Raw genomic sequence first — 43,969 nt, 5'->3', positions numbered from 1 at the left:
ACAACAGAACACACCTGATTAGAAAATATCCATTTTCTAATCGGCACGCTTTATCCCCGCAGTAAACTGCGTGGTTTTAGCGTGCCTATTACTTGATAATTCTGAACGAACTTTGTTTCCTCAGTCAGGATATTTTTTTCCGTATAAACATAAGTCTTCTCTCATTCACATCATTTAGAATCACGAAAATCAACTTGCAAAATATGATTATTTTGGCAAAATGAACCAAAATTTAGGATCCTTATATATACGTATATGAAAATTAACAATTCAAAAAACATCAGCGCCTTTGAAGCTATTTCAAAAGCACAGTATCTAGCCTGTGCACCTATTCTGTTTCAGACCGTATACACCTTAAGAAAACACAATATTCTAAGTCTTCTGGATAAGGCCATGGATGGTCTTAGCATGGATGATCTGTGCAGTAAAGCCGATCTGAACCGCTACGCTCTTGAGGTTCTTTTAGAGATGGCTGTATCAGGTGAGATTGTAAGAATTGATTCGGACAACAGATACAGACTCACCAAGGTCGGTTATTTTCTTGAAAATGACAACATGACCAGAATCAATTTTGATTTTACAAAGCATGTCTGTTACAGAGCATTTGATAAGCTTGATGAAGCCTTAACTTTGCATAAGCCTTGCGGTCTATCTGAATTCAATGAAAACTGGGAAACTATCTACCCTCACCTCTCAGAATTACCTGAGGAGGCAAAAAAAGCCTGGTTTGGCTGGGATCATCTCTACTCTCAGACCGCCTTTATTCCTGCAATAGATAAAATCGCAGAATTATTCAAGCCTAAGGTTATCTATGATGTAGGCGGCAATACCGGTAAATTTGCCATTGAGTGCTGCCGACGTTTAAAGGATACAAAGGTTACTATTCTTGATCTGCCATCCCAGATAAAAATGGCACAGGAGAATATCGATAATAACGGCATGACTGACAGGGTCGATTTTATGGCAGTGGATATGCTGTCAAAGCCAGAGCTTAGGGGGGATGCTGACATCTGGTGGATGAGCCAGTTTTTAGACTGCTTTGCACCGGAGCATATTCATAACATCCTGACCTCCATACATAAGGTTATAAAGGATGGAGCTCATGTCTGCATTTTAGAGCCAATTGCCGACCGTCAGAAGTTTGATGCCGCAAAGTTATCCATCAATGCAGGCTCTCTGTATTTTTCAGCCATTGCCAACGGCTATTCACGATTCTTCAACACAGCGATGCTGACAGAACTTATTGAAAAAGCCGGCTTTGTAGTTGAATCTGTCGAGGATAATCTTGGTATCAGCAATTCAATGTTTATCTGCACAAAGAGAGACTAGGATGAACTTTAATTTAAGTATTGCTGATTATCGAATCAAGGCCTTTGATATTGTTAACAACGAGCAGTTTAAAGAGGTTATAAACGGCACCCGTCCTTTAGATAGAGAAAGCAAGCCTCCAAAGGCTGAGAAGATTCCGATGATGACAGCAAGACGTCTGAGCATCGGCTGTCGTATGGCGGTAGATGTCGGTTCTCTGCTCCTGGAACAGCATCCTGATATTGAGGCTGTAATCTACTCAAGCCGTTCAGGGGAGATTGAACACAACTTTAAAATTCTTGATGCCGTAACCTCAGGCAATGACTGTTCCCCAACCGATTTTTCAATGTCCGTACACAACTGCGGTGTGGGCAACTTTACTATCCTGAACAAGGCAAAAATACCTTCAACCTCCATAAGCTCCGGCAAGGATACCTTCATGCAGGCTTTAACCGAAGCCTATGCCTTGCTTAAGACCAGCTATAAAAAGGTGCTTCTGGTGGACTATGAGGTAACTATTCCTGAGTTCTATACCGGATATCTAAGGGAATACACTCCGAATTTCCCTTATGCCATCGGACTGGTTCTAACCTTAGGGGATATGCTGAAAATTACCTGTCAACCTGAACCGGCCATCCACAATACTGCAGACAAAGATGCAGAGCCTTACAGCAGGACAGATAATAAGTCTTCGGATGATTCTTTTGAATATCCTCAGGTTATAGACTTTCTGAAAAACTACGTCAGAAAGGTACCATCCTTTACACTTGAAGGACAGAACTGCAGCTGGATGGTTGAACTACAGGACAGAGTATAGATGTCTCGTCTGATTCAGAGTTTTTTAAAAAAGCTTTTTCAGTACACCGGAGGTGTGCTGAGAGTGTGCTTTGCTGCACTGTTTTTTTCAGTGTTCGGACTTGGAGCTCTGTTCCTCTCACAGATAGTCTTCAGACTTCTTTCACTCTTTATAAAGGATGAGAACAGACTTACCGATCTCTCACGACGAATCACCGCCTCAAGCTTTAAACTGTATCTGTTCTCAGGACAGGTATGTCGAATCTTTAAAATCTCAATTGAAGGAACACAGAAAATATCAAATGATAGAGGCATGATCTTCATTGCCAATCATCCTTCTCTTTTAGATATCGTAATCTTCATCTCAGTGGTACCTCACGCCACCTGCCTTATGAAGGATGCAATCGTGCATAATCCTTTTATGAAGGGAATCGCCGGCTGTAACAGATATATAGCCAACTCTGAAGGCACCGATAAGATTATGCACAAATGCAAAAAAGCGCTTTTAAGTGGGGATAATCTCATCATTTTCCCCGAAGGAACTAGAACCACAGATGAAAATAAATTAAAATTTACACATGGCTTTTCAAGTATTGCCTTAACCTGCAACTTTAATATCAGACCGGCAGTTATAAATTTCCATGGCGACTGTCTGAGAAAGAACGCTCCCTGGTATTCCATCTTTACAGGCAGGCTTGAGTACAGAATTACTTTTTTAGAGAGTTTTGATACAGAAAAATTCAGAGCACAGTATAAAGACAGAGAAGACTCCGCTGTATCACGTCTACTCGCTAAACATTTACAGAATCTTATTAAAACAAGGATGTAGGATATTTTATGAAAGAGCTATATGACGAAATCAAGCAGCTTATTATCGATTCACTGAATCTTGAGGATATCGGGATTGAGGATATTGAGACAGAGGCTCCTCTTTTCGTTGATGGACTGGGTTTAGACTCAATTGATGCCTTAGAGCTGGGTATGGCCATTAAACAGAAATACGGCGTTACCCTCTCTGCTGACAATGAGGAGATGAAGAAATGCTTCTACTCAGTAGAGACTCTGGCACAGTATATCAGTGAGCACAGAGAGTAAAGTGAGCACACAGAGCAGGATAGTCTGAGACATTCAGCTTTGCTCTTAAAAGGTATGAGATGGATGACTTAAGGTCACCGACAAAAGCTCTCAGAGATTACAGAATTACTAGAAAAATAACAAAGAGAACGAAAAATGACACAACAGGAAATATTTACCCAGATTCAGCAGATGCTAGCCTCTCTTTTTGAGATTGAGCCAGAGGAAATCAAACCTGAAAGCAAGCTTTTTGAGGAGCTTGAACTGGATAGTATTGATGCGATTGATCTTGTAGTCAAACTGCAGAAAACCATCGGCAAGAAAATCATGCCGGAGGATTTCAAGAACGTTCGCACCGTTCAGGATGTTGTGGATGTAGTCTACAAGCTTGTAAACAATAACTAGAGATATGCCAAAGAGACTGCTTTCGGTTCTCTGTATATGCGGATTGGCAGCTTACCCTTTTTTTATCTATCTGGGTGTAAGCTTCAATCTTTTAAATCTTCTGCTGCCAGTCCTGGCAGTTATATTTTTACTGAGGCTGTTCTCTCTTAAAAACACTCAGGGAATAAATACCCTTTTAGCCTCAGTCAGTACCCTGTGTGCGGCGATTATCTGCATTGCGGCCTTTATGGCGGACTCTCAAAGGATTGCCATGTTCTATCCGGTCTGTGTCAATGCGGTACTGTTCTTTATCTTTGGCGGCTCTTTATTCTCCACCAAACCTGTAATCACCAGAATTGCGCTGCTGTACGATAAAGATCTCCCGGATTATGCCATACAGTACACCAGAACCGTAACCAAGGTCTGGGTGCTCTTCTTTATGGCCAATGGCGGTATGGCTTATATCACCGCCCAGTTCTGTACAGTTCAGACCTGGACTTTATACAATGGTCTTATTGCCTACATACTAATTGGAACTCTAGCAGGATGCGAGTATCTTGCAAGAATAATTGTCAGACGTATTCATGAAAAAAAATGAGTTAAGCCTGCATCAGGCTTTATTTGAGGATTTTGGTTTCTATAAGGACAGAATTGTCGCCTATTCAAAGACACAGGCGTACACGCATCAGGATTTTACTGACTCTATCAAAGCCCTTGCTCTTTATCTTCTAAAGGAGAAGGAGATAAAAAGCATCGCGGTATGCGTTGAGAACGCCTACACCTTCAGCATTGTCTTTATCGCCGCCATGTATGCAGGCAAGACTCCGGTTCTTTTAGGCAACATTACCGCTCATACCTTCGATGAGATTGAGACTAAGGCGGATATGGTCATCTCTGATCTCAACCTCACAGAAACTGCCGTACAACCTGCCGTTCCATCAGCCAATATCACTGAGCTTTTAGAAACAGCAGATAATGAGTACCGCGTCTTAGCTCAAAAGGATAGAGATGCTTTTAACTCTCAGTATTTTTCCTCACTTGATGAAAGTTCACCGATTGTCTTCTATACCTCCGGCACCACTGGAAAAAGCAAGCGAGTAAACAAATCTCTTAAAAGCATGCAGATAGATATCGCCTGCTCCTTTGAGCTTTCAGACAGTCTTGAGAGTATTGAGGGATTAAGACTCATATCCACAGTACCGCCTTATCACATGTATGGGCTTACCTACAGAATCTTCATGCCGATCCTCCGTCATCTGCCCATGACTACCTATATGGTAAGATACCCTGAGGAACTTTCAAACTACAGTATGCCGCTGGTTTTAGTATCCTCTCCTGCCTTTATCAAAAGACTGGATACAAAAATCAAAGCTCCCGATATTAGGCTGTGTATCAGTGCCGGCTCTCCACTGCCGGATGAGGCAGCCCTCTCCTTTTATAACTGGTGTCAGTGTGCCGTAACAGAAATCTATGGTTCAACCGAGAGCAACAGTATGGCCCATAGGGATAACCGTGGCGATAAACCTCTGTTTATCCCCTTTTCTGCAGTTAAGTTTGTTAAGATTGAAGACGGATATAAACTTGATTCTCTGATGTCGGATGGTTACAGCAGAATTGACGATAATCTCGAATTTGAAGGTCCACACTTTAGAATTACCGGCCGCAAGGATAAAATTGTAAAAATAGAAGAGAATCGTGTAAGTCTGACTCAGATAGAGAATCTTCTGAAAAAGAATCCGATTATCGAGGATGCGGTGGCTCTGGTGATAACCAAGAATCAGAGAACCTGCATCGGTGCCGTATGTATTCTTAAAGAACAGACTGCTAAAAAGGATACAGCACAGTACACAGATAACAGCGTGGAGAATATAACCGCTGACAGAAAAGCTGTAGTGATGATCTTAAGAGAGTATCTTAGAGGTTATCTTCCAGCGGTGGCAATCCCACGCTATTTTAGATTTGTAAAACGTATTCCCGTAAATCATATGGGAAAAAGAATTACTCCACTTTTAGAGGAGCTCTTTAATGATTAAGCCAAATTTCTACACAACCAGCAGAATTAGTGAGACTAAAGCCATCGTTACCATCGTGGTAAATCCGGATTTGGAGTACTTTGAAGGACATTTTGAAGCTCAGAAGGTACTGCCTGGTGTAGTTCAGATCGGCTGGGCTCAGGAATTTGCAGAGGAAATCTTCGGGATTAAGTTTGAAGGTGGCTCTCCTGCTGTAAAATTCACCTCTCCTATTCTGCCAAATGACAGATTAAAGCTAACTCTTGAATATCTGCCGGAGAAAAAGCGTCTGGCCTTTGAATATATCATTACCTCAAAGGAAAATGAGAAAGCCTCCTCAGGTAAGCTGGTTACAGAATGATAAAACGGCTGAATAATTAAACTTTTGAATAATAAACATTAACAGAATAGATAAAACCACTGATAAAAACACAGACATAAACAGTTATGCCGAAGATCTGTATTGTTATCCCCTGCTATAAACACACCGATAAAATTGAAGGGGTAATCAGTAGACTTTTGCCTTTTGGTTTTCCGCTTATTGTTGTTGACGATGGCAACAGCAAAGAAGAAGCTTTAGAGCTTTATAAAATCTGCGAAAACCTCAGGGATGTCTTTCTGCTGCATCATGACCGCAACAAGGGCAAGGGAGCTTCTGTGCTTACAGGGCTTCTATTTGCAAAGGAAAACCGTTTCACCCACGCCATTCAGATTGATGCCGACGGTCAGCATAACATTGATGATATCAATAAGATTGTAGAGCTTATAAACGAGGATCCAGAGGCGGTTATCTCAGGCTGTCCACTCTATGATGAGAACGCTCCAAAATCCAGGGTTATCGGCAGAAAAATCACCAATTTCTTTGTAAAGCTTGAAACTCTAAGTAATGACATTATCGATGCCATGATAGGCTTTAGAGCCTATCCGGTGGAGAAGACCTGTCTGTGCGCAAAAAGCTGTAATCTTAAATTCGGTATGACCTTTGACATTGAGATTCTGGTAAGACTCAAATGGGCAGGAACTCCATTTAAGTTTTTTGAAACCAAGGTAGCCTATCCCAAAGACGGACATTCCAATTTCAGACTCTCCGATCAGTTTAAGATCAGCTATATACATACTGTGCTCTGCACCCTCATGATCTTAAGACTTCCGATTACACTTGTAAAAAAACTTTTCACCTCTCATGACTGAAGATAAACAAAACAGCTCTAAAACTTCAGAGAATAATCAGCACTGGTCTGAAGGCCGCGAGAAAATCGGAGGCTATTACGGTATCAGACTGATGCTGTTCTTCTATGATTATGGCGGCAGCACCATCTTTAAACTCTGCCTGTATCCGGTGATGTTCTTTTATTATCTGTTTTCAAAAAAACAGCGGGATATTTCTAAGGATTTTCTCTTACAGGTAGAAAGGATAAGAGCAAAGAAAGGTCTGCCACAGGTACATTACTCAAGCTTTACCCATTTTATGTCCTTTGGCAGTATGCTCATCGATAAAATCAATGCCTGGCGAGGGAACATTCATCTCTATCGTGAAGCGGTATTTATGGAGGACTCTGAAGAGGTTTTCTATGCCTATGAAAAAGAGAGCAGAGGCAAAATTCTTCTGTGTTCCCATTTAGGCAATGTGGATGCTCTAAGAGCTTTAGGCACAAAGAAAGATACCAGAGCACCTGAAGTCTACTCGGTATTCTTTACTAAAAACGCTCAGAATTTTAACAATATCCTCAGGGCAGTAAGTAATGATGCCCAGCTTAATATAATTGCAACCGATTCCATTGGACCTGATACAGCCTTAAAACTTTCCGAGATTATTGAAAATAAAGGCATGATTGCCATTGTAGGCGACAGAACTCCGGTAAAAGAGAATTCGCAGAAAAAAAGTGCTTCTGCAAAACTTAAAGAGCCGGAGCGAGTCTGCGAGGTGGATTTTTTAGGCAGAAAAGCTTATCTTCCGCAGGGAGCTTTTATTCTGGCCTCCCTTTTAAAATGTCCGGTGCAGTGTCTTTTTGCCCTTAAAAACGAGAAGACCGGAAAGATTGAAATCTTCTGCCGCGATCTGTTCGAAGAGGTGAAGCTTCCACGTAAAAACAAGGAGGATGCCTTAAAGGAATATGTACAGAAATATGCGGAGCTTTTAGAATACTTCGCTTTAAGATATCCTTATCAGTGGTTTAATTTCTTTGAGTTCTTCAGAAAATAAAAATAGAATAAAATCAAATATAGAGAGCGTAAATGTACAGAAAACCCGAGTTCATCATTAGCCATGAAAGCCTCATACCAATCTCCTTTCATGACACCGATGCCATGAGAATTGTCTGGCATGGCAACTATATAAAGTATTTTGAACTGGCCCGTGAGGATATGTTCAATGCATTTGATTTCGGTTATGACATGATGAAAAAACATATTTTCGCCATGCCGATTGTTGAGTGCGAGTGCAAATACCGTAACCCTCTAAAGGTAACCGACAAATGTGCCAGAGTTATCAGCATGATGACCCAGTGTGAGGGAAAGATAGAGATTCATTATGAGGTCTATGCGTTAAACTCAGATATTCTCTGTGCCTATGGCCATACTGCCCAGGTCATGATTAACGCCAGAACCAATGAACTCTTGTATATCACCCCTCAGCCGCTTTTAGATGCCATTGAGGCTTTCAGAGTAACAAAAGAAAAATAAATGTAATAATATCTTTAACCGCAACACCAACGCGGATATAAAATAATTAAAGAATAAATCAGATAAACAAAATATAAAGCGGTGACCACAGATGATACTAAATACAGGCTATGACGCATTTAAAAAACTTGCTCTATTTGATCGTTCTTCTTACGTGGACAAATCTGATTTTATAGAAAAAACTTTTGACTTTTTTAATAAAGAAAAAAGATTCATGGCCTTTACCAAACCTCGCCGCTTTGGAAAGTCTGTAACAGCATCAATGCTAAGCGCCTATTATTCAAAAGGCTGTGACAGCAGAGAATGGTTTTCTAATCTGAAAATATCAAAGCATCCTCAGTTTGAAGAACATCTGAATAAATACAATGTTCTCTATATTGACATGAACTCCATTAAGGGAAAGTTTGATTCATATTCAAAGAATGAAAGACTGCACGTTGAATATGTTGATGATCTGGTGGATTTTCTTCAGTATCAGACAGTGTTGGAACTCTTAAAAAGCAACGAATTCGCATCGCATTTTGAAATCAATCCTCTTGAGGATAATCTTTCTTTAATTGACTGTTTAACCTCTATTTATGATAACACAGACACCTCTTTTGTTCTGATCATGGATGAATGGGATCTAATCTATAGAGATTATAAGGATGAACATGCGCTTCAGGAGAAATTTATTGATTTACTCAGAGCTCTGTTTAAAAGCTCAGAGGGAGCAAAATGCTTTTCCTTTGTTTATCTCACAGGTATCCTGCCGATAAAAAAATACAATTCTCAGTCAGCTCTGAATAATTTTGCTGAATATAATATGCTTTCTCCTGAACCTTTGGAAAACTTCTTTGGTTTTACTCTGAAAGATGTAAAAGATCTTGTTTCCAAAAGACAAGGCTCTGTTTCTTTAGATTCTCTCAGAAGCTGGTATGACGGATATAAGCTTAATGCTGTAGAAATATTTAATCCTAATTCTGTATGCAGTGCTCTTAGAGACGGAACTTGTAAGTCTTACTGGTCTGATACAGCCTCTTTTGAGCAGGTGCAGCTTTTAATTAACATGAATTTTGATGGCTTGCGTGATGATATAGTTTCATTGTTGTCAGGAAACATTATCAGTGTTGACTCCTCAACATTCCAGAACGATTTAACCAGTCTAAAAAATAAGAATGATGTTTTATGCCTGCTCATCTGTCTTGGCTACTTTGGATGTATTTCTACTCCTAACAGCTCACTGAAAGCTGTATATATACCGAATGAAGAAATTCGCGATTCCATGCAGAGAAATATCATGCAGAACAGCTGGTACAAATCCATGGCTATTGTAGAGCGTTCCTATAACTTATATGAGGCTACGGTAGCTTTGGATGAGAAAAGAGTAGCCTCTATTTTCAACGAAATTCACAATGCAACAGATATTTCCGTACTGGCCTATAACAATGAGGAATCTTTAACCTACTGTATTTTGTGTGGTTACTCTCTTTCGACCGCAGATAGATATACCGCCAGACGACAGCTGCAGGCAGGTAAAGGCGTTGCTGATATTATCTATGAGCCTAATCTACCAAATCTTCCGATCCTGATTGTAGAGCTGAAATACGGCAGAGATGCTCACGAGGCAATTGAACAGATCAAAGACAGAAATTATGCTGCGCAGTATATGGATAAACCTAATCCTATTATTCTTGTTGGTATAAACTATGTCAGTGATCCGGAAAATGACAGCTACAAAGAGCATGAGTGCATTATTGAGAAAATCGCAAAATAGACAGAGTAAAACAATTTAAGCAGTTGAAATAACCAAAAAATGTTTAGCTTATTAAAAAGAACCGTCCTGTTTTTCCTTACAGCATTTACTGTAAGTTCCAGTGCAGAGACCCTAACACTGAATGAAATCGGCAGGAGTCTCTGTGATAAAGGCTCCCATTCTCTTGTGTTTACTCAGGATAAATATCTTAAGGATGCCAACCTTAATCTTCTCTCCTCAGGCACCATTTTAAATGTTAAGGACAGGGGCGTGCTAATAAAACAGGCAGAACCATACCCTATGGTACTTGCAATAAAAAAGGATTCCATAACCGAGTACAGTGCAGGTGAGGTTCATACCATAAAAGCAGATGATAATCCTGCCGTGCATTCTCTTTTAAATCTAATGTTAAAACTCATGAATCCGGATGACTCGCTTGTTAACGATTTTGACTGTAATCTTTCCGGTACCAGCGAGCACTATAAAGCCAGCCTAAGTCCTAAGAATGAGATTCTTAAAAAGTTCTTTGAGACCATTACCCTTGATGGATCTGAATATATAGACTCCCTTGAAATCCGGGGGTCGAATGGTGATCTCACCGTTATGAAATTTTCAGACTATGATTTCTCATCAAAGGCTGTTACAAATGAGGATTTAAAGTATTTTGAGTAGAAAATTCTCTGCCCTTTTACTCTGCATCTTTCTGGTTATAGCCACCTGTATAAGTTTTTACAGGCTTAAGGATATGACCATTGAGACTTCAGTGCTCTCACTTCTGCCTCAGAGCACGGATAATAAGGAACAAAGAGAAATTGAAGCTGAGTTTATACAAAGACTCAACTCCCAGGTAATCTTCGCCCTAGGAGAAGCAGGAGTTGAAGGAGCAGGAGGAGCTGATACAGCATCAGCCCCACAATCCTACAAGGCATCAGACAAAACCTCCGACCAGGCATCTATTAAAAAACAGCCTATAGATTCAGAGAAATCAAATCAGCCCGATAATGCCAGACTCCATGAGGCAGCTGACCGCTTCATTGAGGAGCTGAATCAGATACCTTCTCTAAAAAACATAACCGCAAAGATATCCGATGAGGATAAGCTTCAAAGCGCAGCCTTCGTCTATAAATACAAAACAGCTTTTTTATCTGCGGACCTCAAAAAAGAGATTGAGGCAGACAACTACTCTCTAAAGCTTCTCTCAAAGCTCTACTCAGGCTTTTCCGGAGTATCCTCCGCTGAAATCCAAAACGATCTGCTGCTTGTCGGCAGAGCTCTGGCTGCTGACTTTTCAAAGGACAACTCCCTTAAAATTGAAAACGGACACCTTGTTGCCTATGATGATAAGGGACATGAGTGGATACTGGTATTTGCAGTTCTGAATGCAGATTCGCTAAGCACTAAGGTGGCATCACAGTTCACCATTCAAACAGATAATTTAATTGACAGAATTGAGAATGAATACCCTGATATTTCCATCATCAAAAAAGGAGCTGTATTCTATTCAGACTATGCAGCTTCCACCTCCCAAAGAGAAATAACAATTCTGGGTTCAGTCACAACCGTTGGCATCTTCTGTCTTATCTTCTTTGTATTCCGATCATTTGTTCCAGTGTTTCTAACCATAGGCTCTATCTTATGCGGAATTATCTCTGCCCTGTTTTTTACAACACTAATCTATGATGAAATCAATCTCATTATCATTGGCATGTGTCTTAGTGTCATCGGAATTGTCTGTGATTACACCATCTATTTTACAACCCTTAGGATCGGAGCTCTTGAAAGCGCAGCTGAAACCATAAGAAAACTTACAAAGCCACTCTCCTTTGCAGTCATCACCGATCTGTGCGCCTATCTTATTATTCTGCTCTCGCCTGTAAAAGCAGTCTCGCAGATGGCTTTCTTCTGTATGTGTACCATCTCCTTTGCATGTCTTTTTGTCATCATAGTAGAACCTTTCTTCTTAGAACGTCTAAAAAGAACCAAGCTGCCATTTGAAAGCTTTTTTAAAGACTATCTTACTTTTATAAGACAGCCAAAGCTGCGTATCAGTATTATTTCAGTTTTATTTTTTATCTCCCTCTCTGCCTTATTTAATCTTAAGACCAATGATGATCCTATGAGTTTTCAGAGTATGCCAAAGGCTTTAAAGACTCAGGAGATGAGCATTAACCGACTAAAGAACTGCTTGCTATCGCACAGCATGACGGAAAAATAAAGAGATTTTTATCTGTAAAAATAAACTCTGAAAAATCCCAGCTTGAGACCTGCCGTTTTTTAAATGACAGAAAGGATAAAATTAAGAACGATCTGAAGACCAGAGGTCTTGAGATTAAAGCTGAGGATTACCGCTGTGAGAGTTTAAGCGCAAAGGATTACTTTGCCTCCAGAGCAGGAGAGCTTTACAGAAATCTTTACTACAGAGGAGATGATTACAGCTCCCTTATGGTGGTACTTGAGGAGGTATCAGATGAAAAGGCTATACAGGATTTAGCCGCTTTAGTTGATGGCTGTACCTATGTTGATCATAGAGGAAAGCTTACAGCTATCTTTAAAATGTACCGGGAAATCTTCTTTAGAGTGATTTTAGGCTTCATGCTCTGTATCCTCGTGGTATCCACAATCAGAGCAGGCTTTATAAAGGCTCTTGCCGGAACCTTTTTCTCAGCCCTTTCCATCGGCACTGCCCTGTTTGTTCTTCTGCTATCAGGTTTTGAGGTGAACCTGTTCTCAGAGCTTGGACTTATAGTGCTTTTAGGCATCGGCATCAACTACAATATCTTCATGAGCAGTTCAAAGCTTGAGGTTACCTCAGTAATTGCCATCTTCACAGCTCTTGCCACCACGCTTATGACTATCGGCATTCTGATTTTCTCAAGTGTAGATGCGATAAAATGCTTTGCAATCTGTCTTGTAACAGGTATCATCTGTGCATTCATTCTTTCAGCCTATATGCCAAAAAACAAGATTACCAATGATGAAGTTTAAAAGAATTCTTAATTACAAGAGATATATTGCGCTCATCTTAGTGATGTTTTTTTTAAGCGCCTGCAGCCACACTTCAAAGGTTACAGATCAGAATACAGCAGGACTAGAACAATCACCTGAATACATCAATATTGAAAAGAACGCAAAAATTCCTCTGCCATTCATCAGCTTTGATAGAGATGAAGAATACCGACAGATTCTGACCGCAGACTATAACGGCAAAAAGAATTCTCTTTTATGCATTGTGAAACTGAATACAACAGGACTCAATTTCACCGGCCTGACCTTAAGCTCGCTCCCGCTTTTCAACCTTAAATATGAAAAAGGAAAACTTGTGGGCAGCTACTATGTACCTAAAAGCATGCTGCCGCCGGTAAATCAGGTTCTCTTTGACATCATGCTGGCCTTTGACCGGAAAAACCGCTTATCTAAGGAAATTACTAAGGAATATATAATCCACAGAGATGATAATGCAGTGACATTAAGTAAACTCGATGGAAAAGAGCTTTATAATATAGAATATGCTCAGTATGATACCGGCTGTCTTCCGGTAAAAATTGTTAATCACGAGTTTAACTACAGCATCAATTTACAATATATACACTAAAAATAATCAATGATTTACATTAACTGCTACGCTTCTGTAAGTGCCCTTGGTGCAACAAAAGAGAAAATCATCAGCACCCTCACATCAGATCACGGTAATTACCTGACTGCACGCTCTGACATGATTAACGGTGGGAAGACCGCCTACTTCGGCTGTGTTAACGACTGTCCCTTACCAGATATTTCTGATTACAGAGAGCATAATACCCGCAACAACCGTTTTTTAGCCTATCTGTGCGTTGAGCTTAAGGATAAGCTTGCCTATTTCAAAGATAAATACCCTAAAGAGAGGATCGGTGTGGTTATGGGTACCTCAACCTCAGGACTTAGTGAGTCCGAGGAAGAGATAAAAAATTACAAACAGACTCATACCCGTTCTGAGGACTATTATTACTCTTTTCAGGAATTCGGTGATCCGGCTATGTTCCTGTCCGAATACTTAAAGGTAAAAGGTCCGAGCTATACAATTTCAACCGCCTGTTCCTCATCCTCAAGAGTGCTTATAAGTGCTCACAGACTTATTGAAAGCGGTCTTTGTGATGTGGTTATTGCAGGTGGAGCTGATACCCTAAGCACAGTACCAATCAACGGATTTAACTCCATGGGACTTATCTCCCCAACACCATGTACGCCTTTCTGTAAGGGACGAGACGGTATCAGTATCGGTGAGGCTGGAGGACTTATGATCCTCTCAAAGGAGAAATCTGAACTGTCTCTTTTAGGACTTGGCGAATCATCAGATGCCTATCATGTATCCTCACCTGATCCCTCAGGTGAAGGTGCCATAAGCGCCATGAATATGGCTCTATCAGGTGCAGGTCTGTCACCTTCTGATATCGGTTATATCAATCTGCATGGAACCGCTACAAAACTGAACGATGCCATGGAGGCAAAGGCTGTAGCCTCGATATTCTCCAATAAGGTACCATGCAGTTCAACCAAATACATGACAGGACACACCTTAGGTGCTGCAGGAATACTAGAAAGCTGTATTCTGTGTTATATTCTTGAAAACGATCTTACTCTGCCACTGCAGAGTACAGAATACCGCGAACTGGACTCAGAACTTGATGACTGCGGCCTGATACTAAACAGTACAAGAGCGTCTAAACCATTTATGATGTCGAATTCTTTTGCGTTTGGCGGAAATAACGCTTCAGTAATTATCGGATTAACAAAATGACAAAATATCTTCTGCCAGAGAACTATCTGCCACACCGACCACCGATGGTTCTGATTGATAAGGTGCTTGAGGTTACGAATGAAACTGCACTTTGTGAATCATATGTCAGAGAGGATGGTGTTCTCAGAAATTTCCTAAACGAGAACAGTGAACTTCCATCATACTTTACAATAGAGCTTATCGCTCAGACTGTAGGAGTCTGGTCAGGATATCTTGCAAAACTTCACAATATCGACATTCCGCCAATGGGAATGGTTCTTGGAGCAAGAGATCTGAAGTATCCTAAAGATCACTTTGATAAAGGTTCTGTCCTGAAAATTAAGGTAAAAAAAATTATGGACGACGGCGCTATAGCCTCCTTTGATGGAGAAATCATCAGCGAGGATAAAACTGTTGCCAGCGGCAGAGTTAATTTAATCAGAGTTACAGATGACGATCTGAAAAGATTATTTAAAAGAGATTAGAACATGGAAAACATGAGAAGAGTTCTGGTTACAGGAGCAGGTCGCGGAATAGGTAAGGCCATAGCACAGCAGCTGGGTAAAGATGGCTTTGAAGTGATACTGCACTATCGAAACAGTGCCGATGGAGTAAACGAGGCTATAAATAATATAAAACAGAATCAGGGAAAGGCCTACGCTTTAAGCTTTGATGTCTGTGACCGTGAAAACTCCAGAAGAATACTTGAAGAAGATATAGAGAAAAACGGACCTTACTACGGAGTCGTCTGCAATGCAGGTATTACCGCTGATGCAGCCTTTCCGATGATGAGTTCTGAGGACTGGGACAGTGTCATTGATACCAACCTTACAGGATTCTTCAACGTGGTTCATCCATGTATCATGCCAATGATTGCAGCTCACAAGGGCGGCAGAGTCATCGCCATCTCCTCAGTTTCAGGAATAATCGGCAATCGCGGACAGGTAAACTACAGTGCCTCAAAGGCTGGTCTCATTGGAGCAGTAAAGGCTCTGGCGGTTGAGGTGGGCAAGCGAGGCATCACCGTAAATGCCATTGCTCCAGGACTTATTGAGACTGATATGGCATTGCTGGATGAGACTGTAAAAAAAGAAATTCTAAAGCTTATTCCTCTAAAGCGTATGGGACAGGTTCAGGAAGTTGCCTCCCTGGCCTCATATCTGATGTCAGATAATGCCGCCTACATTACAAGACAGGTTATAAGCATTGATGGAGGTATGCAGTAGTGGAACATCGTGTTGCTATTGTCGGACAGGGAATGGTTACCGCCTTTGGAGAAAGCTGGGATGACAATAAGAAAAGAATTCTTGAGTGTAAAAATGCCGTTGTCACCATGCAAGATTGGGACAAATACGATGGCCTTATCACTCATCTGGCAGCGCCATGCCCAGATTTTAAACTTCCGGAACATTACACCCGCAAGAAAATCCGCTCCATGAGCCGTGTCTCAATGATGGCTACTCGTGCCTCTGAGTATGCGCTTATAGACAGCGGACTATTAGACGATCCACTATTAAAAAGCGGAGACATGGGTGTCGCCTATGGTTCCTCCTTTGGAAGCACACTGGCCGTTAAGGATTTTGCATCAATGCTCACCGACAATACCACAGGTGATCTGAACGCCAACTCCTACGTAAAAATGATGCCTCAGACTACAGCTGTAAATATCTCTCTCTTCTTTGGCATTACCGGCAGAATTATTCCAACCTCAACAGCCTGCACCTCTGGCTCAATGGCCATAGGTTATGCCTACGAGGCAATTAAAAACGGATATCAGACCGCTATGGTCGCAGGTGGAGCCGAAGAACTTTCAGTCTGTGATGCTGCGGTATTCGATACCATGTTCGCAACCTCCTCAAAAAACGATACTCCAAAGCTTACCCCAGCTCCTTTTGATAAGGATAGAGACGGTCTGGTTATCGGTGAAGGTGCCGGTACCGTGGTACTTGAAGAGTATGAGCATGCTAAAGCCCGCGGTGCAAAGATTTACGGTGAGATTATAGGTTTTGCCACCAATTCCGATGCCACACATATTACCTCCCCTAATCAGGAGACAATAGAAATCTGTGTTCGCAAGGCTGTTGATAATGCAGGTTTAAAACCAGAGGATATCGGCTATATATCCGCTCATGGAACAGGTACCGATAAAGGAGATATCGCAGAATCAAATGCAACCTTCAACATCTTTGGAGATAAGACTCCAATCTCAACCCTGAAGAGTTACTTTGGTCATACCTTAGGAGCCTGTGGTGCAGTTGAGACCATGTTCGCTCTGAACATGATGAATGAAGGCTGGTTCAACCCAAATCTGAACTTAAAAGAAGTTGATCCTCGCTGCGGTAATCTTAACTATATCGTTAATGAACCTCTAAAGCATCAGTGTGAACTGCTGGTGGCAAATAACTTTGCCTTTGGTGGAATCAATACTTCACTTGTTTTAAAGAGAGTTTAAAACAAAATTTATCTACACGACCCTTACAGATAATGCGGGCTAGCATCCTCACGTTTAAAACCGTGTTTTTTCACGCCCGCATAATTTATAAACAAGGCGTCAAATAGACACAAAAAAGCTGAAGCTAAGATAGATCCAGCTTTTCAGAATACAAATCTGATTCTTAGAAAGACTTGCTAATTCTATTCATGTACGCGTGACAGCATCTTGTAAGGAACATCAACAACGCCATCCTGAGAAACCTTCAGTTTCAGCTTTGAAGTTAAAGCCTGACGAGAAACATCCTTGTCAGTTGCAATTACAAGAGCAGCTTCTGCAAGACGGGTGTAGTCATTCAGAATAGTACCTTCCATCTTATCTTCAGAGATTGCATCAACTGCCTCTGGGATAGCATCAATTCCGAATACAGGAATGTAATTTACAAATTTGTTGCCTACCTGGTAATCAATCAGACTGATATTATTCTTACCAACGTTAAAGCCATTGTCATTCAGAACCTCAATAACACCTAAGGCCATTGCATCGTTATTGCAGATTACAAGTTCAACCTCGTGAATTGGATGTCTATCTAAAGCTGCACTGAACTGCTGTACAGCCTTCTTCTTATCAAAATCGGCATAGAACTCATCAATAAGATTGATCTTAACCTTACGGGCATCAAGTTCACTAATTACATTTGAAGAACGAAGAATAGTATCTTTATGTTCTTTCTGTCCCTTAATCAGGATTGTATTGATTACGCCATCCTTATTCTTATCAAAGGTAGGATGCTCCTTTAAAACTCGTGAAATAAGATCTGCCTGCATTTTTCCTGAGGCAGCAGCATCAGAACCAACATACCATGCCTTATCGTAACTCTTGATTACAAAGTCATCTGGCTGACGGTTTACAAAAACTACTCTGGCGTTGTGCTTTTTAGCTGCGGCAACAACATCAGAAGCATCATTTACATTTACAAGATTAACAATCTTAGGATCAGAATTATCATGACTTAAAATTGCCTCTTTCTGTTTAGCGGCATCATTTTTTGCATCATTGATATTCAGAATAACATTATTGTGTTTTGCAGACTCTTTAAGAGCAATATCAACATTACTGATAAAGGCATCATCAAGATCGTAGAAATAAGTATTCACAAAGTTGTCTGCATTTGCAGCACCAACGGTTAATGATGAAGCTAAAATCAATGAGTTAAGAGCTTTTAGTCCAAAAGATTTCATAATTTTTCCTTATAGAACAAAACAACCACTTGTAAGGATAGTACCGAATTTAAAAATTTCCACATAATCCGAGAAATATGATCATCTCATTATCTTTTTTGGTTAAAGTTCAACTCCTCATATACATTTTTTCCTATTCCACTTATCTTGACTAGTGCAGAGGTTTAAAAACATTTGACGATTTTGCGGTAAAACACCTAAAAACATTTGACGATTTTGCGGTAAAACGCTTAAAAACATTTGACGATTTTGAAATTATAATTCAAAATTAGAATGTAACAACCAATATTAAAAAGGTTAAACCTGATGTTTAAGCGTAAGATATACAACAAAATACTTAAGTGGAAAAAAGAATCAAACGGACGTACAGCTCTTTTGATAGAAGGTCCAAGACGAGTAGGAAAATCTACTGTAGTTAGGGAATTTGCAAAAAATGAGTACGAAAGCTTTATTTTAGTAGATTTTTTCAGAGCTTCTAATGAAACAAAAGCGCTTTTTGATGATTTATCAGATTTAGACTACATTTTTCTGCAGTTACAGTTAACATATAAAGTAAGCTTAAAAAAGAGAAAATCTGCGATAATTTTTGATGAAGTTCAGCTTTGTCCTAAGGCAAGACAGGCCATCAAGGCTTTAGTTGAAGATGGCAGATATGACTACATCGAAACAGGTTCTCTAATTTCAATTCATAAGAATGTTAAAGATATTCTAATTCCAAGTGAAGAGAGAAAAATCCAAATTTTTCCTATGGATTTTGAAGAATTCAGATGGACTCTTGGAGATGAAGTAACAGTTCCGATGTTAAAAAAACTTTATGAGGAAGGAAAACCTTTAGGTCCTGCAGCTCATAGAAAAGTTATGAGGGACTATAGGCTATATATGCTCATTGGAGGAATGCCTCAGGCAGTTGAAAGCTATATTCAGACAAATGATTTCAGAGAAGTTGATGCTGTAAAAAGAGATATTCTTTCTCTTTATCATGATGACTTTTTTAAAATTGATCCATCAGGAAAACTCTCTACTCTTTTTGAGGCAATTCCTGCTCAACTTAACAGTAATGCTTCTAGGTATCAGGTTTCTGGAGTTTTATCAGGGAATCGAGCAGGAGACATTCTTGAGGACATTGCAGAACTAAAAGATTCTGGAACAGTACTGGTTTCCTACCATGCAAATGATCCTAATGTTGGATTATCTCAAAACAAAGATCTTTCAAGATTCAAACTCTTCACCACAGATACAGGACTGTTTGTTACATTGTCATTTAAAGACAAAGATTTTACCGAAAATGATATATATGCAAAATTGCTAAATGACAAACTGCAGACTAACCTTGTATATCTATATGAGAACATAATCGCTCAGACACTTGCAACAAATGGACACGTTCTTTTCTATCATACATTCAGAAATGAAGCAGCAAAAAGAAATTACGAAATTGATTTTTTAACAACCTTCAACAAGAAAATTTGTCCAATTGAAGTCAAAAGCTCTGGCTATAAAAATCATTCATCTATCGATAAATTTTCAGAAAAATTCTCCTCAAGAATATCCAGGAAGATTCTTGCATATACAAAAGATGTTCAGAAAGATGGCAATGTGGAATTACTTCCCGTGTATATGATTCAGTTTCTCTGAAATAGTGTTATATTTAGCTAAAACAATTTTCAACACTGGTAAGCAAAATGATCAAAATTGAATTTATCTGTCACGGTAATATATGTCGTTCTCCTATAGCAGAATTTGTTATGAAAAAACTTGTAGATGACATAGGGCTTTCAGATGAATTCAGAATCTGCTCTGCAGCCACCTCTCAGGAGGAAATCGGTAATGGAGTTTATCCGCCGGTAAAAAAACTTTTAAACTCCTATCACATCGACTGCTCAGAGAAAACCGCCAGACAGATTACACGAGATGATCTTGAAACAAACGATTACATCATCGCTATGGAAGATTTCAACCTGAGAAATCTTTACTACCTGTTTCCAGACATGGACAAGAGCAAGGTTTACAAACTGCTGGATTTTACAGACACTCCCGGCAACATAGACGATCCATGGTACACAGGAGAGTTCAAAGAGTCTTTTAATCAGATCCTCAAAGGCTGCAAAGCTCTAATCTTAAGTCTTGCTGAGGATAAGCTCATTAAACTCAGCAAAGAGAAAAAAGCTTTGCTGTCAAATATATTGGAAAACCAATAGTTCTACAGAGAAAACAAACACGAAAAACTGATTCTTTTCAAAAAAAGAAAGTTTTGAGTGCAAAAAACAAAAAAATTGCCATATCAATGTATTGATATCGTGGTTGGGTTATAATATCCGCAGTTTGTTTTCCGGAGAGAGAAATGTCTACATCAGTTACAATTGATTATCAAGATAAAACCACCAGTGCCCTGCTGTTAGGATCAGGAGAGCTTGGAAAAGAAGTTGCAATTGAGTTAATTCGTTACGGAATTGAAGTCACAGCCTGTGATAGATACGACAATGCACCTGCAATGCAGGTAGCACAGAAGAAAGCTATCATCAATATGAAAAATCCTGACGAGTTATATGATCTGATTACAAAACTCAAACCAGATTACATCATCCCTGAGATTGAGGCTATTTCCACAGAAACTCTACTTAAGCTTGAAGCTGAAGGTTTTAATGTTGTACCAAGCGCCAATGCAGCCAACATTACCATGAACAGAGAAGCCATCAGAAAATTGGCAGCTGAGGAATTAGGACTTCCTACCTCACCATATTTCTTTGCCTCATCCGTAAGTGAAATTAAAGAGCAGATCGGTCGTATCGGCTTTCCTTGCATCATGAAGCCAATTATGAGTTCCTCAGGCAAGGGTCAGAGCGTCCTCAAATCAGAGGGAGACATTGAAAAAGCCTTTGATGAAGCCTGCAAAAACGGTCGTGGAGGGATGGAAAGAGTTATTGTTGAAGGCTTTGTTCAGTTTGACAGCGAGATTACCCTGTTAACTGTAAGTGCCTCAGACGGAATTCATTTCTGCGAAGCCATCGGACATCATCAGGTTCATGGCGATTACCAGGAATCATGGCAGCCGGCACATCTTTCCGAGGATATTCTGATTGAAGCCAAGCGCATTGCCTCAACAGTTGTTTCTGCGCTGGGCGGTTATGGAATCTTTGGTGTTGAGCTTTTCATCTGCGGAAATCAGGTAATCTTCTCAGAACTGTCACCAAGACCTCACGATACCGGTATGGTAACCATGGTTTCTCAGGACATGTCAGAGTTTGCTCTGCATGTAAGAGCACTTTTAGGACTTCCTATCGGTAAGATCACCTTCTTCGGACCATCAGCTTCAGCAGCAGTATGTCTGAAGGGTAAAGGCAGCAAAATCACCTACAAGAATCTTGATGAGGTATTAAAGGTATCCCCGGGCTCACAGCTAAGAATCTTCGGCAAACCTGATATTGACGGTGAACGCCGTATGGCCGTATGTCTATGCCGAGGCTTTACCACAGAGGAAGCAGTTGAGAATGTCAAGAAGATGCGTTCTCAGATGAACTATGAAATTCAGGATTTCGAGGGACAGTAAAAAATGATGTCTTTAGAAAAATTCGCCTCAATGGATCCTTTTATTCTTCTGTCTGCAGTAAATATGCAGCTAAGAGACGAGTATTCATCTTTAGAGGAACTTTGCAAGGTCCATGACATCAGTCAGGAAGAACTTGTAAACAAACTTAAAGCTGCAGGCTTTGAATACGTAAAAGAAATCAATCAGTTCAAGTAATGCAGACCGTTATTAAAAGGAAGTACGCCTTTGTACTTCCTCTTCCACTCAACAATCCAGACTCTAAAGCAGCTTTATATGGAATAGCCTATGTTCTTGCCGACGAGAATTTAAATCTCACTGGTGAGCGAGAGATTATTACCAGCAGAGGCCTTGATAATCTATTACCAAGTCCGAATTATCTGTTTTCCCAGGGAATCGATCCTTTTACAATTAAAAAGGGCTTATCCGAAGATCAGTTTCTGGATATTCTTTCAGAGAAGATTTTCAACCAGGAGACCACTGTAATCACCTGGTCTGTACGCAATCTTAAGGTTTTAGAGCAGATCTGCCTAAGAAATTTCAGAAAACCGGATATTCTCAAAGAAGCCTACTGCGTATGTGATGTAAACAGAGTTCTAAAACTTCACGAGATACTGGATGGAGGAATTCCTTTCTATTCAGATGGACTCTCCGCATGTGCTGCAAAATATGGCTATCAGGATAAAATTTCAAAGTCAGAACATACAAAGAGACTGGATTTACTGATTTACCTTTTCAGATATTTAAGTCAGGTTAATGGACCATTGCTTCGATTTGTCATAAGAAGCTATCATGACAGAATAGAGTCGCTTTCAAATATCATAGCTCAAGACAAATATCTTCTCGAATACGATTCACTCTCACGCTCAATAGAGATTATCAGACCGCTGTCCCTTCGAGAGGATACTCTTGAGGCTCTTTATTATGATGGCAATGATGTGCTGCCTAAAAGCTATGAGCTGACTGATTTTGGAATATTATCCCCGGCAACTGTGCTCACTCCTCAAAGAGAAAGTATAGTCAATCTGTCACTCAGGGATGCTGTTACAGCATTAAAAAAAGCTTCTGTTCCTCGGAATAAGGAGAAAGGAGCCTATCAGACATTTCTTGACACGCTTAGTGAGGCAGATTCAGTTCACTATCATAACAGTCTTAATCTTAATAATCGTGCCTTTATTAGAGCTGATAACAACTGCTCAGAGAGTTACAGACTTTATGTTGCCCTTTTTGCTGGTAACAATTACCGGGAGAACCTGTCTGACAGTGAGCTGCAGAAGTACTACAAATACTGTTCCGTACAGATTCAGTCTCAGCTAAAACAGTATCTAAGAGAACTGGAAAATCTCATGGCAACAGCAGATGATAACAAGACTGAAGATGTTTCCTTAATCAGGAAAATCCAGTCCTATCCAATGGAGCTGTAGCAAGCAGATCTTCTGTCTTTAATAAGACTCTTTACATCAGGCCCAAACAATAAAGCCATTATCTTTTTCAGACAATGGCTTAATTCATCAAAAAAGTAAAATACAGAAACTAGACTCTGATACTTTCAACCTTGTGAACCAGATCTTCTAGCAGCTCAATACTCTTGTTGACTTCAACATTTGCATTTCTAACTTCATTAGAGAAGCTCTGAGAAATATCGGTAATGCCCTGCATATTGGCAGAAATCTCAGAGGTAGCAGTAGTCTGCTCTTCAGCTGCTGTAGCAATCTGAGTAATCTGAGAAGTTACCCCGCCTACCTGATCCATGATTGACTGCAATAGACTGTTAACGGTGGTAGTCTTCTCAGCAAGTTCATTCATACGATTCAGACTGGCTGTCATAGATTCATTTGCTGTATTGGCATCAGACTGAATCTGAGTAACCATCTTGGTAATTTCCTGAGTAGACTTGGAGGTACGGGAGGCCAGTGCACGAACTTCATCAGCAACAACAGCGAAGCCCTTACCGGCTTCACCTGCACGGGCAGCTTCAATTGCGGCATTAAGAGCCAGCAGATTGGTCTGAGAGGCAATATCGTCAATAGTGTTAACGATAGTACCAACATTATCAGCCTGCTCTACCAGAGCGTGGATATAGTCAGCATCACGACGTGAATTCTCCACCTGCATCTGAATGCCATTGATTGTATCTTCAACAGCAGCTACACCTTCAGCAGTAGTATTGTTAGCCTGCTTGGCATTGGACGCAGCGGTCTCACAGTTATTCGCAATATCACCGGTAGTTGAAACCATCTCATTTGAAGCTGCAGCCACAGTCAGAGAGCGATTCTCCGCTTCCTGAGCCTTGGTATTGATGTTATCGGTAATTCTGCTGATGTGCTGAACATTATCCTCAACATCTCTGGTGGTAGACTTGATTGAACCTACCAGGACTCTCCACTCTTCTCGCATCTTCTCAAGAGAAGATAAAAGATGACCAAACTCATCTCGTCTGGAGTGTTTAATCTCATGAGTAAGATTACCCTGAGCCATTTCCTCAGCTGCATTTACAGCCTTTGTTAGAATTGCCACAATACTGTTAGCAAACATCAGGGCAATTACAGCAGCAGCAATCACTGCAATAACAGACAGAACGATAGTAAAAATCAGCGGTCCTTCAGAATCATTCGCTGCCACTACATCCTTTGCCTGTTTAATCTGTCTTTCACCAATCTTATAGCTTAAAGACTGAACCACATCATAACAGGAGGATAAAACATCCTTATAAATTGACTCTGCCTTTTCCTGTTCTCCATTTCCTACAGCTGCCAGGAATAAAGGAATATTCTGAACATACCTTGCGGAATTAGCTTTAATATCATTGGTTTCTTTAGGATTATTGGTTCCGGCAAGCTGACCTGTAGCATCAAGCAGCTCACTGCCAAGATCAGTAAATTCCTTAGCCTTATCAGCTGTATAGGAGCCTGTATCTGCAGAAAACTCATAGGCGATATTATCAAGAGCAACAACAGCTTTAAAAACTCTATCGATTCGCTCATGACGGGTACCAAGGATAAAATTTACATCCTTAATTACCTTATTGTTATTAAGCTGAACAATAATACCGGTCACAGCAATTCCCAGAGTAAAGAGAATCACTGTAAAGAAGGCAATAATCAGTTTGGCTTTGACATTTAATTTACTAAACATAGTATGATCCTAAAAGCAGCAATTAAAACAGAAGCACACATTGTACTCTTTTAAGTTTAAATTAGTGTTTTGAAATTTCATTATTTTTTTTTAAATTATTTCAAAAACTCTATGAATAACCAAAAAAACGAAACCTGATTAACGTTATTGATGCCGAAAACAACTGAATACAGTTATAGAACAGCCAGCAAAATTATCAAATCTTTATCACAAAAAAATCCGTCACTCGTATCAGGAATCTTCAAACGAAGTGACGGATTTACAGAATTATTTTTGATTAGGAGCTACTTGGCTGCAGTCTTCTTAGAAGAAGCCTTCTTAGCAGCTGACTTCTTTGCAGTAGCCTTCTTGGCAGTAGCCTTCTCTGAGGACTTTTCAGAGCTCTTTGCTACAGTCTTCCTTGAGGTGGTCTTAGCAGCCTCCTGCTCTTCCCATACCCCCTTCTCCTCGTTGTAGAAAGCTACATACTTGGTCTGTTTTTCATCCTTGACAGAAACAATGTACTGTTTCTTAGTCTTACGACTGAAACGAACCTCGGTCTCATTACCGTCAGGATCATGGGCAGGAGCATCAGCAAGATAGTAGAACTTTGGAGAAATCTTATCTCTGTATTTCTTAAGTTCAACAATCTTTGGAGGACGGGTCTCTCGTACCTTAGGGAAATTGTGAGCGGCCAGGAAGATACCGGCGGCACCGTCTCTTAATACATAATGAGAACCAGCAGCCTTGCATGGAAGATCAGGTAAATCAACGGCATCCTCACGAGGTGGTGCAACCTGACCATTCTTTAAGATCTTTCTGGTATTTCCGCATTCCTTGTTGGTACATGCCATGTACTTACCAAAACGACCTTCCTTTAGGATCATGGTATGTCCACACTTCTCACAAGGGATCTCCGGACCTTTCTCTATCTCAGAGTCAAACTTGCCAGTCTCAAACAGATAACCGCCACAGTTAGGAGTTGAACACAGATGCAGCTTATGTGACTCGTCAATGATGTAGGTATCCATTACACTGTGACACTTAGGACAGCGAGGTCTTGAGCGCAGGATCTGAGCCTCTTCTTCCTCAGAGATATTTGAGGTGCTTAAGGCTGCCTGATCGATGGCTCTTAAGTTAAGAGTCTTGTGGCAGCGGTCTGTTGATTTAACATCCTTATCATAGTAGCCAAGACAGCTTAAGAACATACCGGTCTTTCCTGACTGTACAGCCATATGATACTTCTTGCATTCAGGACAGAGCATTTCCTTGATCTCAAGAGGAGAATTCTCTGGCATACCGCCTTCTGCAAAGGACTGATTTGCCTTTGAAAGTTCCCCTTCAAAATTCTTATAGAATTTGTCCAGACTCTGAATCCAGTCAAGATTACCCTCGGCAATCTCATCTAAGGAATCTTCCATGGAGGCGGTGAAATTCTTGTCCATCAGATCTTTAAAAGAGTATCTCAGACGGTCTGTTACAATCTCGCCCATTCTCTCGGCATAGAAACGACCGTGAGAAATGGTTACATAACCACGCTCCTGAATTGTGGAAATAATAGAGGCATAAGTTGATGGTCTGCCGATACCGTCCTTTTCAAGCTCCTTAACCAGTGAAGCTTCAGAGAAGCGTGATGGAGGCTGGGTGAAGTGCTGAGAAGGCAGAATTTCACAAACCTTAAGCTTTTCTCCTTCTACAAGCTCAGGCAGAATAACTTCCTCGTTCTTGTTGAAGTTATAGACTCGCTTGAATCCATCAAAGGTAATCTGTTTGCCTGAGGCCTTAAATCCATAGTCACCGGCACTCACACTGACGCTGGTGGTATTGTATTCCTGAGCGGTCATCTGAGAGGCAAGATATCTGGCTTTAATCAGTTCAAAAAGTCTCTGACCATCCTTATCAACAGAGGATGGAAGCGGATCCAGAGGATGAGATGGTCTGATAGCCTCATGAGCTTCCTGAGCTGACTCTTTAGACTTGTAGTAGTTAGGCTTTGGTGGAATATACTTATCACCGAAATTGCGGGACACAATATCTCTTGCGGCAGCAATAGCCTCATCTGACAGATTAACGCTGTCAGTACGCATATAGGTGATAAGACCCTGCTCATAAAGTCTCTGAGCCACAATCATAGTGCGTTTTACAGAGAAGCCCAATCGCTGATTGGCAACCTGCTGCAGAGTTGAAGTGGTAAATGGTGGCAGAGGTTTTTGTGAACCTTTCTTGGTTTCAATCTTATCAACAATAAAGTCTGACTTTGATAAGGCTGCAACTACTGCATCAGCCTCATCCTTGTTATGGATATCGAACTTATGACCACCCTTTGAATGCAGAGCTAGCTTTAATTCCTGATTGGCAGAGTTCTTTACTACAGAATCGATATTCCAGTATTCTTCAGGGATGAAGGCCTTGATTTCTCTTTCCTTATCCACAATAAGTTCTACGGCTACGGACTGAACACGACCGGCACTAAGACCTCTTGCAACCTTCTTCCACAGTAAAGGAGATACCATAAAGCCAACGACACGATCCAAAAATCTTCTGGTCTGCTGCGCATTAACCAGGTTCATATTTACTCGGCCAGGATTCTCAAAGGCTTTATGAATAGCTGCCTTGGTAATTTCAGGATACTTTACTCGCAGATACTTGTCGTCATCTCCGCCTAAAACTTCCTTTAAGTGCCATGCAATAGCCTCTCCCTCTCTATCCAAATCGGTTGCGAGGTAGACTTTATCAGCGTCCTTGGCAAGTTTTTTTAGTTCAGCTACAACCTTCTGCTTGTCAGGCATAATTGCATAATTTGCCTTCCAGCCATTCTTTGGATCAACGCCCATACTGCGGGCTAAAATCTCATCCTTAGTCAGCTTATGAGCCTTGTCAGTCTTTGTTTTGCTTTTGTCGCTCTTCTCGGTACTTGCAGCAGTGGCAAGGTCTCTAATATGACCGACACTGGCCTTTACAACATAATCATCACCTAAATAACGGTTAATAATTGTTGCCTTGGATGGTGACTCTACAATAACTAAAGACTTACCCATGTTTATTCTCGTAATTCTATTATCTGTAAGGGGTTGCATTATTAACGGACTGAGCTACTTCTTCCTTTACAGCTCTGGTCCAGGTTTTAGCACTAAAGAACTTTCCTAATAGATCTTTAAGTGACTTTTTCTCTTTTCGTTCTATGCTAATCTTTATAGCACAATCCTGTGTAAATTCTAGGCTATTTTGCAAGTATGCATCAAAAGTGTTTAATTCATCAACCAAGCCACGCTCTAAAGCATCCTTACCAAGCCAGAATTCACCGGTTGCGATCTCCTCGATATTAAGCTTAGGTCTGTACTTAGAAACAATCTCCTTAAAACGGAAATGAATTGCTTCCATTTCAGCCTTGAACTTAGCTCTGCCCTCTTCGGTATTCTCACCGAACATAGTAAGGGTTCGCTTGTACTTGCCGGCAGTAACCTGCTCATAATCAACATCGTGTTTCTTTAATACCTTGTTGAAATTAGGAATATTGGCCACGACTCCGATAGAACCGACATATGCAAAAGGTGCTGCTACAATCTTGTCGGCAACACAGCTCATCAGATAGCCACCTGAGGCTGCAACATTGTCAACACAGACTGTAAGGTGAATGCCTCTTTCCCTGATTCTTTCAAGAATTGAAGAACAGAAACCATAACCATTCACAACTCCGCCAGGAGAATCCAGATTTACAATTACCTCATCCTCAGCAGTTGCAATATCCAGAATAGCATTGACCTTCAGGCGCAGATCGTGAGACGCACTTGCATGTGTATCACCTTCAAAGTCTAGTACAAAAATCCTCTTAGGACAAAATCTGCCTTCATCCTTTGCTTTCTTAATCTTTTCTGCACGCTCTTTTTTATGAGCTTCTTCAGACTTATTCCTGTTCTTTGATTTCAGCTTAAGCTCTTTTTTCAGAGTTTTTTCATCTTTGTTAGCATCGAATCTTAATACGGCATCCTCAATACTGTCTTTACGTTCTTCTGCCTCTACCATAAGATCGGTGAACTTGAGTTTTTCCTTTTTCTCATCCATCTCGCCTTTGGCAGCCTTTACAGCCATCAGGACACAGACAAGCGCTATAACGATACAGACTGCGCCAAAGATAAATTTTCCTGCAAAAAGACCGAATTCAAACAAAAATTCCATAACAAAACCTTAAACGAAGTTACTTATCCTTAGAAACAAGTCTGATACCGTCATCGGTAATTTCAATCAGACGCTGTTTATACAGGGATCCGATTGCCTTTTTAAATTTTCCTTTAGACATGTGAAGATAGTCTTCAATATCCTGAGGGTCTGACTTGTCATTAAAGGCAATAAAACCATTTGAGTTATTCAGGATATGTAAAAGTGTCTTGGCTGCATGCTCAATACCGGAAAGACCTGGTTCCTGCAGAGAAACATCAAGTCTGCCGTCATCTCTTATCTTAGTGATGTAGGCATCAGTTCTTTTACCGATTCTGATTGGACTTTTTAGCTCATTCTTATAAATAAGACCATAAACAGAATCATTGATAACAGTTCTGAAGCCTAAAGGTGTATGAGATACAGCTACCGCTGTCACACGCTGACCAACCTTAAACTCACCTGGTTTACTGTTGTCGCGGATATATTTATTGAAACGCTGGGTACCAAAAAGTCTGCCCTGCTCATCAATAGTTACATAAATCAGCACGGACTGACCGACTTCAAAGGCAGAACGCTGCTCTGAAACAGGGACAACCAGTTCCTTAGGAATACCTAAGTCCATGTAAACAGTACCGCAGTCAATTGAGGTAACAGTAAGTCTGCCGCACATTCCGCACTCAAGATAAGGATGTCTTGCTGTTGCTAAAACTCTGCCGGAATCCTTATACAAAAAGACTCTTAAAAGATTCCCGATTTCAAGCTCATCCGGAAGCTGCTTGTTTGGGACAAACAGATCACCATAGGTACCGGCATCAACGAATGCGCCCTGATCGGTTATATCCACAACCCTAAGGTCAATCATATGACCTAAAACTGGAGTATCTTCCATTAAATTTTTTCCTAGTAAAGCTTTTGCAACAACAAGTCAAAAACAAATAATAATATAAGAAAAAAGCCACTCTTTTTTCAAGAATGGCTCTTGTATTTTTTACTAAATTTCCAAAAAATTAGATACGCTGGAAATCAATGTGTAAAATACGCTCTGAAACTGGGTGACGCTGGATGTCAACAGGCTTAACCTTGATTGACTCGCCATTTAGGCTGATTACAACTTCGTTGTAGAACTCATCCTTTAAAGCAGCGGTGATAACTTTCTTCTCATCTAAGCAGATTGAAAGTGCATCTTTGCCCTGGCCAATGATAATTGCTGGGGTCTTGAACTCACGACGTAGGCGGCGGCTCGCACCTCTTCCTAGGTCAGTACGTGAAGTAGCATCTAAAGTAATTGCCATTTTCATGTTTCCTATAAAAAAATTAAACAACGCTGTGTAATGCGACCATAAACACAGCGTGCGATATTATAAACTAAAAAGAAATTTTTTCAAATGTAAAATTAAAAATAATGTATTTACCGCCTACATTGCGTTAAGTTGCATCCACATGCATCCATTTAATAACAGCTTTGTCATCCGAACTTATAACTACAGCAATTCTGGTTAATTCTTTCAGAGGTAGAAGCGCTCCGTAACGCTTATCCTTAATCTGTTCAACTGCTTCTTCTAGCAGTTTATTTTCAGCGGCTTTGTTTTTTGCAAGCTTAATCTCAAAAACGTAACGTTTATCAGATAGTTCTACTACCAAATCAGCTCTGCCTTTTGCACTGATTACTTCTCTTTGAGCATTTATACCAGATAAGGTCAAAGTAAAATAAATGATATCTCTGCAGTAGTGTTCTGATTTGAAAGCCTCATGATCATCATAGCCAAAGGTATTGAGAGCAGCAGAGAAGGTCTTTATCAGTTTTTCATAATCTGATTTTTTTAAATTAGAAATAAGAGCAGAAGAGATATTCTGAATTGTTTTAGTTTCTACCGCATCTTTTCTAACAACTACATAATAAAGTTTAGTTAAGGCAGATTTAACCTCAAGATTAGGTGGTACCAGGAAAAGACTCTGTCCTCCAAGCTCATTTTCTTCAACTCTTAACGACAGATATCCTGACTGATATAGAATACTTAACGGAGTAACTGTAAAGTAATCATAGAAATTTGACAATTCATCAGATCCGATTTCTGTTTTCTGAATACTTTCCAATGGAACCTGCTGAATATTCTCAATATAGTTTGCAATCAGAGTTGGATAAGCACCACCAGTTTCATACCAGAAGTTTTTAAAGCCATTCTCTGGAGAGGATAAGAAATTAAGAACTGACCATGGATTATAAAGAGTATTTTCATTGCCGACATGGAATCTATAGCCGTCATAATGAGACTTTATCTGTGCGTAACACTCTTCTTTTGAGAGATTTAGAATGCTGGCTGCATTCTCAACATAAGCATCAAAATACTGATGCATATCAGCTTCAAACTTGGCTTCAAGCCCTAAATCTCTTAGATTATTAAGCTGAGAAAATACTGAGGTTTTAGCAAAACGGCCCACACCTGTAATAAAGATGAATCTCATATCTCCGGTTACAGCTTTAATTGCCCCAAAGAAGCCTTGTAGGTACTGTAGGTATGATTCAAATAAGACTTTGTTTCCAAGGGAATGAGTTAAAGGATAATCGTATTCATCAATTAAAAGGACATATTCAGATGGAGCCGCATCGACCAGAGTCTTTAAATTAAGGCCGGCGCTACGTTCTTTATAATCATCCGGAAAAATTACTCCGTCGCGTTTTGCAGTGTCAGCAAGAACATAAACAATCTGATTATTCAGTTCATTTTTATCCTCAAAAGAAAGTGAGGAAAAATCAATATGTATTACTTTATAGGTTCGGCCATTCTCTCTTTCATTCCAAAGCTTTTCCAGCTTAAGTTCCTTAAAAAACTCTGTACCATGAGAAAAAAGAGATTCAAGCGTAGAAACAAGCAGTGACTTTCCAAAGCGACGTGGTCTTGAAAGAAAATTGGCACCATCAAGATATGCAAATTCATAAATCAAATCTGTATGGTCTATATAAATCTGATTCTTTTTTCTAATATCTTCAAAACTATTCTTTGCTTTTGGTAATTTTGTGGAATCAACCATTTATATCTTCTCAAAATTTCCACTTTAATCGTTTATTACAACAAAATTTGCATTGCTTTCTATTTCAACGCTGAAAATGTAAGTAAGAGCTCCAAAACAATAGAGCCTCGTTGATATACCGAGGCTCACAAATGTGAATTAAGCAATAGACAGAATACTATGTCACGATTCTGAACGAGTAAACAATCAATTACGCAAACACAATGCCCAGAATATCCTTTTTGATATTCTTAATCTGAACAATCTCGCCGATAACGTCATCCAGTTTAGAACGGTCAATCTTTTCAGCCAGAATCAGAGCGTCAGCCTCTGAAATAGACTTCATATTCTGTGGCTTAACAATATTAAAGGCACTGATACCGTTTGCAGCCAGAGCATCCTTAATTACAGAGGTAACATTAACGATCTCAGACTCATTCAGTGTAGATACCACGGTAACGCTCTTTTTATCCTTGCACAGTACCTCTACAGATTCATTCAGCTTCTGTATTTCATCTGCACTGGCTTTACTGTATGAAGAATCGTGAACACAGGCCAGGGTCTTGAGATCATCAAACATCAGATTCTCAGGATCGTGAAGTCTGCCATCAAAAAGATAGACGCAGGTAAAGGCACCTAAAGCCAGGAACAGACCTACAGCCAGCCCACCAAAGGCAAAAATTGCGTATTTCTTGAGCTTAAGCTTATTCAGGCTAACACTAGTAACAGGTTCCTCGACTAACGCAACAGAGTTCAGTTCTTGCTTCTTGTTTTCAATCTCGATAAGAAGATCATTTACATGCTGACTCTCCTGCTCACGTAAAGCTTCAACATATGAAGACTTTACCTTTCCAAAGGAAATCTCGTTAGAATTGATATCGTACTCATTCTTTAAAAATGAGGTAAGCTCACTGTCGTACTGAGACAGAACCTTCTGAAGCTTATAGACATCCTCTTTACTGGTTGCCTTCAGAGAAATGATAAAAGAGATATCATCAATCTTGTTTAAGGTTACAAGTTCCTCAATCAGCTTATCTGAGGTTTCATCGGACAAACCAAGAGCTGAGGCAAATTCATTTTTGAACTTGTCGGTATATAAAAGAGTTCTTGCAAAACTGGTTAAAGAAGAGTCCTTAGCCTCAAGCTGAACAATCTCTGCCTCGGTATTTGCCGCTGATTTAGGTCTTCTAACAGGCTGAACCTGAGGAACTCCTGGAACATACTTGTTTTTGATAACCGGCTGCAGCTTGATGGAGTTTTTACCCCCCTTCTCGGAGGCCAGATAATAATGAACCGCCTCATAGCAGACCTGGTCAGAATTTAAAAGTACAGAATTTTCCATATAATTCTGCTGATCTTTTAACTCATTCTCCAGAACCTTAAGCTCAGAGCTGATATTTGCCTTTTCATAGGAGGCAAGTGTTTTCTGGACCTCATTGTTCTTCTGACGACTCTCCATCTCAGACAGGAACTGATTATAGCTTGCCTTCTTCTTTTCAACAGTGATGGTTCCGTTTGGCTGCTTTACATTTTTCTCGTAGGAAACCAGATTTGGCTCATCAGCAAAGGAGCGGCCCGATAACTCGACATCGTAGTATTTGTATGCAAGGCCAGCCAGACCGAACACAATTCCGATTAAAAGCAGTTTCTTACTTTTGGATAAAAGGTATTTAAAAAGTCTGACCAGATCGATTTCTACGTCTTCTTTGTACTGATTCATTATTATGTCCGTTATGTTTCTTAAATTAAAATAATAGGTGTAATTCTATCATACCAATAGAACATATTGTTGAACTAATCCTCTGGAGTAATCTTCGGATACATCGACATAGGGCGTAAGTCAATCTTGTCAGGATCGTAATTACGTCTTTCGTTGCAGTTCATATCCGAGATAGTCTCAATATCAGAATTGGTTATATCAAAATGATAAAGCTGACAGTTCTGTTCAATCTTGCTCTGAATTACAGCCTTAGGAATCGCTACAATACCTCTCTGGATACACCAGCGCAGCAGGATCTGAGAGGCTGAGGCATGATAATAGTTTCTCATGCCGATAAGCCTTGGATCATCCAAGATCAGACGGCCTTCACTTCCTAAAGGAGAATAGGCTTCCACGCAGATTTTTCTTTTGCGGCACCAGCCTAACAGTTCTTCTTCGGTATTGAGGGGATGGATTTCTGTCTGATTAACCTGAGGAATAACAGTAGCACCGTGTTCTTTCAGGCTCTCAATATGGTGAGGTTTAAAATTGGCAACGCCGATAGCTCTGCACAGACCTTCCTTCTGAAGATTTTCAAGCTCCAGGTATGCCTGCTCATAGCCTTTTTTAGGCCAGTGAATAAGATAAAGGTCAACATAATCAAGTCCGAGTCGCTCTAAGGAAGCCTTTAAAGCCGCACGTGGATTATCAAAATCGGTGATCCAGAGTTTGGTGGTAACAAAAATCTCATCACGACGGATACCTGAGTCTCTGATTGCCCTGCCCACAGCCTTTTCATTACAGTAGATTCTGGCGGTGTCAATAAGTCGGTAACCAGCCTCTAAGGCCCACTTTACAGCATTGTAGGCATCCTCGCCTTTTACCTTATAGGCTCTGAGACCTAATAGAGGCATCTTTACATCATTATTAAGATTAACCGTAGACTTGATTGTAAGTTCCATTAAAAACTCCTTAAGCCTCTTTCATTCTTTTAAATGCCTGCTCTAAAACCTCAGGACCGGCACCTAGCTCGTGCATATGACAGGAGAGATAATTTCTGAATCTTCTGGCGCCCTTGCAGCCATTGAACATATTAATAATGTGATTACCCAGATGATGCAGACGATTTCCTTCTGATACATATTTCTCAGAGAATTCTACAACCTTTTTAAAGCATTCATCACGAGATAATATCTGTGAACCATCATTATAGATTCTGCTGTCTACTGAAGCGAGAATATACGGATCATCCATACAGGCTCTGCCAAGCATCACCCCTTCAACCTTTGAGAGCATATCATTACACTCCTCAATGGTTTTGATTCCTCCATTTATGGTAATGGCAAGATCAGGGAAAAACTCTTTTAGAGCAAATACTCTTTCATAATCCAGAGGCGGAATGGTTCGGTTCTCCTTAGGAGACAGACCGTTAAGCCAGGCTTTTCTTGCATGAAGGATAATATGTCTGCAGCCTGTTTTATATACTGAATCCACAATCTTCTTTGTATATTCAAAATCATCCAGATCATCAACTCCGATTCTGGTTTTTACAGTTACAGGAACCTCTGAGGCATCCTGCATAGCCATAAGACAGTCGGTAATCACCTGTGGAGTCTTCATCAGAATAGCACCGAATGAACCTGACTGCACCTTGTCTGAAGGACAGCCGGCATTAAGATTGATGGCACTGTAGTTAAACTTTGAGGCAATTCTGCAGGCATCTGAGAGAACATTCGGATCAGAACCGCCTAACTGCAGAGTGCAGGGATTAATGGTATCCGCATCATGTTCTATAAGATATTCCTTGCCGTGAACAACAGCATTGGCGGCAATCATTTCGGTATAGAGCATTGCCTTTTTTGAAAATAGTCTGGCTATTCTGCGAAAGGTTGGAGTGGTTACATCAATCATCGGAGCTACAGAAAATCTGTCTGCAGCGGTAAATTTTGCAAATTCAGTCATACATAATCAAAAAACAAAAAACGTGGCATTATGATAGCATAGGCCACGTTCTTACAAAAATACTCTTCACTGAATCTGACTATTCGTCAGTAATCACAGCTGCAACTGACTTATCCAGATACTTTCGATCCAGAGCAGGAAGACCTGCGGTAATGGTTGCCACCAGATGCATCAGAGCCTTTGAATTATCCTCATCAGGTTTTGCCAGGAATTTACCGATAGCCTCACCGATCTGCTCCATCTGCTTAGGTTTCATACCGCGGGTAGTAGCTGGCAGGGTTGAGAATCTAACAGCATCAAACTTGATCTTAGGATCGGAGGTTAATACATTGGCAATTCTTACATGGATACCGATATCAGCTAAAAGTTCCTGAGCACCCTTAGAGCCGATGGCACAGAATCTGGTATCAACAATCACAAGATGAGAATTGGTTCCGTTACAGATAATCTTCATTCCCCCCTGCTCTAAGCCCTTGGCTAATGCCTTGGCATTGGAGACAACATCCTTGCAGTAGTTAATGAAGACATCTGTCTTCATCTCATGCAGTCTTGCAGCTAAGGCAGAAAGCTGAGGAGTGATAAGGCCGTGGTGACCGGCTAAAGTCTCTGAGCGGACAATAGCGGTTGCAAGTTCCTTCTTGCAGAGAATTGCTGCTGCCTGAGGGCCCTGCATAGCACCATGTGTTGACAGAGTAACCACATCAGAATACTTAACAGGAGATGGAAGAACCCCTGCTGCAGTAAGACCTGCAGTCTGTGACAGGTCACACCACAGATAGGCACCAACTTCCTTGGCAATCTTGGCAAACTTGGCAAAATCAATTGACAGAGGATAGTTTACAGGAGAAACAATAATCAGCTTTGGCTTGTTTTTCTTGGCAATAGCCTCAATCTCCTTCATATCGAAGGTCTGAGTCTCAGGATCAATACCAAAGTTTACAAACTGGAAAGCCAGATTCTCACTGTTACAGTGTTCTTTCTTACGTAAATCCAGAGACATAACCACATCACCACGGGTAGTCAGAGCCTTGAATACAACTCTTGATGCAGCCTCAATGGTTACGGTTTTTACTGTCGCGAACTCGGCTCCGAAAACATCACATAGTCTTTCGCAGGTCAGGGTTTCTAGAGTATTGCCCTTGCCGAGTACGATTGAATTAGAGGAATTGACAAGTACACTTCCCATAATTGCAGCACATACAGGTGAGGTGCTGTTTTCATCAGGAATGAATGATAAAGTTACATGCTGTCTTTCAATCTCTTTAACAAAATATGAATACAGACTGTCATCGAAGCTTTTAACAATTTTTAGTGACTTCATAAAACTTCCCTCTAATTATTTATATTTATCTTTTGGTAGGCAACGCCACATCTATATGCATGCATTTAAAAATTCTGAAAAAATCAGAAATAAAAAAACGGCTTAGTCTGTTTCACCTTCATAGCTAATTAAAAACTAAGAAACACAATGTATGTTGCGTCAGAAAATATTTTACGACATGTATTAGTATTTTTTGTGAGAAAGTCCAACATACTGATATTAAAAAATAAAATTTATTCTGCTTTTGTTATCTATGTCAAAAGAATTTAAACAAAAAATTCAAAAAGTTAAAACTTTTTTAAGGTTTACTCGTCAAAAATAATACGAAAGGTATGTAACCGATTAACACCTTTAAAATAAAGGGATCAGCAGATTTTTATAAGATATTAGAAAAAAAGCAGAAAAAAAATATAAAAGAGAAAAAATCCCGGATTCAATCAAAATAAAGGTGCGCGAGATCATACAAGTCCTTAGTAAATAGGGATAACTCTACATTTGTATGCTATTATATATAACTGATTATGATAAACGTTAAAATAACAAATAGAACCGCAGCAGAAGATTACATAGCAGTAGAAAAAGAGACAGGTGCCACCACACTTCCTGGTAAGCATATTTTCGCTATTTTCTCTGTTGGGATTATATCTGTTCTTTTAGCACTACCTTTCGGCTCCATCATTCCTGAAAGTGCCTCCCCTTTTACAGCTCTCTCCACCGGCAGAGAGGAACAGAACCGAGTTTACGAGCAGGAATATCTGAAGAATAACGAAGTCATCGCCGAAGCCAACGTTGAAATCTCCTCAACAGCAGGGTCTGAGGAAAACTATGACGATGATATCAATACCGAGGCTCTGATCGCTCAGGCCAGCCAGGCTGAAATCAAAAAAGAAAGAGAAGCAGCTCAGGCTGCTGCCACCGCAGAACCAGAACAGAGGGTCAAGTTCGTAGCAACTGACATTGAAAAGAATTCCAGCGAAAAAATTCTTGCAGACAAGAAAACCCAGACAGAAAAATATATCAGCAGTATTCTGGCGCCTAACAGAATTCCAGGAACCATTGCCCAGAGTGAAACAGAAAAGGTTTTCAACGGCAAATGGTATGAGCAGACCATCCGCAAGGGGGATTCTCTTTCTAAGATCTTCTCCTATCTGAATCTGAACAATGACGATCTTAAAAAGATTACCGCTGTTGCCAGAGACAGTGATCTGAATCTGTCTGTAGGTCAGAAGATTCAGTTCCTGATTGCCGAGGACAACTCGGTTCAGGAAATTGCCATTCCTCTATCCGGCAACAAACAGGTTCGCTTCTCTAGAGATATTGAAAAGAACACCTACACTGTTGCCCGTGAACGCCGCTTTGCCCAGTTCTCAGATTTAAAGAGCCGCGGTATGGACAGCGCCACTCTGATGCCATCCTTCATCGAGGCAGAAAAAGAGCGTAATAAAAAGAGACTTGAACAGGAAGCTCTACTGTCACAGAAACAAAAGGAAGAGCTTGAAAAAGCACGTCTGAAGCGTGAACAGCTTGCCGCACAGAAAAAACAGGATGCCCTGCTGGCTGCCGCAGAAAAGGAAAAGTCCAAATCTATCTACAAGGGTAAGACCAGACCTCGTCTAATCATCGGTTCAATCGGTGAAAAGGAGAGCTTTGACAAGGCAGCTGCCCGTTACGGTCTGACCCATTCTGAAATTGTTACCATCAAAAATCAGTATGTAGGCAGAATCAATTTCAATAAACTTTCTGCAGGAGATTCTTTCAGAATTCTCTTCAATGGAATCGGTCAGGGCTCAAGTATGACCGCAATTTCCATGAATACCAAGATGTTCGGTCAGATCAATTTATACCGTCATCAGCTGAACCATATTTTCTACGAGGAGAACGGATACAATCCTTCAACAGGAGCTTTCAGAAGATTCCCTATCATGGGACAGATCAAGGTAAGTTCACCTTTCAATCTGAGACGTTTCCATCCTATAAGACAGGTTATCCGTCCTCACTACGGTGTTGATTTCAAGGTTAATATCGGTACACCTATCTATGCTCCGGCAGATGGTGTGGTTACCTACGCAAAATACATGCGTGGTGGCGGTTACTCGATTATTATCAACCACAAAGGCGGTTACTCAACAGTTTATATGCACCTATCCAAGTTTGACGTTCAGCAGGGAGATCATGTGCATATAGGACAGATTATTGCCAAGTCAGGAAATACAGGTAATTCCACTGGTGCACATCTTCATTATGAGGTTCATGTCAACGGACGTCCTGTTGACCCTCTGAAAGTAGATCTTCCTTCCGGAAGTCCTGCTACAGCTCAAAGATTGAAAGAAGCATTTAAAAATAATGTTTACATCTTGAAGACAGAGCTGTATAAAAATAAATTAGCAGAAGTGAAATAACTTAGAAGATATACAGAAATAAACTAAGGATAACCTGTGCTTACTGAAAAAGAGTTTAGCGAAGAGGCATTAGCTGTCCTCAAATGGCTTATTGCCATTCCAAGCATCACCAGAACCTCTGGTGATGAGATCATGAGTCATACCATATACAATACCGTATCTGAATTCACCTATTTCAAGAATAATCCAGAGTATTTAAGCTACATCACTCATGACGATCAGAAAAATCATTCCTTTACAGCCTTTGTAAGACGAGATCAGCTTACCAGAGAAACTCTGGTGGTTTTATGTAATACCGATACCTCCTCAAATGAGGTCTACGGTACCTTAAAAACATTTGCCTTCAAATCAGACGAATTAAAGGAGAAACTCAAAAACTCCTCTCTGACAGAAGCTCAGCTTGCTGAACTTGAAAATGAGAATAACATCTACGGACTAGGTTCCTTTGAGAACAAGGCTCCTATTGCAGGCATGCTGATCCTTCTGAAATACTACTCAGAAAGGCTGTGGGAACTGCCTATCAATCTGCTGTTCGTATGCAACAGTGAATCACTGAACGGCAATGAAGGAATAAGAACCTGTCTTCCTTATATTCATACGCTTATTAATGAGCAGAATATTGAACTGACTTTAGGCATTTCCTTCAAACCAGAATCCACAGAAATTCCGGATGACACCATTAATGTGTACACTGCCAATATGGGTAAGGTAGAAGCAGGCTTCTACATCTTTGGTGAAGGTACAGATACTGAAAGACCATACAAGGGATTCTCTCCAACCCTGATTGCCTCAAAGATTATTGATGAAATTGAGATCAATCCAGTTATCACCAAGGATTTATCCAAGAGAGCTATTGCCCCAACCTTTAATTATCTGCACACTTACAATAACCGTTCACCAAATACTCCGGATGCTGTTCATTTAAGTTTCACCTTCCCTTTTATCAACCTGAATATTCTCGATTTGCTTGAGAATCTGAAACAGGTAGCCGCCAGTGCCATTGAAAAATCAGCTCTGCTTATGGAAGAGAGAGAACTGCTTTACTGCAAGATTAACGATGAAGAGCATACTATTCCGGTTAAGGAAGCAGAAGTACTGTCCTTTGCAGACTTTTTCTACAGAGCAGCGCTTCACTATAAAGGAAATCTTAAGTCAGCCATTGAAGGTCTGATTCAGAAGTGTGCCAATGAGGAGCTTGGAGTTCAGGATATTCTTAAGAATATCATCGAACGTCTCAATGAGCTGGCCCGTCTTCCTAGACCATCTGTAGTGATTTTCTTTGGTAATGACTTTATTCCTCAGCAGCAGTTGAGACGTAACAATGCTCTGGACAGAGAAATCTTCATCAAAATCAACAAGGCTGTTGAAGAGTTCAATAAAAAGCATGACCATCAGATCAATATCGAAAATGAGTGCCCTGCCAATGACAACTGCTTTATCAGACCAGTTGGAATTGATGTTGCTCTAAAGGCTTTAAAAGATGAATGTCCAATGCCTATCTCAACCTTCTATAACCTCAACGCTCCTGGAATTACCTTTACCTATAAGGGCGGTGATCTGTACAAAGCTACAGAACACGTAAACCGAGAGTTCTTCGACGATATGCTTGGCTTCATGCATCGTCTGATGATGGAGATAAGTCCAGAGGAGAAGAACGACAAGGACAGCAAGACCCAGGATGAAGCGCTTGAAGTTCTTAACGTCTCTGAAAAGGTTATTGAAGAGAAAAAAGAAGATAAGGATATTAAAGATCCGGCCTCCAAAAAAGAGGATGCCGATAAAAACAGCAGTACAGACCACTGATCAATCCCCATGGCTGAAGGGGTCTTCCGGCGGCAAAGATAATAATATTCTTAGAAACTGTTTTTTTTCGACAGTTAACTGAATTCTGTTCTTAACGAGGCTCAGAGAAGTTCCGTGAACATATACTATTCACGGACTTTCAGTTATATTGTCCACGTGACAAAGACTTTAATAACAGCTAAACACGAAGATCTTTTACCTCTGCTAAAAGTTCGTTGATAAGATTTACAGACTCAGAAACACGCTGTTTTGCCTCATCAACATGATAGTTCTGGTCTTTTGCCATTTCAGTAATACTCTCCATGTTTGATGATATTTCAGCAGTTGCTGTAGTCTGTTGCTCAGCTGCGGTAGCAATCTGTTTAATCTGCGAGTTAACGCTGGAAACAAGTTCCGAAATTGAATTCAACAATCCAGATACTCCGGAGGTTTTGAGTGCAAGCTCATTCATAGTTTCCAAAGATGAGTTCATAGACTCATTTGCATGATTTGCATCAGCCTGAATCTGTGAAACCATATCAATAATATCTTTGGTTGACTTACTTGTTCTTGAGGCTAGAGAACGAACCTCATCAGCAACAACCGCAAAACCTTTTCCTGCTTCACCGGCACGAGCGGCTTCTATGGCTGCATTTAATGCCAGAAGATTTGTCTGTGAAGCAATATCTTCAATAGTCTGCACAATGGTTCCAATCTTCTGTGACTGCTCAACTAGAGCCTGAATCTGTAGTGCATCAGACTTTGATCGGTCAACCTGTTCATGAATAGAGACAATTGTAGCTTCAACGGCAGAAACACCTTCTCTAGTAGTAACATTTGATCTATCTGCCGATCCTGCAGCTGTCATACAGTTTTTTGCAATATCACCTGTTGTAGATACCATCTCATCAGATGCTGCTGCAACAGTAAGAGCTCTATTCTGAGTGTTTTGAGCAGAGTCGGTAATTCTATTGGTTACATCGGTGATAGCTGTTATTTTTTCTTCGATTAGAAAAGCCTTGTCTTTGATATGACCTACCAGAGAATTCATCTGCAGACGCATATTTTCAATTCTTCGAAGCAGGGTTCCAAACTCATCCTTTCTTGAAGAATTTGTCACATGAGTCAAATCACCACTCGCAATTTTATCTGCAGCTCCAACTGCCTGTTTAAGAACAGCAACGATACTTTTTGAAAACAGAAAAGCGATGCATATTGCAATAAGTACGGCTGATACAGAAATCACCAGAATAATAAGAATTGGAGTTGTACTTGCAATTGTATCGACACGGCCCCTTGTCTGCTCAATCTGATGCTTGGTTATAGCAAGCGCATGATGTTTTACACTCTCGCCTACGCCAAACAGATTCTTTTCATATACAATGGGAGCCATCGGTGCATTTATTCCTTTCAGTGTAGGAAGAAACTCTTCATTGACTTCTTTAATGTATTTGTTAACTCCCTCAACAATAAGATCAACGTCATTTCTATTGTTGGTATCTGTTCTATCAACAAAATCAGCATTTTCTTTCAGAATATCCATTCTTTCTCCCTGAAGTTCAAAACATACAGCCTCAACATCAAGCATAGAGTAGTAAATTTTACTTACTGCCTCGTATCTTGTTCCTAGAATGAAATGAACATACTTAATAACATCATTCGTTTTAAACAGTTGAATCAGAGAAATTGCAGAAATAATAACCGTAAGAATTATTATTGAAAAAAATGCCGAAACAAGTTTTCCTCGTACAGACATGTTACTAACCATAGACATACTAATGTTCCTCATGTTGTGATTGTTCGTTTGCCTTACAGAGGCAATTATTTTGTGAATTAAATTTTTTATAAAGTTCTATTTCATCGGTAATAACGTATGGAGCTATATCCTCAAAACTTTCAAAACAGATATTACCTATATCTCCATCAAAGCCCATTTCCGAAATATGATGAATACAAGTTTTCTGAAGGATTAAGCTAGGATTCAGGTTTGTCATATGCTCTGTGAGGAGGTCTAGACTATGATATTTTGAACTTAAGTTATTAGATAAAAGACTTATATCTTCAACAAATTTTTCGAGTGGAACAAAATACGAAGTTCTATCAATTCGGATACGATATTGCTGATACATATTTTCCGGAATACTTTTCAGAATATCGGTGTAGGTAATAACGTTCATTTTTTCCTATTGTAGTCAGGAGCTACAGACCTCAAATATGTCATGACCAACAGTCTTGATCAAAATTTTCTAAACTACACTGCCTTACATTTGACAGTATTTTACAAGATATTCTAATCACAGGCAGACAGTATATCTTTGTGATAATACAGAAAATCAAACAATTTAAAAGTAATTTTATAATTTAAACCAATACTGTATTTTTTCAATAAAAATTAAGATTATATTTGTAAGATCTAAACTTACAGTAGAATATCCTTTCAACAAAAAGTGAATCTACACCATATTTTTTGACCACCTCCTCTTGCTAAAGCAAGAGGATTCCTACTGCTGACATTACTGTTCAGCTTCGGTGGGTTCACAGTGCTGACGCCTTTTGGAGTTCACTT

The 43,969-nt window shown here is 40.2% G+C and carries 40 protein-coding genes; 27 read left to right on the top strand and 13 right to left on the bottom strand.

The annotated features are described in order from the left end of the window. The first annotated feature begins 255 nt into the window (after window positions 1-255). From QZU45_RS06995 to QZU45_RS06900, 20 genes are all read left to right on the top strand, one after another. Entirely contained in the window at window positions 256-1,329 is a 1,074-nt protein-coding gene (locus QZU45_RS06995) for a methyltransferase (RefSeq protein ID WP_295353417.1), read from the top strand. A gap of 1 nt (window position 1,330) precedes the next feature. After that, window positions 1,331-2,125: a beta-ketoacyl synthase chain length factor gene (locus QZU45_RS06990; protein WP_295353414.1), complete on the top strand. Its 795-nt coding sequence runs from the start codon at window positions 1,331-1,333 to the stop codon at window positions 2,123-2,125. Next, a complete protein-coding gene (locus QZU45_RS06985; RefSeq protein WP_295353411.1) occupies window positions 2,126-2,932 on the top strand; it encodes a 1-acyl-sn-glycerol-3-phosphate acyltransferase in 807 nt (268 codons plus the stop codon). 8 nt (window positions 2,933-2,940) lie between these two features. Then, window positions 2,941-3,198 (top strand): phosphopantetheine-binding protein, encoded by a 258-nt coding sequence (locus QZU45_RS06980; RefSeq protein WP_074944441.1) that lies wholly within the window; start codon window positions 2,941-2,943, stop codon window positions 3,196-3,198. Between the two features lie 135 nt (window positions 3,199-3,333). After that, a complete protein-coding gene (locus tag QZU45_RS06975) occupies window positions 3,334-3,582 on the top strand; it encodes an acyl carrier protein (protein ID WP_295353408.1) in 249 nt (82 codons plus the stop codon). A gap of 4 nt (window positions 3,583-3,586) precedes the next feature. Further along, window positions 3,587-4,159, top strand: a complete 573-nt coding sequence (locus tag QZU45_RS06970) for a hypothetical protein (protein ID WP_295353405.1) — start codon at window positions 3,587-3,589, stop codon at window positions 4,157-4,159. Further along, entirely contained in the window at window positions 4,146-5,594 is a 1,449-nt protein-coding gene (locus QZU45_RS06965; protein ID WP_295353401.1) for a class I adenylate-forming enzyme family protein, read from the top strand. The genes QZU45_RS06970 and QZU45_RS06965 overlap by 14 nt, the downstream gene beginning before the upstream one ends. Beyond that, window positions 5,587-5,934, top strand: a complete 348-nt coding sequence (locus QZU45_RS06960) for a hypothetical protein (RefSeq protein ID WP_295353398.1) — start codon at window positions 5,587-5,589, stop codon at window positions 5,932-5,934. The genes QZU45_RS06965 and QZU45_RS06960 overlap by 8 nt, the downstream gene beginning before the upstream one ends. Window positions 5,935-6,020: 86 nt before the next feature. After that, window positions 6,021-6,764 (top strand): glycosyltransferase family 2 protein, encoded by a 744-nt coding sequence (locus QZU45_RS06955; protein ID WP_295353396.1) that lies wholly within the window; start codon window positions 6,021-6,023, stop codon window positions 6,762-6,764. Beyond that, on the top strand, window positions 6,757-7,776 hold the full coding sequence (locus QZU45_RS06950; protein WP_295353394.1) for a hypothetical protein: 1,020 nt from the start codon (window positions 6,757-6,759) through the stop codon (window positions 7,774-7,776). The genes QZU45_RS06955 and QZU45_RS06950 overlap by 8 nt, the downstream gene beginning before the upstream one ends. A 32-nt stretch (window positions 7,777-7,808) precedes the next feature. Next, window positions 7,809-8,255 (top strand): thioesterase family protein, encoded by a 447-nt coding sequence (locus tag QZU45_RS06945; RefSeq protein WP_295353391.1) that lies wholly within the window; start codon window positions 7,809-7,811, stop codon window positions 8,253-8,255. 91 nt (window positions 8,256-8,346) lie between these two features. Then, window positions 8,347-10,011 carry an AAA family ATPase gene (locus QZU45_RS06940; RefSeq protein WP_295353388.1) on the top strand — a complete coding sequence of 555 codons (1,665 nt, stop codon included), beginning with the start codon at window positions 8,347-8,349 and terminating at the stop codon, window positions 10,009-10,011. A 39-nt stretch (window positions 10,012-10,050) separates the two neighbouring features. Further along, the gene (locus QZU45_RS06935) at window positions 10,051-10,662 is read left to right on the top strand and encodes a hypothetical protein (RefSeq protein WP_295353385.1); all 612 of its coding nucleotides are present in this window, start codon (window positions 10,051-10,053) and stop codon (window positions 10,660-10,662) included. After that, window positions 10,655-12,205 (top strand): MMPL family transporter, encoded by a 1,551-nt coding sequence (locus QZU45_RS06930; protein WP_295353382.1) that lies wholly within the window; start codon window positions 10,655-10,657, stop codon window positions 12,203-12,205. Before QZU45_RS06935 ends, QZU45_RS06930 begins: the two co-directional genes overlap by 8 nt. Before the next feature lie 227 nt (window positions 12,206-12,432). Then, the gene (locus QZU45_RS06925) at window positions 12,433-12,975 is read left to right on the top strand and encodes a hypothetical protein (RefSeq protein ID WP_295353379.1); all 543 of its coding nucleotides are present in this window, start codon (window positions 12,433-12,435) and stop codon (window positions 12,973-12,975) included. Continuing rightward, the gene (locus QZU45_RS06920; protein WP_295353376.1) at window positions 12,962-13,582 is read left to right on the top strand and encodes a DUF3261 domain-containing protein; all 621 of its coding nucleotides are present in this window, start codon (window positions 12,962-12,964) and stop codon (window positions 13,580-13,582) included. The genes QZU45_RS06925 and QZU45_RS06920 overlap by 14 nt, the downstream gene beginning before the upstream one ends. A 9-nt stretch (window positions 13,583-13,591) precedes the next feature. Then, window positions 13,592-14,764 (top strand): beta-ketoacyl-ACP synthase, encoded by a 1,173-nt coding sequence (locus tag QZU45_RS06915; protein WP_295353373.1) that lies wholly within the window; start codon window positions 13,592-13,594, stop codon window positions 14,762-14,764. Then, window positions 14,761-15,228, top strand: a complete 468-nt coding sequence (locus QZU45_RS06910; RefSeq protein WP_295353370.1) for a hypothetical protein — start codon at window positions 14,761-14,763, stop codon at window positions 15,226-15,228. The genes QZU45_RS06915 and QZU45_RS06910 overlap by 4 nt, the downstream gene beginning before the upstream one ends. 3 nt (window positions 15,229-15,231) lie before the next feature. Then, a complete protein-coding gene (fabG, locus tag QZU45_RS06905) occupies window positions 15,232-15,969 on the top strand; it encodes a 3-oxoacyl-ACP reductase FabG (RefSeq protein ID WP_295353367.1) in 738 nt (245 codons plus the stop codon). After that, on the top strand, window positions 15,969-17,195 hold the full coding sequence (locus tag QZU45_RS06900; protein ID WP_295353364.1) for a beta-ketoacyl-ACP synthase: 1,227 nt from the start codon (window positions 15,969-15,971) through the stop codon (window positions 17,193-17,195). Before fabG ends, QZU45_RS06900 begins: the two co-directional genes overlap by 1 nt. 182 nt (window positions 17,196-17,377) lie before the next feature. Here the strand turns inward: QZU45_RS06900 and QZU45_RS06895 are convergent, their stop codons facing one another. Beyond that, on the bottom strand, window positions 17,378-18,415 hold the full coding sequence (locus tag QZU45_RS06895) for a substrate-binding domain-containing protein (RefSeq protein ID WP_074841943.1): 1,038 nt from the start codon (window positions 18,413-18,415) through the stop codon (window positions 17,378-17,380). Between the two features lie 306 nt (window positions 18,416-18,721). Here QZU45_RS06895 and QZU45_RS06890 point away from each other — a divergent pair, with 306 nt between their 5' ends. From QZU45_RS06890 to QZU45_RS06870, 5 genes are all read left to right on the top strand, one after another. Continuing rightward, the gene (locus QZU45_RS06890; protein ID WP_295353362.1) at window positions 18,722-20,050 is read left to right on the top strand and encodes an AAA family ATPase; all 1,329 of its coding nucleotides are present in this window, start codon (window positions 18,722-18,724) and stop codon (window positions 20,048-20,050) included. A 47-nt stretch (window positions 20,051-20,097) separates the two neighbouring features. Further along, window positions 20,098-20,613, top strand: a complete 516-nt coding sequence (locus QZU45_RS06885) for a low molecular weight protein-tyrosine-phosphatase (protein ID WP_295353360.1) — start codon at window positions 20,098-20,100, stop codon at window positions 20,611-20,613. Between the two features lie 143 nt (window positions 20,614-20,756). After that, on the top strand, window positions 20,757-21,962 hold the full coding sequence (purT, locus tag QZU45_RS06880) for a formate-dependent phosphoribosylglycinamide formyltransferase (RefSeq protein WP_295353357.1): 1,206 nt from the start codon (window positions 20,757-20,759) through the stop codon (window positions 21,960-21,962). A 3-nt stretch (window positions 21,963-21,965) separates the two neighbouring features. Next, window positions 21,966-22,157, top strand: coding sequence for a DUF4250 domain-containing protein (locus QZU45_RS06875; protein ID WP_295353355.1), 192 nt, complete (start codon window positions 21,966-21,968; stop codon window positions 22,155-22,157). Then, window positions 22,157-23,383, top strand: coding sequence for a hypothetical protein (locus QZU45_RS06870; RefSeq protein WP_295353353.1), 1,227 nt, complete (start codon window positions 22,157-22,159; stop codon window positions 23,381-23,383). Before QZU45_RS06875 ends, QZU45_RS06870 begins: the two co-directional genes overlap by 1 nt. 109 nt (window positions 23,384-23,492) lie before the next feature. On the opposite strand, the gene QZU45_RS06865 is transcribed toward QZU45_RS06870, so the two are convergent. From QZU45_RS06865 to QZU45_RS06820, 10 genes are all read right to left on the bottom strand, one after another. After that, window positions 23,493-25,094: a methyl-accepting chemotaxis protein gene (locus QZU45_RS06865; protein WP_295353351.1), complete on the bottom strand. Its 1,602-nt coding sequence runs from the start codon at window positions 25,092-25,094 to the stop codon at window positions 23,493-23,495. 284 nt (window positions 25,095-25,378) lie between these two features. Further along, window positions 25,379-28,111, bottom strand: coding sequence for a type I DNA topoisomerase (gene topA / locus QZU45_RS06860; RefSeq protein ID WP_295353349.1), 2,733 nt, complete (start codon window positions 28,109-28,111; stop codon window positions 25,379-25,381). Between the two features lie 19 nt (window positions 28,112-28,130). Continuing rightward, window positions 28,131-29,249 (bottom strand): protease SohB, encoded by a 1,119-nt coding sequence (sohB, locus tag QZU45_RS06855; RefSeq protein ID WP_295353347.1) that lies wholly within the window; start codon window positions 29,247-29,249, stop codon window positions 28,131-28,133. A 19-nt stretch (window positions 29,250-29,268) separates the two neighbouring features. Then, entirely contained in the window at window positions 29,269-30,120 is an 852-nt protein-coding gene (locus tag QZU45_RS06850; RefSeq protein WP_074841055.1) for a S1-like domain-containing RNA-binding protein, read from the bottom strand. Between the two features lie 118 nt (window positions 30,121-30,238). Then, a complete protein-coding gene (gene rplY / locus QZU45_RS06845; protein WP_074841054.1) occupies window positions 30,239-30,523 on the bottom strand; it encodes a 50S ribosomal protein L25 in 285 nt (94 codons plus the stop codon). Window positions 30,524-30,656: 133 nt separating this feature from the next. Beyond that, a complete protein-coding gene (locus QZU45_RS06840; protein ID WP_295353343.1) occupies window positions 30,657-32,261 on the bottom strand; it encodes an AAA family ATPase in 1,605 nt (534 codons plus the stop codon). 190 nt (window positions 32,262-32,451) lie between these two features. Next, on the bottom strand, window positions 32,452-33,960 hold the full coding sequence (locus QZU45_RS06835) for a hypothetical protein (protein ID WP_295353339.1): 1,509 nt from the start codon (window positions 33,958-33,960) through the stop codon (window positions 32,452-32,454). 74 nt (window positions 33,961-34,034) lie between these two features. Continuing rightward, entirely contained in the window at window positions 34,035-34,901 is an 867-nt protein-coding gene (locus QZU45_RS06830; RefSeq protein WP_295353336.1) for an aldo/keto reductase, read from the bottom strand. A gap of 10 nt (window positions 34,902-34,911) precedes the next feature. Next, the gene (gene dusA, locus QZU45_RS06825) at window positions 34,912-35,901 is read right to left on the bottom strand and encodes a tRNA dihydrouridine(20/20a) synthase DusA (protein ID WP_295353333.1); all 990 of its coding nucleotides are present in this window, start codon (window positions 35,899-35,901) and stop codon (window positions 34,912-34,914) included. Between the two features lie 79 nt (window positions 35,902-35,980). Further along, a complete protein-coding gene (locus QZU45_RS06820; protein WP_295353330.1) occupies window positions 35,981-37,222 on the bottom strand; it encodes a hypothetical protein in 1,242 nt (413 codons plus the stop codon). Between the two features lie 521 nt (window positions 37,223-37,743). Between QZU45_RS06820 and QZU45_RS06815 the strand changes: the two genes are divergently transcribed. Both QZU45_RS06815 and QZU45_RS06810 read left to right on the top strand, forming a co-directional pair. Beyond that, entirely contained in the window at window positions 37,744-39,621 is a 1,878-nt protein-coding gene (locus QZU45_RS06815) for a peptidoglycan DD-metalloendopeptidase family protein (RefSeq protein ID WP_295353327.1), read from the top strand. Between the two features lie 36 nt (window positions 39,622-39,657). Next, window positions 39,658-41,424 (top strand): hypothetical protein, encoded by a 1,767-nt coding sequence (locus QZU45_RS06810; RefSeq protein ID WP_295353324.1) that lies wholly within the window; start codon window positions 39,658-39,660, stop codon window positions 41,422-41,424. Between the two features lie 178 nt (window positions 41,425-41,602). Here QZU45_RS06810 and QZU45_RS06805 read toward each other — a convergent pair whose 3' ends face one another. Both QZU45_RS06805 and QZU45_RS06800 read right to left on the bottom strand, forming a co-directional pair. Beyond that, window positions 41,603-43,177 carry a methyl-accepting chemotaxis protein gene (locus QZU45_RS06805; RefSeq protein WP_295353321.1) on the bottom strand — a complete coding sequence of 525 codons (1,575 nt, stop codon included), beginning with the start codon at window positions 43,175-43,177 and terminating at the stop codon, window positions 41,603-41,605. A gap of 1 nt (window position 43,178) precedes the next feature. Continuing rightward, window positions 43,179-43,580, bottom strand: coding sequence for a hypothetical protein (locus QZU45_RS06800; RefSeq protein WP_295353318.1), 402 nt, complete (start codon window positions 43,578-43,580; stop codon window positions 43,179-43,181). Window positions 43,581-43,969: the final 389 nt, after the last annotated feature.

It is taken from the genome of uncultured Succinivibrio sp. (genome assembly GCF_902756765.1).
Lineage (GTDB): Bacteria > Pseudomonadota > Gammaproteobacteria > Enterobacterales > Succinivibrionaceae > Succinivibrio.
This window is presented reverse-complemented; position numbering and strand designations above follow the sequence as displayed.

Bases quoted from the DNA above. Each gene is read 5' to 3' on its own strand.
- QZU45_RS06995 (WP_295353417.1), top strand. From the start codon at position 256: ATGAAAATTAACAATTCAAAAAACATCAGCGCCTTTGAAGCTATTTCA.
- QZU45_RS06990 (WP_295353414.1), top strand. From the start codon at position 1,331: ATGAACTTTAATTTAAGTATTGCTGATTATCGAATCAAGGCCTTTGAT.
- QZU45_RS06985 (WP_295353411.1), top strand. From the start codon at position 2,126: ATGTCTCGTCTGATTCAGAGTTTTTTAAAAAAGCTTTTTCAGTACACC.
- QZU45_RS06980 (WP_074944441.1), top strand. From the start codon at position 2,941: ATGAAAGAGCTATATGACGAAATCAAGCAGCTTATTATCGATTCACTG.
- QZU45_RS06975 (WP_295353408.1), top strand. From the start codon at position 3,334: ATGACACAACAGGAAATATTTACCCAGATTCAGCAGATGCTAGCCTCT.
- QZU45_RS06970 (WP_295353405.1), top strand. From the start codon at position 3,587: ATGCCAAAGAGACTGCTTTCGGTTCTCTGTATATGCGGATTGGCAGCT.
- QZU45_RS06965 (WP_295353401.1), top strand. From the start codon at position 4,146: ATGAAAAAAAATGAGTTAAGCCTGCATCAGGCTTTATTTGAGGATTTT.
- QZU45_RS06960 (WP_295353398.1), top strand. From the start codon at position 5,587: ATGATTAAGCCAAATTTCTACACAACCAGCAGAATTAGTGAGACTAAA.
- QZU45_RS06955 (WP_295353396.1), top strand. From the start codon at position 6,021: ATGCCGAAGATCTGTATTGTTATCCCCTGCTATAAACACACCGATAAA.
- QZU45_RS06950 (WP_295353394.1), top strand. From the start codon at position 6,757: ATGACTGAAGATAAACAAAACAGCTCTAAAACTTCAGAGAATAATCAG.
- QZU45_RS06945 (WP_295353391.1), top strand. From the start codon at position 7,809: ATGTACAGAAAACCCGAGTTCATCATTAGCCATGAAAGCCTCATACCA.
- QZU45_RS06940 (WP_295353388.1), top strand. From the start codon at position 8,347: ATGATACTAAATACAGGCTATGACGCATTTAAAAAACTTGCTCTATTT.
- QZU45_RS06935 (WP_295353385.1), top strand. From the start codon at position 10,051: ATGTTTAGCTTATTAAAAAGAACCGTCCTGTTTTTCCTTACAGCATTT.
- QZU45_RS06925 (WP_295353379.1), top strand. From the start codon at position 12,433: ATGGTGGTACTTGAGGAGGTATCAGATGAAAAGGCTATACAGGATTTA.
- QZU45_RS06920 (WP_295353376.1), top strand. From the start codon at position 12,962: ATGATGAAGTTTAAAAGAATTCTTAATTACAAGAGATATATTGCGCTC.
- QZU45_RS06915 (WP_295353373.1), top strand. From the start codon at position 13,592: ATGATTTACATTAACTGCTACGCTTCTGTAAGTGCCCTTGGTGCAACA.
- QZU45_RS06910 (WP_295353370.1), top strand. From the start codon at position 14,761: ATGACAAAATATCTTCTGCCAGAGAACTATCTGCCACACCGACCACCG.
- fabG (WP_295353367.1), top strand. From the start codon at position 15,232: ATGGAAAACATGAGAAGAGTTCTGGTTACAGGAGCAGGTCGCGGAATA.
- QZU45_RS06895 (WP_074841943.1), bottom strand. From the start codon at position 18,415: ATGAAATCTTTTGGACTAAAAGCTCTTAACTCATTGATTTTAGCTTCA.
- QZU45_RS06890 (WP_295353362.1), top strand. From the start codon at position 18,722: ATGTTTAAGCGTAAGATATACAACAAAATACTTAAGTGGAAAAAAGAA.
- QZU45_RS06885 (WP_295353360.1), top strand. From the start codon at position 20,098: ATGATCAAAATTGAATTTATCTGTCACGGTAATATATGTCGTTCTCCT.
- purT (WP_295353357.1), top strand. From the start codon at position 20,757: ATGTCTACATCAGTTACAATTGATTATCAAGATAAAACCACCAGTGCC.
- QZU45_RS06875 (WP_295353355.1), top strand. From the start codon at position 21,966: ATGATGTCTTTAGAAAAATTCGCCTCAATGGATCCTTTTATTCTTCTG.
- QZU45_RS06870 (WP_295353353.1), top strand. From the start codon at position 22,157: ATGCAGACCGTTATTAAAAGGAAGTACGCCTTTGTACTTCCTCTTCCA.
- QZU45_RS06865 (WP_295353351.1), bottom strand. From the start codon at position 25,094: ATGTTTAGTAAATTAAATGTCAAAGCCAAACTGATTATTGCCTTCTTT.
- topA (WP_295353349.1), bottom strand. From the start codon at position 28,111: ATGGGTAAGTCTTTAGTTATTGTAGAGTCACCATCCAAGGCAACAATT.
- sohB (WP_295353347.1), bottom strand. From the start codon at position 29,249: ATGGAATTTTTGTTTGAATTCGGTCTTTTTGCAGGAAAATTTATCTTT.
- QZU45_RS06850 (WP_074841055.1), bottom strand. From the start codon at position 30,120: ATGGAAGATACTCCAGTTTTAGGTCATATGATTGACCTTAGGGTTGTG.
- rplY (WP_074841054.1), bottom strand. From the start codon at position 30,523: ATGGCAATTACTTTAGATGCTACTTCACGTACTGACCTAGGAAGAGGT.
- QZU45_RS06840 (WP_295353343.1), bottom strand. From the start codon at position 32,261: ATGGTTGATTCCACAAAATTACCAAAAGCAAAGAATAGTTTTGAAGAT.
- QZU45_RS06835 (WP_295353339.1), bottom strand. From the start codon at position 33,960: ATGAATCAGTACAAAGAAGACGTAGAAATCGATCTGGTCAGACTTTTT.
- QZU45_RS06830 (WP_295353336.1), bottom strand. From the start codon at position 34,901: ATGGAACTTACAATCAAGTCTACGGTTAATCTTAATAATGATGTAAAG.
- dusA (WP_295353333.1), bottom strand. From the start codon at position 35,901: ATGACTGAATTTGCAAAATTTACCGCTGCAGACAGATTTTCTGTAGCT.
- QZU45_RS06820 (WP_295353330.1), bottom strand. From the start codon at position 37,222: ATGAAGTCACTAAAAATTGTTAAAAGCTTCGATGACAGTCTGTATTCA.
- QZU45_RS06815 (WP_295353327.1), top strand. From the start codon at position 37,744: ATGATAAACGTTAAAATAACAAATAGAACCGCAGCAGAAGATTACATA.
- QZU45_RS06805 (WP_295353321.1), bottom strand. From the start codon at position 43,177: ATGTCTATGGTTAGTAACATGTCTGTACGAGGAAAACTTGTTTCGGCA.
- QZU45_RS06800 (WP_295353318.1), bottom strand. From the start codon at position 43,580: ATGAACGTTATTACCTACACCGATATTCTGAAAAGTATTCCGGAAAAT.